Source organism: Thioalkalivibrio sp. ALMg13-2 (assembly GCF_000381185.1).
In the GTDB taxonomy this organism is placed as follows: Bacteria; Pseudomonadota; Gammaproteobacteria; order Ectothiorhodospirales; family Ectothiorhodospiraceae; genus Thioalkalivibrio; species Thioalkalivibrio versutus.
In genome coordinates, this window is sequence record NZ_KB906114.1 from 1 (window position 1) to 56,106 (window position 56,106).

Below are 56,106 nucleotides of genomic sequence, written 5' to 3' on the forward strand. Positions count from 1 at the left end.
GCGTAGCGAGTTCAGCGCCGCCCGCGAAAAGCCTCGGAGCGAGGGAAACCCCGGCCCGCGCAGCGGGCCGGGGTCGCGGCAGTCGGGCGTGTTTCTTGGGTACTTCTTTGCACGAGCAAAGAAGTACCTCGGGGCGCGCTGGCGAGTCAGCGCCTGGCAGGCGGCCGGACGAAGGCACCGTAAACACCGACGACGAACCAGGGCCAGCCACAACCAGGCAGGCGGCGGACCGAAGTCATCCTAAACACCAGTGGATGAACCAGGCCCGGCCCCAGGCGGTGAACGGCGCGCAGTAATCGCCGGGATCGCAACGCGAAAGCCGCGGGCTAGTCCAGGCGCAGGGAGTAGTCGATGGCGTGGAGGTGCTTGGTCAGCGCGCCAACCGAGATGTAGTCCACGCCGGTGGCGGCGATGGCCGCAAGGGTATCCGGTGTGACCCCGCCGGAGGCCTCGGAGATCGCGCGGCCGCGAATGCGCTGCACGGCCGTGGCCAGATCTGCCATCGACAGCTCGTCGAGCATGATCACGTCGGCCCCCGCGGCCAGGGCCTGATCGACCTCGTCGAGGTTCTCGGTCTCGACCTCTACCCAGCGCCCGGCGCCCAGGGTGCGGGCCCGTTCCACTGCGGCCGCGATGGAGCCGCAGGCGGCGATGTGGTTTTCCTTGATCAGCACGGCATCCCACAGGGCGAGGCGATGGTTGTGGCCGCCGCCGCAGCGCACGGCGTACTTCTGCCCGTGGCGCAGGCCCGGGAGGGTCTTGCGGGTATCGAGGATGCGGCTGTCGGTGCCCTCCAGGCGGGCGACCCAGCGGGCGGTCTCGGTGGCCGTTCCGGAGAGGGTCTGGAGCAGGTTGAGGGCCGCGCGTTCGGCCGCCAGAACGGCCCGTGCGGGGCCTTCCAGGGTGGCGATCACGCGCGGTTCGTCGTCCACTTCCACGTGGGTGCCTTCGGCCACCTGCCAGTCGATCCGGGTCTCCGGCGCGAGGCTGGCGAACACGCGGTCGAACCAGGGCTGGCCACAAACGATCGCGCTCTCCTTCAATAGCAGCGTGGCGCGCGCCACCCGTTCAGCCGGGACCAGGGCGGCGGTCAGGTCGCCGTCGACACCATCGGGGCCCAGGTCCTCCGCGAGGGCGCCTTCGACCTCGCGCACCAGCATGGCCGCGTCCGGACGTGCGGGGCCCTGTGCGAACGGGTCGGATGGACCACCCGCAAAGCTGTGCTCATCCCTCATGGCGATCCGGCATCGGGCGATGCGCCACGTAGTCGTCGCGCAGCTTCTTGACCAGGCCGGCCAGCAGGATCAGCGCGATCAGGTTGGGTGCGGCCATCAGGATGTTGGCGATGTCGGAGAAGTTCCAGACCACGCCCAGCGGGATGGTCGCGCCGATCACGATGAGGATGACGAACACGACGCGGTAGGGCATCACCGCGCGTTCGCCGAACAGGAAGTAGGCCGAGCGGTCGCCGTAGTAGGACCAGGCGATCATGGTGGAGAAGGCGAACAGCATCAGGCTGATGCCGACCACCATGGCGCCGAACGGGCCCAGCGTGGAGCTGAAGGCGGTGGCGGTCAGCGAGGCACCGACCACGTCGTCGGCGCGGTCGATATAAGCCCCGGTGACGACAATGGCCAGGCCGGTCAGGGTGCAGACCACGATGGTGTCGATGAACGGCTCGAGCATGGCCACCGAGCCCTCGCGCGGCGGGTCGCCGTTCTTGGCCGCGGCGTGCGCCATGGCCGAGGAGCCCAGGCCCGCCTCGTTGGAGAACATGCCGCGCGCAACGCCGTACTGGATGGCGAGGCCGATGGCACCGCCGCCGGCGGCCCAGGGGTTGAGCGCGAGATTCAGGATGGTGCCGATCGCGGCCGGGACGGCCTCGATGTTGGCGGCGATCACCACGAAGGCGCCCAGCATGTAGATCACGGCCATGAACGGGACGATGGTCGAGGCGATCATGGCGATGCGTTTCACACCGCCGATGATCACCAGCGCCACCAGCACGGCCATGGTCAGGCCGATGATCAGGGCCATCCAGCCCATGATGTCGTCGTCGGCGCGCAGATCCGGCACGATGAAGGTCAGGCCGTCGACCACCGAGTTGGCCTGCACCATGTTGCCGATGCCGAACGAGGCGATCAGGGTGAAGACGGCGAACAGAATCGCCAGCTTCTTCATCTTGAGGCCGTGGAGCAGGGTGAACATTGGCCCGCCGGCGATGCTGCCGTCCGGGGCGATCTCGCGGTAGCGAACGGCCAGGGTGGTCTCGGCGAACTTGGTGGCCATGCCGAAGAAGGCCGTCACCCACATCCAGAACAGCGCCCCGGGGCCGCCCAACGCGATGGCCGTGGCCACACCGGCGATGTTCCCGGTACCGATGGTGCCGGACAGCGCGGTCGACAGCGCCTGGAACGGCGAGATCTGCCCGGTGCCGCCGCCGCGTCCATCTGACCCGCGCAGGGCGCGCCAGCCCTCGCGGAATGCGACGACCTGGACCAGCCCCAGGCGAATGGTGAGGTAGAGCCCGGTGCCCAGCAGCAGGATCAGGGTGAGCGGGTTGCCCCAAAGCAGGCCGGCGGTGTCGCCGAGGAACTGGTCGATGGTGTCGAGCATCGGTGGGTCCTTGTGGTCCGGAGCGGCTTTGGCTGAAAACTCTACCGCGCACAACGGGTGTTGACGATAGCTTTTGTCGAACCCGGCCATTGGGCGCGTCTGTGGAACGCCGCGATGGACCCTGTTTCAATGGCGGCTTCGACTCTCAAGGACGACGCATGACCGAACCCTCTCCCGCCGTTTCCGAGCCGGATCACGGCAAACCGGTGCCCCGGATCTTCCTCGTCGGATCGCTGATCGCGCTGGCGGTCTTCATCTGGCTGGTCAGTCTGCTGTGGCCGATGCTGGAAGAACGCATTGCCGATCTGAGCACCCTGCAGATCGGCTTGCTGGCGAGTTTCGTCGCCGGTCTGATGACCGCGGTGGGGGCGATCCCGATCTTCTTCCTGCGCCGCATCAGTCAGTCGGTCGAGGACGCGATGATGGGCTTCGGCGCCGGCGTGATGCTGTCGGCCACGGCCTTCGAGCTGGTGCTCCCCTCGGTGGAGCAGGCGGAAGCGCAGTACGGTGGCGTGGGCATGGCCATCGTCGTGTTGGCGGTGGGGATCGGGCTGGGTGGCGGTGCATTGCTGGCGTTGCACAAGCTGGTGCCGCACGAGCACTTCTTCATCGGGCCGCAAAGCGGGGCCGACCCACAGAAGATCCGTCGCGTCTGGTTGTTCATCTTTGCAATCGCACTGCACAACCTGCCGGAAGGCCTGGCGGTGGGGGTCGGCTTCGGCGGCGATGACGTGAGCGACGGGATCGCGCTGGCCATCGGGATCGGGCTGCAGAATATGCCCGAGGGGCTGGTGGTCGCCATCGCCCTGCTGTCGCTGGGCTACAGCAAGTGGGCGGCATTCGGGGTGACGTTGCTGACGGGCCTGGTGCAGCCGATCGGCGGACTGATCGGGGCCGGAGCGATCACGCTGATGGAGTTCCTGCTGCCCTGGGGGCTGGCGTTCGCGGCCGGGGCGATGCTGTTCGTGATCAGTCACGAGATCATCCCCGAGTCGCACCGCAAGGGCCACGAGGCCCAGGCCACGGTCGGGGTGCTGGTTGGCTTCGTCGTCCTGCTTGCGATCGACATGGCTTTGTAGGGCGCGCGCAGAGTGTCGCCACTGGCACCGTCATTGCGAGGAGCCGAAGGCGACGAAGCACAAAAGCGCGCAGCGCGTTGAACGGCCGCAGGCCGGCCCGAAGGGCGAGCGCAGCGAGTAACCTCCGAAAGCTGGCAGAGCGTCACGATCAGCATCCGGTGGTTTCGGACGGAGGTTGCCGCGTCGCCTTCGGCTCCTCGCAATGACGGTGCTTTTTGGATGCATGCGGGGGCAGGTGACGGGGCAGGTCGGGGCGTCGGAATAGTGGCGCGGCCCGTCCGGGCTTTCGCAGCGAGGGTATTTTGGTCTACAATTACTTTCGTCTGTGGGCGCTCGACAATGCCCGCACACCGTTCTGGAAGAGATCTGCGATCGTCAGTCGATTGGCAGACGCCGAAGGCGCAACATCCGCCCGGAATCGCTCAGGCTACAGGACCGGAACGGTGCAGGAGACACACTCTGGAGAGCGGCCGGAAACGGCCCACCGAAGGGGGCGGTCACGCAGTCCGACAACGGGCTGACGCGACGCAAACTCTCAGGTTTCAGGACAGAGGGGCGGCTGGCAGATTCATTCTGCCGGCCGCCCCTTTTTTTATGCCCGGAGCGCGGCGGCCGGGCCTCGCGGTTCCACCGGCGGATGCCGGCGAGCCGACCACGACACGCAAGCAAGGCGAGAACTAGATGACGACGTTGAAGACAACTCCGCTCCATGCCGCGCATCAGCGCGCGGGGGCCAAGCTGGTCGATTTCGCCGGTTGGGAGATGCCGCTGCATTACGGCTCCCAGATGGAGGAGCACAAGCGGGTGCGCGAATCCGCCGGCATGTTTGATGTCTCGCACATGCAGGTCGTGGATATCCACGGCCCGCAGGCCCAGGCCTTACTGCGATATCTGCTGGCCAACGACGTGGCCAAGCTGAAGACCGAGGGTCGCGCGCTGTACAGCTGCATGCTGAACGAGGCCGGCGGCGTGATCGACGACCTGATCGTCTACTGGACCGGCGGCGATACCTACCGCGCGGTGGTCAATGCCGCGACGGCCGAGGGCGACATCGCTCACATGCAGGCGGTCGCGAAGGACTTCGACGTGAACGTGGAGCCGCGCCCGGAGTTCGCCCTGATTGCGATTCAGGGCCCGCAGGCGGTAGAGAAGACCCTGCCGCTGTTGCCGGCCGATTTGCGCAATGCGGGGGATCTCAAGCCGTTTTCCGCGGTCTGGAATGACAAGTGGTTTGTCGCCCGCACGGGCTACACCGGCGAAGACGGCTTCGAGGTGATGCTGCCGGCGGAGGAGGCTGACGGTCTCTGGGAACAGCTGAAGGATGCCGGCGTGCACCCCATCGGCCTCGGCGCGCGCGACACCCTGCGCCTGGAGGCTGGCATGAATCTCTACGGCACGGACATGGACGACCAGACCAATCCGCTGACCGCCAACCTGGGCTGGACCATCGCGCTGAAGGATGCCGAGCGGGACTTCATCGGCCGCGCGCCGATCGAGCAGTCGAAGGCCGAGGGCGTGAAGGAACGCATGGTGGGGCTGGTGCTGGATGGTCGCGGGGTGCTGCGTGGCGGCACCCGCATCGAAACCGAGGCCGGCGACGGCGTGGTCACCTCCGGCAGTTTCGCGCCCAGTCTGGGCGTGTCGGTCGCGTTCGCGCGTATCCCGGCCGGGGTCGAGGCCGAGCAGCTGCACGCGGACATCCGCGGCCGCAAGCTGCCGGTGCGCGTGGTCAAGCCGGTGTTCGTCCGCAACGGCGAGCCGCAGATCGATCTGCCGAAAAACTGAAGCGAGGATTGCCTCATCCCGCGTGCACCGGACTACACTGCGCAGGCGGGATCTAACAAGCAAAAGGAAGATGTCATGAGCGAAGCACCGAAGGATCTGAAGTACACCAAAAGCCACGAGTGGGTGCGCAGCGAGGCCGACGGCAGCGTGACCGTGGGTATCACCGATCACGCGCAGGAACTGCTGGGCGATCTGGTGTTTGTCGAGGCCCCGGAAGCGGGTAGCACCATCGAGGCCGGCACGGCCTGCGCCACGGTGGAGTCGGTCAAGGCCGCCTCGGATATCTATGCGCCGATCTCCGGTGAGGTGACCGCGGTCAACGAGGACCTGGCCGACAGCCCCGAGAAGGTCAACGAGTCGCCCTTCGAGGATGGCTGGCTGTTCAAGGTGGAGCCCTCCGATGCCGGCCAGCTGGATGCACTGATGGATGCGGATGCCTATGCCGCGCACGTCGAGGCGGAATCCTGAGCGTAGCCGCGTATCACCGGTCCCGGCCGCGTCCGGCCGGGACCCAACCGAACTTCGCCGCAATCGGCGAAAGCGAGACCTGACATGCCGTTTATCCCGCATACCGAAGAAGACATCCGTGCCATGCTCGACAGCATTGGCGCCGAATCCGTCGAGGATCTGTTCGACGAGATTCCCGCCGACCTGCGTGCGCCGCCACTCACGGGGATCCCCGAGGGCGAGAGCGAAATGGGCATCACCCGCCTGATGCAGGAGCGGGCTGCGAAGGACGGCATGCCATCGAATTTCATCGGGGCCGGTGCCTACGAGCACCACATCCCGGCCGCCGTGTGGCAGATCGCTACGCGCGGCGAGTTCTACAGCGCCTACACGCCGTACCAGGCGGAGGCCAGCCAGGGCACGCTGCAGCTGATCTACGAATACCAGACGATGATCAGCCGCCTGACCGGGATGGAGGTCTCCAACGCCTCCCTGTATGACGGGGCCTCCGCCCTGGCCGAGGCCGTGCTGATGGCGGTGCGCGTGAATCGCCGCTCCAAGGCCAAGCGGGTGCTGCTGCCGGGGGCGCTGCACCCGGACTATCGGAAGGTGGTGAAGACGCTGATCGGCAACCAGGGCATCGAACTGGTCGAACTGCCGTTCGACGAAACCACCGGCCAGACCCCGGTGGAGGTGCTGGCGCCGTATGCGGACGACGACGTCACCGCCATGGTGATCAGCCAGCCCAACTTCTTCGGCATCCTGGAGGACGTGGATGCCCTGACCGGGTGGGCCGAGGAACGCGGCATCCCGGTTATCGCCGTGGTGAACCCGGTCTCGCTGGCGCTGCTGAAGCCGCCGGGCGAGTGGGGCGCCAATGGCGTGGACATCGTGGTCGGCGAGGGCCAGCCGCTGGGTGCGCCGCTGTCGTCCGGCGGGCCGTACTACGGCTTCATGACCACGCTGAAAAAGCATATCCGGCAGATGCCGGGGCGCATTGTCGGCCGTGCCGAGGACGCCGACGGCAAGCCCGGTTTCGTGCTGACCCTGCAGGCGCGCGAGCAGCATATCCGCCGTTCCAAGGCGACCTCGAACATCTGCACCAACCAGGGACTGGTGGTGACGGCGTCGACGATCCATATGTCGCTGCTGGGTGACGAGGGCCTGACCCGCGTGGCCGAGGCCTGCTACGCCAACACCCATGCGCTGGTGGAAAAACTGGCCACCAAGGGCATCAAGCCGCGCTTTACCGGCGAGTACTTCCACGAAGTCGCGCTGGACTTCGGCGGCGATGCCGCGACCCGCGTGCAGACCATGGCCGATGCCGGCGTGCTGGCGGGCCTCGAGCTGAGCCGGGACTATCCGCAGCTGGATGGCTGCGTGCTCGCCTGCGCCACCGAGACCAAGACCGAATCCGACCTGGAGCAGTACGTGACCACTTGGGAGCAGGCCGCCTGAGGCGGTTATCGGCTTCCCACGGTCAACGACACCAAGCGCCATACACATCAAGCCGGGAGGCAACCATGGCCGAAATCAAGCTGCAAGGTAATCCGATCAACACCAACGGCGATCTGCCGCACGTGGGCTCGCCGGCCCCGGACTTCAAGCTGACCAACAAGGATCTGCAGGATGTCTCGCTGGCCGACTTCGGCGACAAGCGCAAGCTGATCTCCATCGTGCCCAGCCTGGATACCCCGGTCTGCGCCGACTCCACCAAGAAGTTCAACGAGATGGTCGCCAGCCGTCCGGATCTCGAGATCCTGATCGTCTCCGCCGACCTGCCGTTCGCGATGAGCCGCTTCTGCGCTGCCGAGAACCTGGAACGCGTGACCGTGCTGTCGATGATGCGTGATCGCGATTTCGCCAAGGACTACGGCGTGCTGATCCAGGACGGCCCGCTGGCCGGGATCACCGCGCGCGGTGTGGTCGTGCTGGATACCGACAACCTGGTGATGCACGCCCAGCTGGTCTCCGAGATCGGCGACGAGCCGGATTACGACGCCGCGTTCGCGGCCCTGGATGATCGGGCCAACCTGAGCCCGACCCAGTAATCGGCCGGACTCCCTCCGTGCCGCCGGTGGCCGGGCCTGTGCCCGGTCGCCGTCACCCGAATACGCAAGCGAGAAACCGCTATGAGCACCACTGAAGCCAATCTGATCTTCGAACGTTCCCGCGCCGGCCGCTCGGCCGTGGCCCAGGCGCCGCGCGACCACGCCGCGACCCGCATCCCGGCGAACCTGCAGCGCAAGTCCGCCCCGGGTCTGCCGGCGGCCTCGGAACTGGACGTGGTGCGGCACTACACGCGGTTGTCGCAGAAGAACTTCTCCATCGACACCGAGTTCTACCCACTGGGCTCGTGCACGATGAAGTACAACCCGCGCGCCTGTAACAGCCTGGCGATGCTTCCGGGGTTCCTGAACCGGCATCCGCTTGCTCCGGCCAGCCACAGCCAGGGCTTCCTGCAGACGATGTTCGAGCTGCAGGAGATGCTGAAGGAAGTGACCGGCATGAAGGCCGTGTCGCTGGCGCCGATGGCGGGTGCCCAGGGCGAGTACACCGGTGTGGCCATGATCCGCGCCTACCACGATTCCCGCGGCGATACCGAGCGCCGCGAGATCATCGTGCCGGATGCCGCCCACGGTACCAACCCGGCGACCGCGATCATGTGTGGCTACGAGGTGCGCGAGATCCCCACCGACGATACCGGTGACGTGGATATCGAGGCCCTGAAGGCCGCCGTGGGTCCGCACACCGCCGGGATCATGCTGACCAATCCGTCCACCGTGGGCGTGTTCGAACGGCGCATCAAGCAGATTGCCGGCATCGTGCACGAGGCCGGCGGCTTGCTGTACTACGACGGCGCCAACCTGAACGCGATCCTCGGCAAGGTGCGCCCGGGCGACATGGGCTTCGACGTGATCCACATGAACCTGCACAAGACCTTCTCCACGCCGCATGGTGGCGGTGGACCGGGTTCCGGTGCCGTGGGCGTGGCCGAACGGCTGCTGCCGTTCATGCCGATCCCGCACGTTGTCGAGGCGGAGCAGGGCGGCTACCGCTTTGCCGAGGAGTCCGATCGTCCGCAGAGCATCGGGCGCCTGTCCGCGTTTGCCGGGAACGCCGGTGTGCTCCTGCGGGCCTATATCTACATGCGCATGCTGGGGCGCGAGGGCATGGTGCGGGTCTCCGAATTCTCGACCCTGAATGCCAACTACCTGGCGCGCGAACTGGCCGCAGCCGGGTTCGACCTGGCCTATCCCAAGCGCCGTGCCACCCACGAGTTCATCGTGACCATGAAGAAGCAGGCCAAGGAACGTGGACTGACTGCGGGCGATGTGGCCAAGCGCCTGCTCGACCACGGCTACCATGCGCCGACCACCTACTTCCCGCTGCTGGTGCCGGAGTGCCTGCTGGTGGAGCCGACCGAGACCGAGTCGAAAGAGACCCTGGACGGCTTTGTCGAGGCGATGGCCTGCATCCTGGCCGAGTCGGAGAACGACATGGAAACGATCAAGAGCGCGCCACACACGCTACCGAACCGGCGCTTCAACGAAGTGGCCGCCGCCAAGGCGCTGGATGTCGTGTTCCAGCCCGCCGAGGACGGGGACGCCAGCGCGCCGCGCACCGGTACGCACGGCTGACGGGATTCCCGGGGCCGGCCCCGGGCTTCCTGGTTCGTTCGGAAACGCCCCCGCTTGTCGGGGGCGTTTCCGTTTTGCAGGGCAGTAAACGCCTTTTTGTGGGGTCAAGCGGAAACCAGACTCGTCATCTGGTAGTTTTCTGGATTCAGTCTATCAATCCACTGCCAGGTCCGAGGGCAGAAGACACGCCGGGCGTGTCTTTCACGAAGTCTCCGAAAAGAGAGACACAGACGGGCAAGGAACCCGATGAGCGAGATTTGTGCCATCCACGGCTATGCGGCGCTGTTCGAGCATGCGCCGGTGGGGCTGGCCGAGATGGATACCGAGGGGCGCATCCTGCGCGCCAATCCCCACCTGGGCGCCTTGCTGGCCTGCGATCCGGCGGATCTGACCGACGCGATCCTGCAAGACTACGTGTGCCCGGACGACCGCGAGCGTTGCGCGGCGCGGCGTCACGCCCTGCTGACCGGGGATTGCAGCACCAGCAGCTTCGAGGCGCGTCTGCTGGATGCCACCGGCCAGACGCGCTGGGTGGAAATGACCACGAGCCGAATCCCGGCCACCGAGGACTGTCCCGAGGCCCTGCTCGTGGCGGTCGCCGATATCGCCGTGCGCAAGGAGACGGAGCAGCGTACCGAGACCCTGCTGCGTGCCAGTCCCGCGGTGATCTACACCATGGACCCGTCGGACTTCGGCACCATGACCTGGCTCAGCCGCAACGTGCAGGCGGTCACTGGCTGGGCACCGGAACAGATCACGACCCAGCCGGACTGGCTGCGGACCCATCTGGCTCCCGAGGATTTTCGTCGCTCTGTCGACCAGGTGAAGCGCTGGCTGGCCGAGGGCGCGCGCGGATTCTGTCGTCTGAGCTATCGCCAGCGCATGCCCAGCGGGCACTGGCAATGGCTGGAGGATCAGGTTACCGCGATCCGCGACGGTCAGGGCGCGGTCGTCGAACTGGTGGGTGCCTTCCAGGACGTGGGGGCGCGGGTGGAGACCGAGCGCCATCTGGAAAAGATTGCGCACAACATGCCCGGGGTGATTTACCAGTACCGCCAGCACCCGGATGGCCGGGCGTCGTTCCCGTATGCCAGTGAGGGCATGGTCGATGTGTACGGCGTGACGCCCGAGGCCGTAATGCTCGATGCCCGCCGCGTCTTCGACGTGATCCACCCGGATGATGTTGATCGGGTCGCCGCCAGTATCGAGGCCTCCATGCGCTGCCTGGAATCGTGGCGTCAGCGCTATCGCGTGCGCCACCCCGAGCGCGGCGAGATCTGGGTGGAAGGGCACGCCAGTCCCGAGGCACTGGAGGATGGCAGTGTGCTCTGGTTCGGGGTGATCCTGGACATCACCGAACGGGTGCAGGCCGAAGAGGTCCTGCATCTGCGCGAGCGCGAGTTGGCCGAGGCCCAGCGCATCGCGCATATCGGCAACTGGGTGTCGGATTTTGTCCGCAACGAGGTTCGCTGGTCGGACGAGGTCTTCCGGATTTTCGGGATGTCCCGCGGTGAATGGGGCGGGACGCACGAGGCCTTTATGCATGCGGCGCATCCGGACGATCGCGAACGGGTCCAGGCCGAGGTGGATGCCTCGCTGGGTGGGGACGGGGCGCTTGATATCGTGCACCGGGTTCTGCGCCCGGACGGCGAAGAGCGCGTGGTGCACGAACGCGGTTATGTAGAGTTCGATGCCGACGGACGCGTCCAGCGGATGATCGGCACGGTCCAGGACATCACCGAACGCCATCATCTGGAGCAGGAGCAGCGTCTGCTGGCGGCGACCTTCGACAGCAGTCAGGCCATCTTCATCACCGATGTCGAGGGTACGATCCAGCGCGTCAATGCGGCCTTTACCGAGCTCACGGGATTCACCGAGGAAGACGCGGTGGGCCAGAATCCGCGCATCATGAATTCGGGCCGTCAGGACCGCGGCTTTTATGAGGAGATGTTCCAGTCCGTGCGTGCAAACGGCCACTGGTCCGGCGAGGTGTGGAACCGGCGCAAGGATGGCCGGATCTTTCCGCTGCACGAGATCGTGACCGCGATCCGGGATGCCAGCGGTGTGATCGAGTACTACATCGCCATGTTCCACGACATCTCGCGGCAGAAGGAGCTGGAGGCTGCGCTGGAATATCAGGCCTTCTACGACACGCTGACCGATGCCGCCAATCGGGGCCATTTCGAGGCATTGCTGGAGCAGGAGGCCCGGCGGGCGGAGCGCTATGCGGACCCCTGTTCGCTGGTGATGCTGGACCTGGACCACTTCAAGCGGATCAACGACACCCATGGCCACGACATCGGCGACGAGGTCCTGCGCCGGGTGGTGGCGACGGCCGGCGAACGCCTGCGCCAGTCCGATGTGCTGGGTCGTTGGGGCGGCGAGGAATTCATGGTCATGCTGCCCAGTACCCGGGCCGAAGATGCCTGCCGCCTGGCCGAGGATCTGCGCCGGCAGGTGGCCGCGCTGGATCTGCCCCGGGTCGGGCGGGTGACCATCAGTCTGGGGGTGGCCGAGTGTCGTCGTGGCGAGGCGATCAAGGACTGGATCAAGCGCGCGGACGATGCGATGTACCGGGCCAAGCGCTCGGGGCGCAATCGGGTCGTATGGCAGGATTGACGGCCACGGCCAACCGGCTGAGGGAGACTTGATGGATCCTGCGGAGCATGCAGGCGCGGGCTTGTTCCACCGGGCCGCCGTGGGGTTGGTGTTTCTGGAGGCCAGCGGTCGCATCCATGCGGCCAATGCGCGCCTGGCAGAATGGCTGGGCTGCGCGGCGGACGACCTCCATGGTGTGCGGCTGGCCGATTGTGTGCCGCAGGGGCAGCACAAGGCGTTGATGGACGCCCTCGCGCGCTCCGGTTCGGCCGAAGTGACTCTGGAGCTTTCATTCAGGGCGCCGCACGTGGAGGACGCGACGGCGGTTGCCTGCACGCTGGTGCTGGCGCCCGACCCGGACGGGTGGCTTGCCACCATCCAGCGCCGGGCGCCGGGCGCCGGGCGATTCGGCCGCCCAGGTCTACGAACAGACCTTTACCGCCAATGCCGCCCCGAAGCTGCTGATCAACCCGGAGGATGGCGGGATCGTCGATGTCAACCCGGCCGCGGTGGCGTTCTACGGCTATTCGGCCGAGATGCTGAAGCGCATGCACATCCACGACATCAATACCCTTTCGGCGGACGAGGTGCATGCGGAGATGGAGCGGGCGGCCCGCGAGGAACGCCGCTTCTTCCGCTTCCGCCACCGCATTTGCGGGGGCGAGATTCGTGATGTCGAGGTGTACTCCGGCCCGGTGGTGCTGGACGGGCACCGATACCTCTACTCGATCATTCACGACGTTTCGGAGACCCGGCGCTACGAACACGAGCTGGAGTTCTACGGCGTGGCCTTCGGTCGCCTCCCGGTGGGGGTCTACCGCAACACCCCGGGGCCGGAGGGCCGCTTTGTCCGTCTCAATCCGGCCATGGTGGAGCTGTTCGAGGCCGCCAACGAGATCGAACTGCGCTCGACGCCGGTCCGCGAGCTCTACCGCGATCCGCTCGAGCGCGACGCGTTCAGTCGCGATCTCGAGACCTATGGGCGGGTGATCGGTCGCGAAGTGGATCTGAGGACCCTGCGGGGACGGCCCTTCCGTGCCCGGATCACCGCCTATCGGACCGAGGATGCGGATGGCCGGTTCGTGTTCGATGGGGTGATCGAGGATGTCACCGAGCTGCGGGCGGCCGAGGCCTTCCAGACGCGTCTGCTGGGCAGCCTGGCCGAAGGGGTTTTTGGCCTGGATCGCTATGGCCGCTATACCTTCCTGAACCCGGCGGCCTGCCGCCTGCTCGGTTTCGAGAGCGAAGGCGATGCCCTCGGGCGGGACGCGCATTCGACCAACCATCACACCCTGGTGGACGGGACGCCCTATCCGCCCGAGGCCTGTCCGATCTACCGCGTCCTCGAGACCGGCAAACCGCTGGAGGCCTGGGACGATCACTTCGCGCGGGCCGACGGGACCCTGTTTCCGGTGAGCGTCTTTACCGCACCCACGTTCGACGTGTCCGGGCGGGTCGACGGCGCCGTGGTCTCGTTCCAGGACCAGACCGCCCGGCGCAAACGCGAGGCCCGACTGCTCAAGGCAACCAGCCACCTGCCCGGGGCGATCTACCAGTATCGGTTGTATCCGGACGGGCGGCATGCCTTCCCGTTCGTCAGCGAAGGCGTCCAGCGGGTGTACGGGTTGTCCCCTGACCAGATCCAGGAGGATGCCGATGCGGCCTTCGCCCGGGTGAACCCCGAGGATCTTCCGCGGATCCAGGCCAGCATCGAGGAGTCGGCGCGCACGCTGGGGCACTGGCAGGTGCGTTACCGCGTCCGTCACCCGATACGCGGGACGCTCTGGGTCGAGGGCCGTGCGACGCCGGAAGCACCGCGCCGGGACGGCAGTATGGTCTGGCACGGGGTGATGATCGACATTACCGAGCAGGTGGCGATGGAGGAGGCCCTGCGCGAGCGTGGCGAGGAACTGGCCGCGGCGCAGCGCATCGCGCACGTGGGGAGCTGGGTCTGGACGATCCAGGAGGATCGCACGCGCTGGTCGGACGAGGTCTATCGTATCTTCGGCCTGCGGCGGGAGGATCGGGAGGCGAACTACGCGGGTTTCCTGCAGGCCGTGCACCCGGACGACCGGGACCGCGTGGCCGCCGCGGTGGAATCGGCGCTGGAGACCGGGGATTTCGACATTCATTTCCTCGTCCTGCGGCCCGATGGCCGTGAGCGCGTGGTCCACACGCGCGGCGCGGTCGAGCGCGATACCGGGGGCAAGCCCCGACGCCTGATCGGGACGGTGCAGGACGTGACTGCTCGCCGCGCGCTGGAGGAAAATCTGCGCCGTCTGGTCGGGATCCTGGAGCACACCCCCGATGTGGTCGGCATGCACGGGCCGGACGGTAGCATGCTGTTCCTGAATGCGGGTGGGCGCGCATTGTTCGGGCTGCCACCGGCCTCCGGAGAGCCGTGGGACCCCGAGACCGGCTGGAACACACGGGGCCTGCCGGCCGAGGTGGGGTCCCTGGAGGGCGCGATCCGGCGGTTTCATCCGCCCTGGGCCGCGGACGAAATCCTGCAGGAGGCGGCCCCGGTGGCGGTGCGCGAGGGCATCTGGCAGGGCGAGACCGCCGTGCTGGATGGCGAAGGCCGCGAGGTGCCGGTGTCCCAGGTGATCATCGTTCGCCGTGATGATCACGGGCAGGTGCGGCAGATCTCGACCATCCTGCGCGACATCTCGCAACGCAAGGCCGCGGAGGATGCCCTGCGCGAGAGCGAGGCGCGTTTCCGGCAACTGGCCGGCTCCGTGAACGAGGTCTTCTGGCTGCAGGACGCTGAATCGATCCTCTACGTCAATCCGGCCTACGAGCGGGTCTGGGGATACAGCCGCGAGCACCTGTACCGCGACTCGGTCGCGATGCTGGAGGCCGTGCACCCGGAGGACCGCGCTCGGGTGGAGGCGGTGTTTCTCTCCGGGGCTTTCGGCGACGGAACGGCCGACGAGACCTTCCGCATACGGCGCCCGGACGGCGAGCAGCGCTGGGTTCGCGTCTGCCGCTACCCGATTGCGGACACCGAGGGTCGGGTGACCCGGGTGGCCGGGACGGCGGTCGATATCACCGAGCTGAAGGCCACGCAGCAGGAGCTGGAACGCAACCAGGCGGAACTCGAGCGTCAGGCCTTCTATGATCGCCTGACCGGGGTTGCCAACCGGCGGTATTTCGAAAGCCTGCTGGACCGCGAAGTCCGGCGTGCCGAGCGGTATGGACAGGGGTTCGCGCTGGTGATGTTCGATCTCGATCACTTCAAGAAGGTCAACGACACCTATGGCCATGCCACCGGGGATGTGGTGTTGCAGGAGGTGACCCGGGTCGCGGGCGAGCGCCTGCGCAGCGTGGATGTGCTCGGCCGCTGGGGCGGCGAGGAGTTCATGGTCCTGCTGCCGGGCGCCGCCGCGGAGGAAGGCGCCCGGGTGGCGGAGTTGGTCCGGGCGCGCGTGGCCGGGCATGCCTTTCCCCGGGCGGGCCAGGTGACCGTGAGCCTCGGCGTGGCGGCATTCCATTCCGGCGAGCCGCGCGGCGAGCTGCTGCGGCGCGTCGACGAGGCGCTCTACCGCGCCAAGCGCGAGGGCCGCAACCGGGTGGCCCTGGCGCCGCCGCCCACCGCATGAGCGGGCGCACCGAGGGGAATCCGGGTGGCGCATAGTGGCCGGCGTGGCCTGAGTCGGGTGCTGCATGCCTTCGGATATTCCTGGCGCGGGCTGCGCGAGGCGTATCAACACGAGTCGGCGTTTCGTCAGGAGCTGGCGTTGCTCGCGGTATTGCTGCCGCTGGCGATCTGGTTGGGCGAGAGCGGGGTGGAGCGGGCACTGCTGGCCGGCAGTGCCTTGTTGATCCTGGTGGTGGAACTGCTGAACTCGGCGGTGGAAGCGGCGATCGATCGGTTCGGCGACGAGCGCCATCCACTGTCGGCCCGCGCCAAGGACATGGCCTCGGCCGCGGTGCTGGTCAGCTTCCTCCTGGCGGCACTGGTGTGGGGGCTGATCCTGCTCTGACCGCGGTGGGGCATCCGGGCCTTTTCCCTTCGGTCACCCCGGCCGAAGCGAAGCGCAGAGCCGGGATATCCGGCCTTGGGGGCTGTCCCGGCGTGGGAGATCCCGGATAACCGCTACGCGGTTTCCGGGGTGACGGCACAGGAGGGTGGGGCGGCGATGCGCGGCTTCCGGAGGTGGGGCCGCGTGTCCGTCAGGAGCCGTTATGTGCCATGCAGTCGGTGAAGCCGTCCGCCATACCCTGCATCAGCAGGAACCAGGCATCGGGGCCAGGCTCCAGCTCCGCGCCGATGGGGTCGAGCATGCCGAGCCGGGTGCCGGTACCCTCGGCCACGGTTTCCGCCAGCGCTGGGCGAAACTGCGGTTCGGTGAACAGGCAGGCGACATCGCCCTGTGCCAGACGGCCGCGCAGTTCGGACAGCCGGCGGGCCCCGGGCATGCGCGAGGGATCGACGCTGATGGAGCCGGCCGCGTTCAGGCCATAGTGCTGCTCGAAGTACTGGTAGGCGTCGTGAAACACCATGAAGCGCTGGTCGCGTACCGGGGCCAGTTGCTCGGCGATCGTGGCGTCCAGCTCGTCGATGCGCTGGAGCAGGCCGTCCCGGTTGTCCCGGATCGTTGCGGCCTGTTCCGGATCGAGTTCCGCGAGGCGCTCCGCGAGTTGTTCGACGATGGCACGTGCGACGGCCGGCGACAGCCACAGGTGGCTGTCGTAATCGCCATGTGCATGCCCGTGCCCGTCGTCATGCGCGGCGTGTCCATGATCATCCGAGCCGTGAGCAGCGTGGTCGTGCGCGTCATGGTCGTGTGCGTGGTCCGCGTGTCCGTTGTGATCGTCGTGGGCATGATGGTCATGTCCGTGATCGCCGTGATCGTCATGCCCATGGCCGCCATCGTCGCCGTGGTCATGATGGCCTTCCCATACGCCCCCGGTGCGGCCCTCCAGAAGATCGAGATCGAGGTCGTGCATCAGGCTGATGACCGTCGCGCGGTCGGCGATCCCGTGCAGCGAGCGCTCCAGAAAGCCCTCGAGCTCCGGACCGACCCAGACCACCAGGTCGGCCTGCTGCAGGCGCCGTGCCTCGGAGGGACGCATGGAATAGCCGTGGGGCGAGGCGCTGGCCGGCACCAGCAGTTCCACCTCGTGGGTGTCGCCGGCCAGCGCGGCAACCAGACTGTGAATCGGTAGAATCGATGCGACGATGCGCGGGCTGTCGGCCTGCGCGGGCGTGGCCACCGTCACCAGAAACGCCAGGGCCAGGAGCAGGGCGAGGAAGGTCGGGCGGCGGGCAGCAGAGCGCATGGGCGGATTCTCCATCGGATTCAATAACGTTATAGTATACCAATATGAATCGCGAAACCCCTTCCCCGCACGCGCAACCGGCCACGGACGCCTCGCCGTTGCTGGCCGCCCGCGACGTCTCGCTGGAACGCGGCGGGCGGGTGATCCTGGATCATGTCTCGGTCCAGGTGCGCCCGGCCGAGGTGACCGTGGTGATCGGCCCCAACGGGGCGGGCAAGACCTCGCTGTTGCGAGTGCTGCTGGGACTGTGGAAGCCGGGACAGGGCCGGGTACAACGCCGGCGCGGGCTGCGCATCGGCTACATGCCCCAGCGCCTGCAGATCGAGCCGGTGCTGCCATTGTCGGTGCGGCGTTTCCTGACGCTGCGCCAGCGGGCCCCGGAGGCCGTCCTGCGCGAAGGCCTGGAGCGGGTCGGCGTGCCGCATCTGCTGCACAAGCCGGTGCAGTCGCTCTCCGGCGGCGAGATGCAGCGGGTGCTGCTGGCGCGCGCCCTGCTCAATCGCCCGAACCTGCTGGTGCTGGACGAGCCCGCCCAGGGGGTGGATATTGTCGGCCAGGGCGAGGTGTTCAAGCTGATCGATGACATCCGCCACGAGACCGGCTGCGGGGTGCTGATGGTGTCGCACGACCTGCACCTGGTGATGGCCGGGGCCGATGCGGTGATCTGCCTGAACCAGCATGTGTGCTGCACCGGCCGGCCGGAGGAGGTATCGCGGCATCCCGAGTACCAGCGCCTGTTCCCGGAGACGGACATGCAGGGGATCGGCGTCTACCGGCACGATCACGACCACGTGCACGATGTCGCCGGGGATGTACACGAACATCACGCCGGCTGCGGCCATGCCCACCGGCCCGGCCCCGGGGGCGATTCCCGATGATGGATGGCCTGCTCGACGATTTCCTGGTTCGTGCCCTGCTGGCGGGGCTGATGGTGGCCGCCGTCGCGGGTCCGCTGGGGGCTTTCGTGGTCTGGCGGCGCATGGCCTATTTCGGCGATACCGTGTCGCATTCGGCGTTGCTGGGCGTCGCGCTGGGCGTGTTGCTGGGGCTGAATCTCAACCTGATGGTCACGATCGTGTGCGTGGCCATCGCCATCCTGCTGGTATTGCTGCAGCGGCGGCAGGAACTGGCCTCGGACACCCTGCTCGGGATTCTCGCGCACAGTTCGCTGTCGCTGGGGATCGTCGCCGTTACCTTTATCGAGGGGTTGCGGGTGGATCTGATGGCCTACCTGTTCGGTGACATCCTCGCGGTGGGCACCAACGACTTGATGTCCATCGCGATCGGCGGTGGCGTGGCGTTGCTGCTGCTGATCCTGCTGTGGCGTCCGCTGCTGGCGCTGACGGTGCACGAGGAGCTCGCCCAGGTGGAGGGTGTGCCGGTGCTGCTGGTGCGGCTGGGCCTGATGCTGCTGATCGCACTGGTGATCGCGGCGGCGATGCAGGTGGTCGGCGTGCTGCTGATCACGGCGCTGATGATCATCCCGGCGGCGAGTGCCCGGCGCTTTGCGGCCACCCCCGAGCAGATGGCGATCCTCGCCGGCATCATCGGCATGCTGGCCGTGGGGGCCGGGCTGTGGGGCTCCTTCCAGTACGACACCCCGACCGGCCCGACCATCGTGGTCGCCGCGATGCTGGGCTTCATCCTGGTCCACCTGCTGCCCGGCCGCCTGATCCCCCACTTTGGCGGGCGCTGACAACACCGTTCTTCACTACGAAGCGCACGAAGGCACGAAGAACGGGCTAAGGATCCGGGCGATTGTGCACCCTAGGGGGCACAGAGAAAGATTGTTCCTGATTTGCCACGAGGGTCAGCCAGTCAGGGGGATCGTCCAGGGGCGCAAATAGCCCGCCGCAGGTCGCTTTAATCCGGGCCTTTCTGGAATGTCACCGTCCCCGGCCCTTGCCCCTGTACTGTCATCCCGGCCGCAGCGAAGCGAAGAGCCGGGATCTCCCCCGTCGGGGCAACCCCGGCCGCCGACGTCCCGGATAACCGCTACGCGGTTTCCGGGATGACGAAGCAGGAGGGGCGTGGAGCCCTGGGGCGTGTACCACTGCGTTCCAGGGCCACCTTCGGCCGCCGGGTGCTGTACACACCCGGGCCCGCACGGGGCGCCGGGTCGCGTTCAGCGGCGGCGTTCGAGGCGTTCGAAGGTGAAGGGGCAGGCGTGGCGTTCGTCGGCTTCGTGGTGCTCGGACCAGACGACGTCCCAGTCCGCAGGGTCGAGGGCGGGGAAGAAGGTGTCGCCGGCATGGCACTCGTGCACCCGGGTCAGGTGCAGCACGTCGGCGCGCGGCAGGGTCTCCTCGAACAGGCCGGCGCCGCCGATCACGAAGGCGGGGCCGGCCTCGATGGTGGCCAGCGCCGCATCCAGATCGCGATAGACCTCGACACCCTCCGCTTGCCAGTCCGCCTGGCGCGTCAGCACCAGGTTGCGGCGATTCGGCAGCGGCCGTCCGATGGATTCGAAGGTGCGCCGACCCATGATCATCGGGTGACCGGCAGTCATTCGCTTGAAGTGCTGCAGGTCCTTCGGCAGGTGCCAGGGCAGGTCGTTGTCGCGCCCGATCACGTGATCCGGATCGAGCGCGACCATCAGATGAATCTCGGGCTGGGGCATGGGGACTCCGGTAACGCTCAGATCGCGATGGGGGCCTTGATCGGGGGGTGGGACTCATAGTCTCGCACCTCGATGTCGTCGAAGGTGAAGGCGAACAGGTCGGTGACGTCCGGGTTCAGGTGCAGGGTTGGCAGCGGCAGCGGTTCGCGCCCGAGCAGTTCTTCGACCTGCTCCTGGTGGTTGCGGTAGAGGTGGGCGTCGCCGAAGGTATGGACGAACTCGCCGGGCTTCAGGCCCACCACCTGCGCGAGCATGTGGGTCAGCAGCGCGTAGCTGGCGATGTTGAACGGCACGCCTAGAAACACATCCGCGCTGCGCTGGTAGAGCTGGCAGGAGAGGCGATCGTCGGCCACGTAGAACTGGAACAGGGTGTGGCAGGGCGCCAGGGCCATGCGCCCGGCCTCCGCGTTGGCCTGTGGCGAGATGGATTCGTCCGGCAGGTCGGCCACGTTCCAGGCACTGATGATGTGGCGCCGGGAGTGGGGGCGGTTCCTCAGGTTGTCGATCAGTTCGGCAAGCTGGTCGTGGCCGGCCCAGTTGCGCCACTGCGCGCCGTAGACGGGACCCAGGTCGCCGGCCGCGGTGGCCCACTCGTCCCAGATGCGGACCTTGTGCTCGCGCAGGTAGCCGACATTGGTATCACCGGCGATGAACCACAGCAGTTCGTGGATTACCGAGCGCAGATGGGTGCGCTTGGTGGTGACCAGCGGGAAGCCGTCCGCCAGGTCGAAGCGCATCTGGTAGCCGAATACCGAGCGCGTGCCGGTACCGGTGCGGTCCGGGCGGTCCGTGCCGTGGTCGCGGATGTGCCGCACCAGGTCCAGGTATTGCTGCATCTCAGGCGGTCTCCGGGGCCGGGCGGGGTGCGGGCAGGGGGTTGCGCCGCGACCAGACGATCAGGGCAACGCCGAACAGGATCACCGGCAGGGTCAGGACCTGCCCCATGGTGAGCCAGTCGAAGGCGAGGTAGCCGAGATGGGCGTCGGGCACGCGGACGAACTCGACCGCGAAGCGGAAGCTGCCGTAAAGCGTCAGGAACAGCCCGGAGATGAGTCCGGTACGCCGCGGCTGGCGCGAGACGACCCACAAAACCACGAACAGCACGAGCCCTTCGAGAAACGCCTGGTACAGCTGAGACGGGTGACGCGGGATGTAGTCCGCGGCCGGGAAGACCATGGCCCAGGGCAGGTCGGTGGGTTTGCCCCACAGCTCGCCGTTGATCCAGTTGCCGATGCGCCCGGCGCCCAGGCCGATCGGGATCAGGGGGGCGATGAAGTCGGTCAGACGGAAGAACGGCTGGCCGATCTTGCGGGCGTATAGCCAGCAGGTGACCAGCACGCCGGCCAGCCCGCCGTGGAAGGCCATGCCGCCCTCCCAGATGCGGAACAGGCTCAGCGGGTCGGCCAGCGTCGTGTCGAGGTTGTAGAACAGTGCATAGCCGAGCCGCCCGCCGACGACGACCCCGAGTACGCCCCAGAACAGCAGGTCACCGACCTGCCAGGGGTGCAGGGGGTCCCAGCTGCGACTGCGTGTGCGCCATACGCCCAGCGCCCAGAAGGCGACAAATCCGACCAGGTATGTCAGGCCGTACCAGTACAGGGTCAGTGGGCCAATGGACAGGGCGACGGGGTCGATAAACGGGTGTGTGGGCATGGGCGCTTGCGGATGAAAAACCGGCTGCACATGCTACTCGCCCGGGCTCCGGCATGCACCTGTATGTCGCTAGCCCGATCCACCTGCAAGGAGGCCGCGCGATGAATCGACTGGCCGGGGCCAGCAGCCCGTATCTGCTGCAGCACGCCGACAATCCTGTGGACTGGTACCCCTGGGGCGAGGAGGCGCTGGAGCGCGCCCGCCGCGAGGACAAGCCGATCCTGCTCTCGATTGGCTACTCTGCCTGCCACTGGTGCCACGTGATGGCGCACGAGTCCTTCGAGCACTCGGACACCGCCGCGGTGATGAACGAACGCTTCGTCAACATCAAGGTGGACCGCGAGGAGCGCCCGGACCTCGACCGCATCTACCAGAACGCGCACATGCTGCTGTCGCAGCGCCCCGGAGGCTGGCCGCTGACCGTCTTCCTGACCCCGGACCAGGTGCCGTTTTTTGCCGGGACCTACTTCCCGAACACCCCGCGCCACGGCCTGCCATCGTTCGAGGATCTGATGACCCGGGTGTCCGATTTCCTCGCCGAGCACCCCGAGGAGATCCAGCGCCAGAATGACTCGTTGCAGCAGGCACTGGGGCGGATCTACAGCCCGGCCGGTGGCGCGATCCCGGCCCTCAGTGTCATCGACAAGGGGCGCGCCGAACTGGCGAAGACCTTCGACGAGCAGTTCGGCGGTTTCGGGGACGCCCCCAAGTTCCCGCACCCAGCCTCGCTCGAGTGGCTGGCCTGGCACTCGGCGCGCCATGGCGATGCCGAGGCGGAGCGCATGCTGGCCCGCACGCTGGGTGCGATGGCCGCCGGCGGGATCTTCGACCAGGTGGGCGGTGGCTTCTGCCGCTACTCGGTGGATGCCCGCTGGATGATCCCGCACTTCGAGAAGATGCTCTACGACAACGGGCCGTTGCTGGGGCTGTACGCCGAGCGCGCCGCCCACGGCGACGAACGCGCGCGGCGGGTGGTGGAGCCGACGGTCGCCTGGCTGGAACGCGAGATGCGGGATCCCTCCGGGGCCTTTTATTCGAGCCTGGACGCGGACTCCGAGGGCGAGGAAGGACGCTTCTATGTCTGGGACCCGGAGACGGTCCAGGCGCTCCTGACGGAGGACGAGTGGGCCGTCGCCAGCCGGGTCTGGGGACTCAACGGCCCGGCCAATTTCGAGGGGCGCTGGCATCTGCACGAGGTGGCGCCAGCGGCGACCGTCGCGGATGCGCTGGGGATCGACGAGGCGGAGGCGAACACGCGTCTGGACCGTGCCCGCGAACGCCTGCTCGCGGCACGCGGGGACCGGGTCCGACCGCATCGCGACGAGAAGATCCTGGGCGCCTGGAATGCCCTGATGATCGCGGGCCTGGCGCGTGCCGCGCGCGCCCTGGAGCGCCCGGAATGGTTGCGCCTGGCACGCGAGGCGATGACCGCCGTGCGCGAGCGTCTGTGGCGCGACGGCCGGTTGTACGCCAGCGTGCGCGAGGGGGCGACCGGCGCGATGCCGCGCGCCTACCTGGACGATCACGCCCTGTTGCTGGAGGCCACGCTGGCGCTGCTGGAGGCCGAGTGGGACAGCGACCTGCTGGCCTGGGCCACCACGCTGGCCGACACCCTGTTGGAGGAATTCGAGGACCGCGAACAGGGCGGTTTCTTCTTCACCGCCCGGGATCACGAGGCACTGATCCAGCGCCCGAAGGTCTATGCCGACGATGCCATGGCGGCCGGCAACGGGACTGCCGCTCAGGTATTGCAGAAACTCGGGTTCCTGCTGTCCGAACCCCGCTACCTGGAGGCGGCCGAGCGCACGCTGGCGAACGCCGGCCCGATGGTCGAGCAGGCGCCACTGGGCCACATGAGCCTGCTGACCGCGCTGGACATCCATTACCAGGCGCCGGCCCTGGTCGTGCTGCGGGGGCCAGCCGACGAACTTCCCGCGTGGCAGCAGCGACTGCGGGCGCAGGAGGCTCCGGTGTGGACCTTCGCGATTCCCGCGCAGGCCGGCGATCTGCCCGCCGCGCTCGCGGAGAAAGCCGCCCCGGAGACGGGCGTGCGGGCCTATGTCTGTCGCGGGTTGCAGTGCGCGGCCCCGGTGACCGATCCCGTTGCGCTGGAAGGTGCGCTCGACGAGGGTTGAATCGCCCGGACTCGCACCCACGGTAGAATGAGAGCCCGTGTGCAGGAGCCTGCAAGCAGGCTCCTGCGGGGGGTAGTCCGATTCATTGCAAAAGGGAATGTTCGAATGAGCGACAAGAAGCTGATGGATTTCGTTGCCGAGGCGCGGAAGAACGTGAAGGAGATCGCCCCGGCGGATCTTGCCGAGAAGATGGAGAACGGCGAGGACTGGCTGGTGGTGGATGTGCGCGAGCCCTACGAGTTCGAAAAGATGCACGCGCCGAACTCCATCCTCGTCCCGCGCGGCCTGCTGGAAGGTGCGGCCGATCCCAACACCCCGCACCGCATCGACGCGCTGGTGAACGCGCGCGAGAAGCCGGTGGCCGTGATGTGCGCAACCGGCGGCCGTGCCGCGATGTCCGTGCAGCGACTGCAGGACATGGGCTTTACCCACGTGGTGAACATCGCCGGCGGTATCAAGAGCTGGGAAGGCGAGGACCTGCCGGTGGAATCCGGCGCCTACACGGGCCCGCTGCCGTAGCAGGGGCTGGCGGGGCGGGGGCAGGGGCCTCCGCCCCGAACGGTGCCGTATTCGGGCACGGTTCCGGCGGCGGGTTCATCCGACCGTCATCGTTCCTACACGGGGCGGTCAACCACGCGGCGTAGTGTCCGGGACAGTTCAACCGGAGGTCGCCACCATGAGCGAACCGCAGCTGTCCCCAGCTACACCGATCGCGGCGAACGAAACCGCCTACCGCGTCCACCTCGCGTCCAGCCCGTCGGACCTCGAGGCGGCCCAGCGCCTGCGCCACGAGGTCTTCGCCGGCGAGATGGGGGCTGCGCTTCCGGATGCTGGATCCGATCTGGACCGGGATCCCCTGGACCCCTTCTGTCATCACCTGCTGGTGCGCGAACGGCGCTCCGGTACGGTGGTTGCCTGCACACGCATCCTCACCGAGGAGAGCGCCAGCACGGCCGGTGGCTTCTACTCGCTGTCCGAATTCGAACTGGGCCCGTTGATGAATCTCCCGGGGAAGACCCTGGAGATCGGCCGCACCTGCGTGCGCGCGGATCATCGTCAGGGGGCCGCGATCAACGCGCTGTGGACCGGCCTGGCGCGGTTCATGAACGCCCATCGTTACGACTACCTGATGGGCTGTGCGAGCCTGCCATTGAGCGAGCAGACGCCGGCCCAGCTGGCCTGGCTACGCCTGTTCCATCGAGCCCCGTCACGTCTGCGGGTGACGCCGCGTCGGCCGCTGCCTAATTCCCTGACCATCTGCCATGGCACACCCAGCCGTATCGGGCTGCCGCCGTTGCTGAAAGCCTACCTTCGCCTGGGTGCCCGGGTCTGCGGCGAGGCCTGTTTCGATCCCGATTTCAATGTGGCCGACGTGCTTGTCCTGCTGGATGTGCGCGCCATGCCGGACCGTTACCATCGGCACTTCATGGGCGCTATGACGCCCGCAAGCCGAGGAACGGAGCATGACCGGAACACTGCGGGCACTGGGTAGGCTGATGCGCATCGTGCTGCACATGCTGGCGGGGGTCTGGCTGACCTGGCGGATGGTCCGCCGGGGGGCCGACTTCGCGGAACGCAGCCGCATCCGCCGCGCCTGGTACGACCGCGCGCTGTGGATCGTGGGGGTGCGGCTCCGGATCCATGGCGAGGAACCCCGGCGTACATCACTGGTGGTGGCCAACCATGTCTCCTGGCTGGATATCCCGCTAATCGGCGCCGCGATGGACACCTGTTTCCTCTCCAAGGCGGAGATCGCACGTTGGCCGATCATCGGCTGGCTCGGCCGTCAGCATGACACCCGCTTCATCGAACGCGGGGCCAACCAGGCGTCGGCCCACTTCGAGGCGATGCGGGCCGGGCTCGACGAGGGCCTGCAGTTCGTGGTGTTCCCGGAAGGCACGACCAGCCGCGGCGAGTTCGTACGCCGGTTTCATCCGCGACTGTTTGCGGCCGTGGCCGGCACCCAGCATCCGGTGCAGCCGGTGGCGCTGGCCTACGAAGGCATGCCGAACGGCCCGGTGCCGGTGTCCTACGCGGAAGACGATCGCCTGATCTCGAATGTCTGGAAGCTGTTGTGTCGGCGCGAGACGCACGTGGACCTGCATCTTCTGGCCCCGCTGGAATCCGCCAACCAGGATCGGCGCAGTCTGGCCGACGGCGCCCGCAGCGCCATTGTCGATGTGCTCGGCCTGCCGGTCGATCCGCCTTCGGGGCGCGCAAGCGCCCGCGCCTCGTAGCGGCGGGCGGGGAGGGGGTTCACCATGTCGTCGCCGCTACACACGGAATCCCGCCGCCCCTCCCGCCCATGTCTGAACCTGGCCCTGGTGACCGAGACCTGGCCACCGGAGGTCAATGGTGTGGCCCATACCCTCGCGCGCCTGGTTGAGGGGATGCTCAGCCGCGGCCATCGCGTGCAGGTGCTGCGTCCGTGCCAGCCGGGCGAATCGAAGGCCGTCGTCGTGGCCCCGTTGGAGACGGATGGTTTAATGGAGGAGCGGCCACTGCCGGGGTTGCCGCTTCCGGGCTACAGCGGTTTGCGCATGGGATTGCCGGCTCGCCGGCGCTTGACGGCGCTGTGGACCGAACACCGGCCCGACGCTGTGTATGTCGCGACCGAAGGGCCGCTTGGCCACTCGGCCCTGCGCGCGGCACGGCGCCTCGGGATCCCCGTCGCATCGGGGTTTCACACCCATTTCGATGGCTATGCCCGCTACTACGGCGTGGGCTGGCTGACACCTCTGGTGCGGGCCGTCCTGCGCCGTTTCCACAATCGCTGCGACGTAACCCTGGCCCCCACGCAGGCACTGGCCACAAGCCTTGCAGGCCATGGCTTCGAGCGCGTGCGGGTGATGGCGCGCGGCGTGGATACCCGGCACTTCACGCCGGCACGGCGATCCTCGCGCTTGCGTCGGCAATGGGGGCCCGGGCCGGTGGTCCTGTACGTCGGCCGACTGGCGCCAGAGAAGAATCTGGGTCTGGTGGTGGAGGCCTTTCGTGTGTTGCAGGAGCGCGTGCCCGAGGCCCGCCTGGTACTGGTAGGCGACGGACCCTCCCGTGTCGCGCTTGAGCGGGCACACCCGGACCTGATCTTTACCGGGCAGCAGGTGGGGCAGGCCCTGGCCCAGCACTACGCCAGCGCCGACCTGTTCCTGTTCCCATCCACCTCCGAGACCTTCGGCAACGTGGTGATCGAGGCCATGGCCAGCGGGATCCCGGTGCTGGCCTTCGATACTGCGGCGGCGCATGAGCACGTGATCAGCGGCGTTAGCGGTGCCCGGGTGCGCTTTACCGGAGACGTCACCGTGGATGCGGCCGCTTTCCTCATGGTCGCTGCGGAACTCGCACAGGCCCGGGAGGGGTGGAGCGAGATGGGGCGCCACGCCCGGGCGTGCGCCCGTGGGCTTGACTGGGTCGAGGTGGTCGCCGAGTTCGAAACGGTTTGTCTGGAACTGCTAGGAGAGGCGCGCGATGCGAGTCCTGCACTGGATGGATGAGTTCGAGCTGGCGGTCTGCCAGCGGTTCAATCACTACAATCGCCGTCGCGCCGTCAGCGGGTTCTTCGGCTGGATCAGCCGCCTGGGCGATGGGGCCATCTGGTATGCGCTGATGCTTGCCCTGCCACTGATCCATGGGCCGCAGGCGGCCTGGGTCAGTCTGCAGATGGCGGTAGTGGGGCTGGCCTCGCTGCCGCTTTACAAGTGGCTGAAGCGGCGCACCAGCCGGCGTCGACCCTGCCATCGTGGTCGTCCGTTCGCGCGCACCGTGGACCCGCTGGACGAGTTCAGTTTCCCCTCCGGCCATACCATGCACGCGGTGGGGTTTGCGGTGATCCTGGTGGCCTGGTTCCCGGTGTGGGCGTGGCTGGTCGTGCCGTTCGCGGTGCTGGTGGCCGCCTCGCGGCTGGTGCTGGCCCTGCACTACCCGAGCGATGTCGCCATGGGCGCCTTGATCGGCGCAACGGTGGCTGCGACCGTTCTTGGACTGGTCAGCCTGCTCTGACAGCCGAACCTGCGTCACCCACCTTGTCATCCCGGAAACCGCGTAGCGGTTATCCGGGATCTCGTTGAACGGCCCGGGGCGTTCCCGGAGATCCCGGCTCTCCGCTTCGCTGCGGCCGGGATGACGGGGAGAGGTTTGCTCCGGCCGGGGGGCGGTGACAGCTCCGCTCCGGCCGGGATGACGAGGAGGGTTTCACTCCGGCCGGGATGGCGGGGCATTCAGGCCTTTCCGGGGTGATGGCCGACGGCATGCCCCGCCGGCTGTGTCCGGAGGCAGGGCGCGGCGTTAGCCGCGCAGGGCGAGCGCTTCCTCGTTGTAGGCGGCGTCGATGGTGACGATGGTCTTTTCCACCAGGCGGAAGCCCTCGACCGGGGCGTCGTCGCCCATGTACTTCAGGCGGGTCGGGCCGATGGACTTGACCGCCTCGGCCCGTTCCATGGTGGCGTCCGGGCTGTCGGAACCGGCGCCGTCCATCAGGGCGACCAGGACCTCGGCCGCGATGGGGTTGCGGTGGTCTCCGCTGCGCGCCTTTTCCAGTGACGCGGCGGGGTCGCCGTCCAGGAACACGCCGTCCATGTGTTCGTCCAGATACTGCAGCAGTTGACTTAGCGTCATGGTGTAGGTCTCCCGTTGGGTCTCGAAGCGCCGTCATCGCTCGCAGGCGATGACGGCGGCCGGTAATGGTTCAGCCTTGCTGCGCGTAGGTGGCGCGGGCGGCGGACAGCGCACGGCCAGGGGTGACCGCGCCCATGTCGGCCAGCACGGCCTCCAGCGCAGACAGGCACAGCAGCACGTTCTTCTCGTTGGCGCCATGGCCCATCAGGCCGATGCGCCAGACCTTGCCCGCGTACGGGCCGAGTCCCGCGCCGATCTCGAGGCCGTAGCGGTTCAGTAGTTCGCCACGTACCGCGGCCTCGTCGACGCCTTCCGGCACGTGGATGGTGTTCAGCTGCGGCAGGCGATGCTCGGCGTCCACCAGGAAGCTCAGGCCCATGGCCTCGAGCCCGGCGCGCAGGGCAGCGTGATGACGATCGTGGCGCGACCAGCTGTTTTCCAGGCCTTCCTCGGCGAGGATCACCAGCGATTCGTGCAGGGCGTACAGGGCGTTGATCGGCGCGGTGTGGTGGTAGGCACGCTTGCCGCCGCCGCCCCAGTAGCCCATGACCAGGTTGAGGTCGAGAAACCAGCTCTGCACCTTGTGGCTGCGTGCCTGGATGCGTTCCACCGCGCGTTCGCTAAAGCTGACCGGCGACAGCCCCGGGGTGCAGGACAGGCACTTCTGCGAGCCGGAGTAGATCGCGTCTACGCCCCAGTCGTCCACGTACAGCGGGCTGCCGGCGAGGCCGGTGACCGAGTCGACGATGCTCAGGCAGTCATGCTCGCGGGCCAGGCGGCACAGCGTCTCGACATCCGAGCGCGCCCCGGTCGAGGTCTCGGCGTGCACGAAGGCCAGGATCTTCGCGTCCGGATTGCCCTTCAGCGCGTCCTCGACCTTCTCGGGGGAGACCGGGGCGCCCCAGTCGTCCTCGACCAGGACGGCGGTACCGCCGCAGCGCTCGACGTTCTCCTTCATGCGGGAGCCGAACACGCCGTTGATGCAGACGATGACCTTGTCACCCGGTTCGACCAGGTTCACGAAGCAGGTCTCCATGCCGGCGGAACCGGGGGCGGAGACCGGCAGGGTCAGGGCGTTGTTGGTCTGGAAGGCGTACTGCAGCAGGCCCTTCATCTCCTCCATCATGCCGACAAACACCGGGTCCAGATGGCCGATGATCGGGCGGCTCATCGCGGCGAGCACGCGCGGATTCACGTCGGAGGGGCCGGGGCCCATCAGGGTGCGCTGCGGGGGGAGAAAGGATTTTGCCTGCATGGATGCGTCTACCGGATTGGAAAAGGGGGAATCTAGAGTGCTGTCGGGGCTTGGGCAAGCGCCCCTACGCCCCGGCGGGAGTTGCGCCGCAGTGGCGTTCGAGCAGTGTGAGCCAGTGCTCGACCGGCGTATCGGTCCCGTACTGCAGGTGCGTCTGGCAGCCGATGTTGGCGGTCACGATGCGCGCGGGGCCGCTGGCCTCGAGGTTGTCCAGCTTGCGCTGGCGCAGACGGCCCGCCATCGCCGGCTGGAGAATGGAATAGGTTCCGGCCGAGCCGCAGCACAGATGCGGCTCGGCGACCGGCACCAGGTGGAAGCCGGCGGCCTGCAGTAGCGGTTCCACGCGGCCGGCCAGGCCCTGGCCATGTTGCAGGGTGCAGGGGGCATGCCAGGCGACGGGCGGGTGATCTGCCGGCGCCTGGATGCCGAGGCTGCGGATGGTCTGGATATCGAACAGCTCGACCGGGTCGCGGACCTGCGCCGTGAAGCGGGCGGCGCGTGCGGCATACGTCGGGTCGTCGGCCAGGATGTGCGCGTAGTCGCGCAGCATCACGCCGCAGCCGCTGGCGGTGCTGACGACGGCGTCCACCCCGTTCGCAAGAATCGACTCCCAGGCGTCGAGGTTGGCCCGGACCCGCTCGCGGGTGCGCTCCGCGAACGCCAGGTGGTGTTCCACCGCGCCGCAGCAGCGGGCCTCGCCGGCCTCGACCACCTCGATGCCAAGGCGCCCGAGCAGGCCCCGGAGTGCGGCGTTGATGCGGGCGTCGATCGCATCGTGCACGCAGCCGCCGAGCAGCAGCACGCGCCCGTGGGGAAAGCCCGCCGGAGTCGCCGCGCCAATGCTGGTTGCACAGGCCCGGGCACCGTGGCGTGCGGGCACGCGGCGCTTCAGGGTGGCGGGCAGCAGTGGGCGGGCCAGGCGGCCGAGACCCAGGGCGAGACGGAACGGCCAGCGTGCCGGCAGCGCGCGGACCAGCAGGGTGCGCAGCAGCCGGTCGCGCCAGCCGCGCGGGAGGTCTTCCTCGATCACCTCCCGGCCAAAGGCGACCAGGTGGTTGTAATCGACCCCGGAGGGGCAGGTGGTCATGCAGTTGAGACAGGTCAGGCAGCGGTCCAGGTGGGTGCGGGTGGTGGTATTGGCCTCGCCGCTCTCCAGGACCTGCTTGATCTGGTAGATGCGTCCGCGCGGGCCGTCCAGCTCGTCACCCTGTTCCTGATAGGTGGGGCAAGTCGCGTTGCAGAAGCCACAGTGCACGCAGGCACGCAGGGCGTCTTCGGCGATGCGCGCCGCCGGATCATTCTCGAAGCGCGGGTGCAGGCGAGTTTCCATGGCCTCAGCTCGCGGGCACGGTGCGTGGATGAGGGGTGATCAGCGGGGCGAAGAACACGCCGTCAGGGTCCAGGGCGGCGCGGACCTCGCCCTCCAGGCGCGCATGGGCCGGTGCGCGGGGGTGCAGCCAGGCCGCCCCGGCCGGATCGCCGGACCAGAGGCGGGCGTGTCCGCCCGCTTGCTCGGTGGCAGCGCGCACTGCGTCCGGGGTGGCCGTGGAGCGCAGCCAGCGCTCGCCGCCGCCCCAGTTGAGCAGCCATTCGCCGGGCAGATCCAGCGGCGGGGTGGCGGGCGGCAGGCTCAGACGCCACAGGCGCTCGCCGCGGGCCATGGGTCGGGTGAGGAAGGGCAGGTGCCGATCGCGCAGTTGCGCCCAGAAGGCCGGGCCGTCGATATCCGGTGCCGCGCCCAGGCGCTCGGCGGCCTCCTGCACGGCCTCCTGGCCACCGCCCAGGCGGATGTGGCCGATACCGTCAGCCCAGGCCAGGCCCGAGAACGGCAGGGCGGTTCGGCCCCAGTCGCGCGCCTGCTCGATGAAGGCTGCGGCGGAGCTCTCCTGGCGCAGCCAGGCCTGGTAGGCGGGGGCGGGCAGCAGCTTGAAGCTGACCTCCAGCAGCAGGCCCAGGCTGCCGAGGCTGCCGGCCATCAGCCGCGAGACGTCGAAGCCGGCGACGTTCTTCATCACTTCGCCGCCGAAGCGCAGGATCTCGCCGCGACCGTTGACGATGCGGGTGCCAAGCACGGCGTCGCGCAGGCTGGCGGTCCAGGGGCGGCGTGCGCCGGACAGGCCCAGGGCCACCATGCCGCCCACGGTGCTGGACGGCGTGGGCATGGCCGGTTCGAAGGGCAGCATCATGTCCACCTCTTCCAGCGCGGCCTGCAGTTCCATCACCGGCGTGCCGGCGCGCACGGTCACCACCAGCTCGCTGGGTGCGAGGTTGACGATGCCGTGATGGCCGCTGGCCTCCAGTGGCTGGACATCCGGTTCGAAGCCCGTGGGGAAGGCACGCGCGCGCTGACTGCCGCCGCCGGCAATCGCCAGGCGGTGCCCGGCGGCGACGGCCGTCCGGATGCGCTCGGCCAGCCCGGCGGACTGGTCGGTTCCAGTATCCATAGGTGTGCTCGCGAAGCTGGGGGCTAGCCGGTCTCGAGGGTCAGGCGCACACGCTCCAGACGATGGCGTACCTCGCCGGCCAGGTCTTCGACACCGGGTTTGTCGACCAGCCCCATGACCGCGACCGGGTCCATGAAGCCGACCGTGCAGGTGCCGTTCTCGTTGTCCTGCACCAGCACGTTGCAGGGCAGCAGCAGGCCGATGTTGGGGTCGGCCTCGACGGCCTGGCGTGCAAGGTTCGGGTTGCAGGCGCCGAGGATGCGGTAGGGGCGATGCTCCAGATCCAGTTTCTTCTTGAAGGCCGCAGCGACGTCGATATCGCTGAGGATGCCGAAGCCCTCCTCGCCGAGGGCGGCCGTGGTCTGCGCGATCACGTCCTCGATGCCGCCCTTCACGATGACATTGAAGCCGTAGTTGGGTTGTTCCATTGCGGTGTACTCCGATTGCGGTTCGTGGTTACGCCGAAAGGGCGGGGGTGTCGGCGGAAGGGCCGCGCCCCGGCGGTTCCGCGCGTCGGCGCTGATTCCAGACTACCAGCAGTCCCAGCGCCAGGGCCGGAAGGTAGAACCAGTATGGGCTGGGGCGCTCGGTCGGCACCAGTACGCCGGTGATGGTCCAGCCACCCTCCAACCCTACTCGGCCGGCCGGGCTGCCGAAAGCGACCGTCTGGATCTGTGCCTTCTGGTCGGCGGGCCCGAAGGCCTCGAAGCGGCCGCTGCCATGATGGGCGTGGTACTGGAGATCCGACTGGGCCACGCCGAAGTCCATGTCGCCGGAACGCACCATGTTCAGGTTGAATACCGAACCGCCCGTGCTCTCCGCGGTGCAGCGCATCCCGTGGCTGTCGCGGCGGGTGTTGAACAGCCGGCACAGGTGCTGGCCGGCCGGGTAGTACACACCGGTGACGCCGCCGGTGCCGATGTTGATGAAGCGTTGTTCCGCCTGGGCCAGGGGTGCGAGCAGCAACAGGCCGAGGGCAAGCAGCCCACCGGTCAGGTGCCGGGTGCGGCGTCTCGCGGTGCGTTGGTCGGGTCGTCCTCGCATACGGGCTCCGGGGAACAGGCTATTTCGGAAGTGTAGGGAATCGCGGGCCAATGTACACGGTCGCAGCCGGCTGCCAGGGCCACCTACGTGTAGCCCCGCCGTCGGGCAGGGCGTAGTGTAGGAGGTTCACCCCAAGAGGCCCCGTTCATGTGGCTCGAGACCCGTTGTGACTTCGAGTTCGAGATCGTCGAACCCACGCCGTTTGTGCTGATGCTGCGACCGCGCAGTGGCCCGCTGCAATGGGTCGCGCGCGAGGAATATCGCCTGGTGCCGACGGCGCCGGTGTCCGAGTTCGTCGACATCTACGGCAACCTCTGCCAGCGCCTGATCGCGCCGCCAGGGACGTTCTCCATCCATACCGCGGCGGAGGTGCAGACGGCCGAGGCCCTCGACCGGGCCCCGGGCGCACCGTTTGTCGAGGTGCAGTCCCTGCCGGATGCCGTACTGAGTTATCTCCTGCCGAGCCGATTTTGCGAATCGGATCGCTTCAACCTGATGGCGACCGAAATCACTGCCGGCCAGTGGCTGGGTTACGACCAGGTGGCGGCCATCGAGCAGTGGCTGCGCGAGCGCATCGAATATCTCCCGGGGACCAGCGATATCCCGATCTCGGCCGCGGAGGTGAATCAGCGCGGGAGCGGGGTGTGTCGCGACCTGGCGCATCTCGGGATTGCACTGTGCCGCAGTCTCAGTATCCCGGCGCGCATGGTGGTCGGGTATCTGCACGGCCTGCAGCCGATGGACATGCATGCCTGGTTCGAGGCCTTCGTCGGGGGGCGCTGGTACACCTTTGATGCGACCCAGGCCGAGTTGCGGGGTGGCTACGTGGTCGTGGGCTACGGCCGTGATGCGGCCGATGTGGCGGTCTATAACCAGTTCGGCCTGCCGGTATACCCGACCCGCCACGACGTCGACGTCCGTCGAATCGAAGGGCCGAACTAAGGCGTTGGAGCAAGCGCACGCGGCCCGTTTTCCGGATGAGCGGAAGGGGTTTGTGCCTCTGGTCTTCCCGGGGTGGGGCCGGGCATCAAAGTGCCTGATCGGACTTGCGAAACACCGGTCTTGGAAGGGGGCTCGGTGGTCCGCAGCGGCCGTGTCGGGAGACGTCCGGCCTGAAAAGAAGGGCCGGATGGCGTATGATTGGCGGCCTTTTTGCGGCAGCGCCCCAAGTAGCTGGCGCGCCGAAATCCGCTGAATCCAACGCTTTGAACGGGAGACCCGAATGTTTTCGATCGACATGAGTATCCACGGCTACGACGACGACCTCTGGAATGCCATCCGCGACGAGTCGCAACGTCAGGAAGAGCACATCGAGCTGATCGCGTCGGAAAACTACACCAGCCCGCGCGTGATGGAAGCGCAGGGTTCGGTGCTGACCAACAAGTACGCCGAGGGCTACCCCGGCAAGCGCTACTATGGCGGTTGCGAGCACGTCGACGTGGTTGAGCAGCTGGCGATCGATCGCCTCAAGCAGCTCTACGGTGCCGACTACGCCAACGTGCAGCCGCATTCCGGCTCCCAGGCCAACGCCGCGGTGTACATGGCCCTGCTGCAGCCGCATGACACCGTCCTGGGCATGAGCCTGGACGCCGGCGGCCACCTGACCCACGGTGCCAAGCCGAACTTCTCCGGCAAGATCTACAACGCGGTGCAGTACGGCATCACCGACGAGGGCCTGATCGACTACGACGAGGTCCAGCGCCTGGCCACCGAGAACCAGCCGAAGATGATCGTCGCCGGCTTTTCCGCCTATTCGCGCGTGGTCGACTGGAAGCGCTTCCGCGAGATCGCGGATAGCGTCGGTGCCTACCTGATGGTCGACATGGCCCACGTCTCCGGCCTGATCGCGGCGGGCGAGTACCCCAACCCGATCGACCACGCCCATGTGGTCACCTCCACCACGCACAAGTCCCTGCGCGGACCGCGTGGCGGCTTCATCATCTCCAAGGGGCAGCCGGAACTGAACAAGAAGTTCCAGTCGCTGATCTTCCCGGGCACCCAGGGTGGTCCGCTGATGCACGTGATCGCCGGCAAGGCGGTGGCGTTCAAGGAGGCCCTGGAGCCGGAATTCAAGACCTACCAGAAGCAGGTGATCGCCAACGCCCGCGCGATGGCCGAGGTGCTGGTGGAGCGTGGCTTCGACATCGTCTCCGGCGGTACCGACAACCACCTGTTCCTGCTGAGCCTGGTCGCCAAGGGCATGACCGGCAAGGCCGCGGATGCCGCGCTGGGCCGCGCCAATATCACGGTCAACAAGAACGCCGTGCCGAACGATCCGCAGTCCCCGTTCGTGACCTCCGGCATTCGCATCGGCACCGCTGCGCTGACCACTCGCGGCTTCACCGAGTCCGAGTCCCGCGAGCTGGCCGGCTGGATCGCCGACGTGCTGGATGATCACGAGAACGAGCAGGTGATCGACGCGACCCGCGAGAAGGTCCTCGAGATCTGCCGTCGCTTCCCGGTGTACGGTCACGGCGAATAACCACCGCCAGTTGGCCGGCTGACGGGGCCCGGGATGCGCTGTCCGTCCTGTCATGATCAGGACACCCGCGTGGTCGATTCGCGGGTGGCCGGCCCGGAGCAGGAACAGATCCGGCGCCGGCGGCAGTGCCGTGCCTGTGGTGCGCGCTTTACCACCTTCGAGCGGGCGGAGTTCAGCCTGCCGCGGGTGGTCAAGCGCTCCGGTGAACGGGTCGCCTTCGACGAGGAAAAGCTGCGCAGCGGTCTGCGCCGGGCACTGCACAAGCGCCCGGTGAAGACCGATGATGTCGAGCGCGTGATCGACGACATCAAGCGCCAGCTTTCGGCCGTCACGGCCCCCGAGGTCAAGTCCGACCGCATCGGCGAAATGGTGCTGGCGGCCTTGCACGGGCTGGACCATGTGGCCTATATCCGTTTTGCCTCTATCTATCTCAGCTTCGCCAGTGTGCAGTCCTTCCGTGAGGCGATCGAACGGCTGGAGGATGACCTCAGTCCGGAGATGCGCCGTTCGCAGATGCGCCTGATCGACGAGGAGGCGACCGGAAACGCCCCGGAATCCGCGGCGGACGGGCGAGCCACCCCCGAGACGGACGGCGGCTCGCAGGAGGGGATGTAATGGAAGCGCCGACGACCGAGCAGGTCATTGCCGACCGCCGGCACATGGCGCGCGCCCTGAAACTGGCGGATTACGGCCGCTTCACCGCGGATCCGAATCCGCGGGTGGGCTGCGTTATCGTGCGCGACGGCCGGGAGGTAGGCGCGGGCCTGCACTGGAAGGCCGGCGAGGTGCATGCCGAGGTGAACGCGCTGCAAGCGGCCGGTGAGGCCGTGCAAGGCGCGACCGCCTACGTGACCCTGGAGCCCTGCAGTCATCAGGGCCGCACCCCGCCGTGTACCGATGCGCTGATCCGGGCGGGCGTCGCGCGGGTCGTGATCGCGATGCTGGATCCGAACCCACAGGTATGCGGGGGCGGGATCGATGCCTTGCAGGCGGCCGGTATCCGGGTCGACAGCGGCGTGCTGGAGGCCGAGGCACGGGCGCTGAACCCCGGCTTCGTGCAGCGCATGGAGCAGGGGCGCCCCTGGGTGCGGGTCAAGCTGGCTGCGAGCCTGGACGGGCGGACGGCCATGGCCTCCGGCGAGTCGCAGTGGATCACCGGCGAGGCGGCGCGGCGCGACGTCCAACTGTGGCGGGCGCGGGCCGGGGCGATCGTCACCGGCAGTGGCACCGTGGTCGGCGATGACCCGCGCCTGAATGTGCGCATGAAGCCGTTTGATCTGGCTGCCCACGCCGGCTTCCCGGATGACCCGCGGTATCACGATCTGCCGACCCGGCAGCCACTGCGCGTCATCCTCGATGCGCGCCTGCGCACGCCCCCGGGCTCGCAGATCCTGCGTGACGGGCCGGTCTGGATCCTCACCAGTCCCGATGTGGCGGGCTCGCCTGCGGCGGATGCCCTGCGCGGCAAGGGTGCCGAGGTGCGGGCCGTGCCGCTGGCGGAGGAATCTGCCGAGGGCGGGCTTGATCTGGGTGCGGTGCTTATGGAGCTGGGACGGGCAGAGGTCAACGAGCTCCACGTGGAATCCGGACCCGGCCTGGCCGGTGCGCTCGCCCGCGGTGGCTGGGTTGACGAGTGGCTGATCTACCAGGCGCCGTTGCTGATGGGCTCCAGCGCCCGTCCCCTGGTGGAGTGGCCACTGGCCCGCATGGCCGAACGCGCCGAACTCGAAGTCGTCGACACCCGCTGGGTCGGCGATACCCTGCGCCTGCTTGCCCGTCCGCGTTCCTAAGGGCTTGTTTGCATCACGAAGCGCACGACGACAGGAAGAGCGGGCAGGGCGAGTAGCAAGAGCGATCGACAGGAAGACGGGGAGGATGATGGAGCTCGAGGCGCTGCAATCCAACGCCTCGGCGCTGGATAAACCATAGGGCCCCCTGTTCGGCTTCGTTCCAAGGCCTTCCGATCTGTAATCGCCATTGACCTGCTTCGTGGCTTCGTGATGGCCCTTGAAGGACTTGCGAGGACCGGCGTTGCCACTATAAACGCCCGGGTCGTGGTGCGAATTCATTAGCGTTTCCCTATGATGGGGCGCCTGTGGCCCGGCATTGTGCTCCGGACCCGACCGAACGAGTGGACATCCATGTTTACCGGAATCATCGAGACCCTTGGCAGCCTGGAGCGCCTCACCCCCAGCGGGGGCGATGTGCGCTTGCACGTCAATGCGACCGGGATGGACCTGTCGGATACCCGCCTGGGGGATTCGATCGCGGCCAATGGGGTCTGCCTGACGGTGACCGATCTGCCGGGTAATGGCTTTGCCGCCGATGTCTCGCGGGAGTCGCTGGATGTCACCACGCTGGGCCATCTCGGTCCGGGGGATCGGGTGAATCTCGAACGCGCGCTGGCGCTGGGTGATCGCCTGGGCGGGCACATGGTGTCCGGGCATGTCGACGGTGTGGGCGAAGTCGTGGCGATGGAGCCGGACGCGCGCTCCACCCGCGTGCGTTTTCGCGCGCCGGCGGCGCTGGCTCGCTACATCGCGGCCAAGGGCTCGATCACCATCGACGGCACCAGCCTGACGGTGAACCGGGTGGACGGCGCCGAGTTCGAGGTCAACATCATCCCGCACACCTGGTCACTGACCCGGTTTGCCGTGTACGCAGTGGGCACGCCGGTCAACCTGGAGGTGGACCTGATCGCCCGCTATCTGGAACGCCTGATGCTGGGCGATCGAGCGGCCGAGCCGGGTACCCAGGCGGGCGATCTGTCCGAGGCCTGGCTGGCCGAGCAGGGCTTTCCCAATCACTCCGGTTCGCGCGACTAACTGCGCGGCCGAAAGCAGGAATCTATGGAATTTTCCAATACCGAAACCATCCTGGAAGAGCTTCAGGCCGGACGCATGGTGGTCATCGTCGATGACGAGGATCGCGAGAACGAAGGCGATCTGCTGATGCTCGCCTCGCACGCGCGGCCGGAGGACATCAACTTCATGGCCAAGTACGGCCGCGGGCTGATCTGCCTGACGCTGACCCGCGAGCGCTGCAAGCAGTTGGCGCTGCCGTTGATGGTGACCGACACCAACGACGTGCACGGCACCAACTTCACCCTGTCGATCGAGGCGGCCGAGGGCGTGACCACCGGCATCTCCGCCTACGATCGTGCGCACACCATCCGCACCGCCGTGGCGCCCAATGCGACGCCCGAGGACATCGTCCAGCCGGGCCACGTGTTCCCGCTGATGGCGCAGCCGGGCGGGGTGATCGTGCGGGCCGGGCATACCGAGGCCGGCTGTGATCTCGCGCGCCTGGCCGGGGCCGAGCCGGCCGCGGTGATCGTCGAGATCCTGAACGAGGACGGCAGCATGGCGCGGCGTTCGGATCTCGAACGCTTCTGCGCCGAGCATGACCTGAAGATGGGCACCATCGAGGATCTGATCCGCTACCGCATCGAGAACGAGAAGACGGTCCGGCGGGTGTCCGAGCGTCCGTTCCCGACCGAGCATGGCGAGTTTCGCCTGCTGGCGTTCGAGGACGAAGTGGACCACGAACTGCATTTTGCCCTGGTGCGTGGCGAGCCAAAGCCGGACCAGGACACCCTGGTGCGCGTGCATCTGGAGAGCACGCTGTGCGATACCCTCGGCTATGCCGGTCCGGATCGTGGCTGGCCGCTGGATGATGCCCTGCGCCGGATCGACGAGGCGGGCGCGGGCGTGGTGGTGGTGTTGCGCAAGCACGAGAGTGGCAATGCCCTGGCCCAGCGGCTGGAGAATATCGGTCAGCCCGCGCCGGAGGAACGCAGTGGGCGCGAGAACTCCGCCGAATGGCGCATGTACGGGATCGGCGCACAGATTCTCGCCGACTGCGGCGTCGGGCGCATGAAGCTGATGTCCGCGCCGAAGCGCTTCCACGGCCTCGGTGGCTTTGGCCTGGAGGTCGTGGACTACGTCCACGAGTAGCCCCGATGGCGGGAGCCGCGGTGCTACACTAGCGGCTCCCTAGCCCGATCGACTTACTGGACCGACAGGTCCGTCATCTGCCCAACCGGAAGCTCATCATGTCCGAGATCAAGACCCTGGAAGGCGTATTCACCGACGCCGCCGACCATCGCTATGGCCTGCTGCTGGCACGCTTCAACAGCCTGATCGTCGAACGCCTGTTGGAAGGGGCCGTGGATACCCTGAAGCGCCATGGGGTGCAGGAGACGAACCTGACGATCGCCCGTGTTCCGGGTGCCTATGAACTGCCACTGGCGGCGCAGGCCATGGCGCGTTCCGGGCAGTACGACGGTGTGATCGCCCTGGGCTGCGTGATCCGTGGTTCCACCCCGCATTTCGATTATGTCGCTGGTGAGGCGGCCAAGGGACTGGCCCAGGTGCAGATGGCCGAGGACCTGCCGATCAGCTTCGGCGTCCTGACCACCGACTCCATCGAGCAGGCGATCGAGCGCGCCGGCACCAAGGCCGGCAACAAGGGCGCCGATGCCGCCATGGGCGCGATCGAGATGGTCAGCCTGATGCGCCAGCTGCGCGGCTGATGCCGCAACGTTTACCCAGTGCTATCCGCTCATCCAAACAGGTCTGCCGTGACTGAACCCTCAGATCCCCGCCCCGAAGGTGGTGCCCCGCGCAAGGATGCCGATGCCGGCAAGTCCTCTCGGGCCCGGCGCCCGCGCAGCACGCCCGAGCAGCGCGCGCGGCATGCGCGTTCCTTCGCGCGCCGGCGCGCGATGCAGGCGCTTTATTCCTGGCAGCTCACGGGCGCCCACCCGAAGGATATCCTGGCCGAATTCCGTGACGACGAGGAACACGCCAAGGCGGATGCGGAGTACTTCCGCGAACTCCTGATGGGCGTGACCGGCGCCCGCGAGGCCCTGGATGCCCGCATGGAGCTCTACCTCGGCCGTCCGCTGGATCAGCTCGATCCCATTGAGCACGCCCTGCTGTGGCTGGGCCAATGGGAGTTGGCTGAACGCATGGAGGTGCCCTACCGCGTGGTGATCAACGAGGCCGTCGACCTGGCCAAGCGCTATGGCGCCGAGCAGTCGCATCGCTACATCAACGGCGTGCTGGACCGGCTCTCCGCCGACCTGCGCGGCCCCGAGCGTTCCGCCCCGCGCTGACCCCGGGCGGGTCAGCACCACGGCCATGGCCGGCCCCGATTCCGAATTCGATCTGATCCAGCGCTACTTCGGGGCTCCGGTGCGGGCCACCGGGATGGCGGAAGGCGTTCGTCTCGGCATCGGAGACGATGCCGCCCTGCTGGCCGTGCGTAGCGGCCACGAATTGGTCGTCACCGTTGATACCCTGGTCGAGGGCACCCACTTCTTTCCTGATCACCCGCCGGCAAGCGCCGGCCACAAGGCCCTGGCCTCCAATCTCAGTGACCTGGCCGCGATGGGGGCCGAGCCGTTGGGCGCGGTGCTGTCGCTGACCCTGCCGCGTGTGGATCATGACTGGCTGGCGGGCTTCAGCCACGGCTTTCTGGCGCTGGCCGAGGAGGTCGGGATCCCGCTGGTGGGCGGGGATACCAACCGGGGTCCGCTGGCGATCAGCGTGACGGTCCTGGGCGAGGTGCCCGTCGGCCACGCCCTGCGCCGCGACGGTGCCCGGCCTGGCGATCGCCTGGTGGTTTCCGGTGCGCTGGGCGGAGCGGCCTGCGGGTTGGCCCACGAGACGCAGCGGCGTGCAGAGGGGGGTCCCGTAGACGCCTCGAGCCCCGCCTGCGCCCGGCTGTTCTGGCCCGCGGCGCGTCTGAGTCTGGGCCGTGGTCTGCGCAACCGCGCACGGGCCGCCATCGATATCTCTGACGGCCTGCTGGCGGACCTGGGCCATCTGTGTGCCGCCTCGGGTTGCGGTGCGCGAATCGACTGGCCCAGCGTCCCGCGCGACCCGCTGCTGGCGGAGGTGTCCGAGCAGCAGGCTCGCTCCTGCGCACTGGGCGGTGGCGAGGACTACGAGCTGCTGTTCGCCCTCCCGCCGGGGGAGTCGCTGGACCTGCTCGCGTTCAGCGTGGGCGTCCCGCTGACCGTGATCGGTGAGTGCACCGAGGGTGCGGGTGTGGTGGTGGAGGACGCAAACGGGCAACGGTTGGACGTGGCGCGGGCGGGCCACGATCATTTCGCGAACACAGAATAAAGAATAGGGACAGGGGAGCCATGCCGGAGCAGAAGATCCGTAATCCGAAGATGCCATCGGTGAAGACCGTGTTCGGCGATCCCATTCACCTGTTGGCGTTCGGCTTCGGTAGTGGCCTGTCGCGCTGGGCACCGGGTACCACCGGCTCGCTGGGTGCACTGGTGCTGTACTTCGCGATCATGAATTTCCCGGAGTGGGCCTACCTTGCGATCACCGTGGTCGTGGTGATGGCCGGCTTCCACATCTGTGGCGAAAGTGCGCGCAAGCTGGGAGTGCACGATCATCCCGGCATCGTCTGGGACGAATGGGCCGGCATGCTCATCACGCTGGCGTTTGCCCCGGCGGGGCTGATGTGGGTGGTCGTCGGCTTCCTGCTGTTCCGGGTGTTCGACATCCTCAAGCCCTGGCCGGCGAACTACTTTGATGAAAAGTGGCACGACGGCCACGGGATCATGATGGACGACGTCGTGGCGGGCCTGTACGCCGGCTTCGCGCTGGTGATCCTGGGTGGGCTGTTCCAACAGCTGGTGGTCGAGGCTTAAGGAGCGCTGAAACGTGTTTCCCTGGACGTGATGGACTTGGCAGAGTCACATGCTGCGGGGAATCATGGGTACGCGCGGACGCCTCAGGGGCAGGCAACGACGCAAGGAGTGAGTGGCATGAAGTCCCTCTTTCGTTCCCTGACGCAGGTTGCGGTCATGGGCGCCGTGCTGGCGTTCGGTGGCGCGCAGGCTCAGCCGTCGGGCGGGCCGCCGCCCGGATCTCCGGGCGCCAGTGGCGACACGCCCGCGGCGGGCAATTGGCCGCCCGGGCATGGTGGGACCCCGCCGGGGCAGCGCCGCGGCGACTCGCGCCCCGATCAGCGCCTGGATCTCCCGCGGGCGCCCGGTTCATCCTCGGCGCCGCCTCCCGACGATCCGCCGCTGCCGGACCCGTCCGATCCTCCGAAACCACCGATGCCACCGGCACCGAACCTGCCAGGGCTTTGATCAGTCTTCAATCCGCACTTCCCTGGCGCGGGCGCCACGCGGCGGGTGAGGCGGGAGCCATCAGGACGGCATAGGCAGCCGTTGCCACGATGACGCCCAGCAGAGGAGGTACCACGGGTGCGTAGTACGCCGCGGCGGATCCCGCCGCGTACGCCAGCAGGCCGGGCCAGTGGAACCCGGGCAGGCGGGCCGAGCCCAGGCGGGGGTATTGCCCGCGATGGCGCAGCCAGAAGTCGGCGACGATTACGCCACCGAGCGGCGGGATGAAGGTCCCCAGCAGGATCAGGAACGGCACCAGATAGTCATGCATCCCGGCGACCGCGAGCGCTGTGCCGATCGCGGCCCCGAGCACGGTGACCAGCCGCCGGCGCTGGGTGCGCAGCAGATTGCAGCCGGCCACGCCGAAGTTGTAGATGGTGTTGTCCTGGGTGCTCCAGATGTTCAGCAGAAGCATCAGTACCGTGATCGTCACGAAACCCTGGGCCAGCATGACGTGGACGATGTCGGCCTCGTGGTAGATCAGGGCGCCGAGCGCGCCGGTCAGGACCATTAGTCCGTTTCCCAGCACGAAGGCCGCCAGGGTCGCGATGACCGCAATGCGCGGGGTGCGGGCGAAGCGGGTCCAGTTGGTGGCGAGGGTTGCACCGCCCACAAACGTGCCGATCACGATGGTGAGGGCGGCGTGGAAATCCATCTCCGTGCGCGGGTCCTGACCAAGCAGGCCCCCGGGGCCGCCGGCGTCGCCGATCCCGATGAATAGCGTGAACAGGATGAACAGGAGCATGACCGGTACCGCGACGCGGGAGAGCCAGTCGAGACCGCGATAGCCGATCATCGCGGTGATGCAGAAGGCGAACCCGAACAGCACCATCAGCCCGACTTCCATTGGTTCCGGCAGCGCGGTGGTCTCGACCAGGATGATCGCGACGGTGGCCGTGCCCCAGGCGTACCAGCCGATCTGGGTGAACGCGAGGATGACGTCGGAGAGCTTGCTGCCCCATTCCCCGAAGCAGAAACGCCCCATCAGGACCGTGTGCAGTCCGCTCTTGCAGCCGATGTAGGCGAGCGTGGCCGCGTAGGTCCCCAGTAGCAGGTTGCCCAGTGCGATCACCAGCATCAGCTCGCCGAAGCTGAACGCCAGGCCCAGCGACCCGCCGGCCCACAGGGTCGAGGTAAAGAAGGTGAACCCGAACAGCACCACGGCCATGGACCAGAAGCCCTTGCGGGCATGGTCCGGTACTTCGCTCAGGGGGTGGTCGTTGTGATTCACGCGCACGGCCGGTCGGAAGACCGCACGAGTGTACCGGCCACAGGGTTACCGTGCCGCGTGTCCGAGCTCGCGCATCTTCTTCAGCCAGCGTTCGCGGGCGGCGGCATCACCGCCGTTCTGCCCGATCAGGGTGTGGCGGATCGGGCCGAAGCCGCAGAAGCGGAAGATGTTGCGTTCCAGGCTCTTCAGGCTGTGGGCCCCATAGAACCAGCGGTAGGCCAGCGCCGGCATGCCCATGGTGACCACGATGCGGACCGAGCGGCCCTTGAGGCGCGTGTGGCGCAGGCGGTTCATGTCGCCATCGCCGACGAATGCCGGGCGCAGGGTCTGTTCCAGGAAGCCCTTGACCAGGGCCGGCATATCGCCCAGCCAGAGGGGATAGATCAGGACGATGTGGTGGGCGACCTCGATCAGTTCCTGCGCCTCGAGGATCGCGGGCGGAACGGTCTCGTCGACAAACTCGGCCTGGTTCTTCAGCAGTGGAAAGTCGCGGTGGGCAATCGTCAGGGTGTCCACCGCGACGCCGGCCTTCTCGGCCCCTTCGCGGTAGGCATCGGCCAGCGCGTGGTCGAGGTGGCCTTCGGCCGGGTCGGGGTGGCCCTGCAGGATAAGGATGCGCGTCATGCAGCTGTCCTCGTGCCGGGAAGACTTCTCTTCAAGCCTAGATTAGATGACGGGGCTTGTTGCCACGCAATGGTTTTCTGCCGGGCGGGTCTCGCCTACGATTAGGGTGCGAGTTGCAGCGCAATGCGGCTTCAGCACACGGAGGCGAGATGGCATTCGATCCGGTTGTACTGTTCTTCCTGCTGGGCGCCATTGCGGGCCTCGCCAAGTCGGATCTGAAGATCCCGATGGCGATCTACGAGGCGCTTTCGATCTATCTGTTGCTGGCGATTGGCCTGATGGGCGGGGTCAAGCTGGCCGAGAGCGAGCTGTTGCCCTTGCTGCTGCCGGGGTTGGCGGTGCTGGCGGTAGGTTCGTTGATCCCGCTGATCGCGTTCCCGGTTCTGCGCTGGGTGGGGCGCATGCCGCGGGCGGACTCGGCCTCGATCGCGGCGCACTATGGCTCGGTCTCGGTGGTGACCTTCTCGGTCGCCGTGGCCCTGCTGGCTTCGCGCGGGATCGATTACGAAGGTCACATGGTGGTCTTCCTGGTGCTGCTGGAGATGCCGGCCCTGATCATCGGCATCCTGCTGGCGCGCATGGGCAGCAAGGGCCCGACGCGCTGGGGCAAGACCATGCACGAAGTGTTTTTCGGCAAGAGTATCTTCCTGCTGGCCGGCGGCCTGGTGATCGGTTTCATCGCGGGTCCCGTGCACATCGAGCCGCTGGAGCCGATGTTCTTCGACCTGTTCAAGGGCGTGCTTGCGCTGTTCCTGCTGGAGATGGGGCTGGTCGCCTCCAGTCGCATCGCCGACGTGCGCCAGTACGGCTTCTTCCTGGTGACCTTCGCGATCATGATGCCGATCGTCTCGGCCGTGCTGGGTACGCTGCTGGGGTATGCGCTGGGCATGTCGATGGGCGGTACGCTGTTGCTGGCGACCCTCTATGCGAGTGCCTCCTACATCGCCGCACCGGCGGCCATGCGTATCGCGGTGCCCCAGGCCAATCCGGCGCTTTCGATTGGCGCCTCGCTTGGGGTCACGTTCCCGTTCAATATCTTCCTGGGTGTGCCGCTCTATTTCTGGATGGCCCAGACCCTTTATTCGCTGGGAGGCTAGCGCGATGGAATCCGATGACATGCATCTGCTGACGGTGGTGGCCGAGGCGATCCTGGAGGAGATGCTGATCGACGAGGTGCGCGGCATGGGTGCGGCCGGCTACACGGTGACTGACGCGCGCGGCTGGGGCCGGCATGGCAAGCGCCGGGGCAACTGGCGCCAGGGTGGCAATATCAAGGTCGAGGTGGTGGCTTCGGCCGAGTTGTGCGATCGCATCGCAGCCCGGTTCAAGGAACAGTACGAGGCGGACTATGGTTTGTTGATGTTCACCGTCCCGGTGGCGTTGAAGAATTAGGGACGCACCGGGTCCGGGGAATCGAGTTTCCATGGAGTGAAGTGTTTCGCGGAATTTCCGGGAACTCGACTGTCACCCTTGGGGCGCGCGGGGTCTGGCTGCTATCAAGGGGGCCTGAATAAACGCCGTTACAGCCCGCAGGAGGCTCCCAATGACGAGATTTCGCAGCACGGCCCTGGCCATCGCGCTAGGTTCACTGTTTGCCGCCGGTTCGGCATACGCGCAGGCCCCGCAACATGGGGACCCACAGGGCGGAATGGGCCAGGGTATGCCGCCCGCCGAACAGGGTGCCCCGCCGGCCGGTGGTCAGCAGGTCCCGGGCCAGGGCGGCATGCCGCGCGGCCAGGGTCAGGAGCGTGGGCAGGGCATGCCTCAGGGGCAGCCGCCGGAGCAGCCCGGCCAGCGCAGGCAGGGGCAACAAGCTCCCGGGCAGATGGAGCGCGGTGGCCAGCCGGCACCGGGGCAAAGCGGAGCGCCGACTCCGCCCCAGGGGCAGGGCCAGCCGCCTCGGGGACAGGGTCAACCTCAAGGGCAGGGGCAGCCCCAGGATGCGCCCCCGCTGGGACAGCAGCGCCAGCCCCGGGGCGAGGATGCACCGCCGCTGGGCGAGGGAACACCGACGCGACCGGGTACCGGAACCCAGCCAGCCGATCCGGCAGACCCCGCCCAGCCAGCCGACCCTTCGGCAACGGATAACCTTCCGCCCCTCGATTGATCCGACTCTCGCGGCCGCCACTGGCCTGCCGCGCGGGTGGGCTGGTCAGGTCCGGGCGAGGATGCGGTAGGGCCCGGGATGGCCGTCTTTTCCCGACTCGATCAGCGCAATCGTGTCCGCCTGCCAGCGCAGGGGCGGTTCGATGCGTTCGGTGTCGGGCGGCGCGGCGTGGCGTCGCAGGGACACGTGGGGTCGGAAGGGGCGCGGCGGACCGAGGTCGATACCGCAGTCGTTGCACAGGGCATGTGCCTGCTCGGCGAGGTCGGCCAGTGCGGCGGGCGGCTCGGCAGGACCGGCCCAGGTGATGCGCGGCCCGGTGAAGTGGCCCAGATGATCCAGGGTCAGGTCGATCGGCGCGCAGGCGAGTTCCGTGATGCGCCCGGCCAGACAGTCGGCCTGTCCGACCGGGATCGTTCCGGCGAAGGCCAGCGTCAGGTGCAGGTGATCGCGCGGGACCGGTCGGCCGGGGCCGTCGAGTTCCTGGCCGAGGCGGGCTAGTGTGGCGCGTGTGGGGTCGTCGGGCCACAGGGCCAGAAAGACCCGCCGGGCTGCGGGGGATGCGGCCACCGATTCAGCCGCGCGGGCGGGGGAGATTCTCACGCTGACGGCGTTCCCACAGGGTCTTGCGGCTGATGCCGAGGGCCCGGGCCAGCTCGGTCTCGGTCATGCTGCCCTGGTTTTCCTGCACGAAGTGCCGGAAATACTCGTTCAGGCTCGAGCCCTTGCCCTTGCGGGTCGGAAACGCGGGGTTGGGGATCTCGTCGTCCCGGGCCGGAGTGCCCGTCGAGAGTCCCATGTGGTCCGCTTCGATGCAGCCATCCGGGCTCAGTACCCACCCGCGTTCCAGGGCGTTCGCCAGCTCGCGCACGTTGCCGGGCCAATCTTGCGACTCCAGGGCTTGCCGTGCCGCGTGTGACAGTTGTGGCATTGGCCCCGAACCGGCCAGTGCATCGAGGAAATGCCGTGCCAGGGGGATGATGTCCTCGCGCCGTTCGCGCAGGGGCGGGATGGACAATTCCAGGACCCGCAGGCGGTAGTAGAGGTCGGCACGAAAGGCCTGTTCCGCGATCATGGCCTCGAGGTCGCGGTGGGTGGCCGCCAGCAGGCGCACATCCACCTTCAGGTTCTCGTTGGACCCGACCGGGCGGAGCTCGCCATCCTGCAGGACCCGTAGCAGGCGGGCCTGGGCCGCAGGCGCCAGTTCGCCGATCTCGTCCAGGAACAGCGTGCCGCCGTGGGCGCTCTGGATCAGGCCGGTGCGCGCCTTGACCGCACCGGTGTAGGCACCCTGGGCGTGACCGAACAGCTCGGCCTCGACCAGACCCTCGGGGATGGTGGCGCAGTTGACCGCGACGAACGGGCCGCTGGCGCGCGGGCTCAGTTCGTGCAGGGCGCGCGCGGCCAGCTCCTTGCCGGTACCGGACTCGCCGCGCAGCAATACCGTGGAGTGGGTCATGGCCACACGCCGGATCTGATCACGCAATTGCTGCATGGCCTGGCTCTCGCCGATGAGGCCCAGTCCGGGGCGCGGAGCGGAATCGGTTCCCTCGTCGTCGGGTTCGTCGGTGTTGGGGCGGTCGCGCTCGCGCAGGGCGGCGCGCAGGGTCAGCAGCAGAGCGTCGTGGTCGAAAGGCTTGGCGATGTAGTCGGCGGCGCCTTCCTTCATCGCGTTGACCGCGGAGGGCACCGACGCATAGCTGGTCATGATGACCGTGGGCGTGTGGGCGAATTCCGGCAGCAGCTCGATCCCTTCGCCATCCGGCAGGCGCAGATCCACCAGTTGCAGATCGTAGGGATCGGCGGCTGCCAGCGCCCGCGCCTCGGCCAGGTTTTCGGCCACGCCGACCTCGAAGCCGTGATGTTCCAGGAACCGCCGCACGGCGCGGCGGATCGGGGCTTCGTCGTCAACGAGCAGGATGCGGGTCATGAGTCGTCGCGTGGCAGAGTCAGCAGGAATCGAGCACCGCCCTCGGGGCGGTTGGCGGCCATCAGGGTACCACCGTGGTCGCGCACGATGCTGTAGGCCACTGGCAGCCCCAGGCCGGTGCCCTGGCCGGCCGGCTTGGTGGTGAAGAACGGCTCGAACAGCCGTTCCAGGCTGGATGCGTCGATTCCAGGGCCGGCGTCGTCGATGGTGACCTGAACATGCCGTCCGTGGAGTCGGGCCGCGATGGCGACGGTGGCGTCTTCGGGCGAGGCCTGCTCGGCGTTGGTCAGCAGGTTGATGAACACCTGCAACAGCGTGGCATGCGAGCCGCGGACGTGCAGCCCCGCGAGGCCCGAAGTCGTGAATTGCAGGTCGTTGCGCCCGGCCAGGCGCATCAGGCGGATGGCCTCGGCCACGAGCTCGTCCAGCGCGATGGTCTCGAAATGTCCGGCCGATGGGCCTTCGTCGGCGTGGGCGAAGGTGATCAGCGACTGGACGATGGCGTTGATGCGCCGTGTCTGGGCGAGGATGTCGTCGGCGATGCCGTGGATCTCCTGCGGATCGTCCTCGAGGGGCAGGGTCTGCGCCAGCGAGGCGATACCGGTCAGTGGATTGCCGATCTCGTGCGCGACCCCGGCGGCAAAGCGGCCGATGGAGGCCAGGCGATCGCCGTGGGCGATCTCGGACTCGAGCTGGGCGCGTTCGGTCACGTCCTCGATCAGGACCACGCGGCCTTCCACCTGACCCTGGGCATCCTGCAGTTCGGAGCGGTGCAGGTTCAGGCGGCGGTTGCCGTTGGGCAGATCCACGTTCAGCTTGTACCACTGGCGGTCCGGGCTCTCCAGGAAGGCGGTCAGCAGGCCGCTCCAGGGGCTGTCGAGCTGACCGATGTTCTGGCCCACGGCGTCTTCCGTGGCGACCTGCGTGAGCTGCGCCAGGGCCTGGTTCCAGCCGGTGATCTCGCCGGTATTGGTGAGGCTGGCTACCCCCAGCGGGAGCTCGTGCAGGATCTGGCGATGAAAGCGGCGCAGGGCGTCCAGCTCGGCCGCCAGGCCGGACAGCGGCAAGGGGCGGGTCTCCAGCTGTTCCTCGATCCGCCGCAGGCTTTCGCTCAGGGTGTGGCGCCCGGCGGCATCCAGGCGCAGGTGCTGGTCGACGATCATGCGCGCCAGTACCGGCCCCAGCAGGCCGGAGAGATTGCGCTCGATCCGTTCGCGGAGGTGGCGCAGATCGCCGCGTGAACGCGTATGGCGGGGCAGGCCGAGATCATCCAGGGCGCGCTGGACCTCGTGGCGCGCCGTGCCCGGGCCCAGGGTGGCCGCAAGTGCAGTCTCCATCTCGGTGACGTCGCCCGCCAGTGGCAGGCCCGCTCCGGTGGCGGTGGATTCGTTGGGGCAGCAGGCCCGGCCGGCCTCGGCCTCCTCGGGGTTCGGCCGGGTCAGCAGCGAGCCGACGACGAACAGGACCGCGTTGACGCCCAGGCTTAGCATTAGCGCGAAGGTCCACGGGTCCAGCATCTCCGCGCGCAAGAGGCGTTGTGGGTCGGGCAGGGCCGTCGCGATCCCGGCATCCGACAGCAAAGGCATGACGAGGGTGAACGCCCAGCCGGCAATCCCGGCCCCCAGGCCCAAGAGAAATCCGACCCGGGTCGCCTGTTTCCACAGCATCAGGCCGATCAGGCCCGGCAGAAGTTGCGCCACCGCGGCAAACGAGATCAGACCCAGCTGCGCGAGGCCCTCGACGACCTGCAGCAGGCCGTAGAAGGCATAGCCGAGCCCGATGATGAACACGATCCAGATGCGCCGCCCCCAAAGCAGGCGGGTGTAGAGGTTGGCGCTGCGCTCCTCTTCGTGCAGTCGGGTCAGTGGCGAGAGGTAGTTGGTGCCCATATGGGCGAGCGCCAGGGTGGTCACGATCATCATCGCACTGGCGGCGGACAACCCACCGATGAAGACCAGCAGGGCGAGGCTGGGCGACTCCAGCAGCCCGGCGATGCCGATGGCGTAATAGTTGGGCGAGATGCCCAGCCCGGCCGCCTCCCCGGCCCAGTAGAGCACCGGCATCGGCAGGTTCAGCAGCAGCAGGAATGCGGGGAACGCCCAGGCCGCGGTGTTCAGTGCCTGCGGGTTGATGTTCTCGGTGAACAGCATGTGAAACTGGCGTGGCAGCAGGAAGGCGGCCGCGAAGGCCAGGATCATCATCGCGAACCAGCCGCCCTGGCGCACCGGCTCGTACAGCGCATCGACCGCTTCGGGATGGGCGGCCAGCCAGTCGTTCAGCCCGCCGAGGCCGCCGAACACGGCGTACAGCGCCACGGCGGCAATCACGAGGATGGCGAGCAGCTTGACGATGGACTCGAAGGCGATGGCCAGCACCAGACCGGCGTGCTTTTCGCGCGGGGCGATGTGGCGGGCGCCGAACAGGATCGCGAACAGCGCGATGGTGCCGCTGAAGGTCAGGGCGAGCAGATGCGGCGGGGTCTCCGCGGTCAGCACGGCGGCGGACTCGGCCACGGCCTTGATCTGTAGCGCGATGTACGGGAGTACCCCAGCGAGCATGAACAGGGCGACCACGGGCCCGGTGAAGCGGCTGCGGTAGCGAAAGGCGAACAGGTCGGCCAGCGAGGTCAGTTGCTGTTCGCGGGTCAGGCGCAGGAGGGGACGCAGCAGCCAGGGGGTGGCGGCGAAGGCCAGGGTCACGCCGAGGTAGATGGTCAGGTACAGGTACCCCTGGTCGGCGAGGAAACCAAGGTTGCCGTAGAAGGTCCAGGACGTTGCGTACACCCCCAGCGACAGGCTGAACACCCAGCCATTGGCTGCCAGCCGGCCCACTCGTGGGACGCGGTCGGCCAGGAACGCAATGCCAAATAGCAGGGCGAGGTAGGCCACCCCGACCGCGTAGATCAGACCCAGGCTAAGGGTCACGTCGCCCGCTCCGGCTCAGTGCCGCGATGGCCACGACGAACAGCGCCCAGGCCGTGAAGGGCCACCACCAGGCAGGACTCAGGTAGGCAACCCAGAGGACCAGCGGGCTCAGAAACAGCAATGCGCCCAGCAGGGCGATCAGGATGGCGCGAGGGGCGTCCATCGTTAGCCGCTCGCAAGCACCTTGCGGTGCGCGGGCGAGCGATCCTGCGGGGCCGTCCGGGTTGGCGCGCGGGTGGAGAGCATGCGGCGAGTCTACACCGCGCGCACGGCCCCGGGCAGTGCCGCCGGCAATGGCAGGTGGTCGCCGAGGGTGTGTCCCTGCAGGCGCTCCAGGGCTTCGGCCAGCTGGGCCTCCGGTGCGTCGGGTGCCTGGGCGTCGCCCGGGGCCAGGCCGATCACCGTCAGGGTGTCGGCCAGCTGCCGCCGGGCGGTATCCGCGTGGATGCCCTCGGCTCCGGTGGCCTTGGCCAGCTTGTCGCCGCCGGGCGCGACAAGGACCGGGTGGTGGGCATAGGCCGGTGGGGTGGCGCCCAGCGCCTCGTAGAGCTGCATCTGGCGCGGGGTGGAGCCGAGCAGGTCGATCCCGCGCACCACGCGGGTTACGCCCAGGTCCAGGTCGTCCACCACGGTGGCGAGCTGGTAGGCGACGATGCCATCCGCCCGGCGGATCACGAAGTCGCTTCCGAGTGCCTCCAGATCGAAGGCGACCGTACCCAGAAAGCGATCCGCGATCGTCCAGTAGCGGGTGGTCGCCCGGGCACGCACGGCCCGGGGCTCGCGTTCGGACGGTAGGCCGTGGCGACAGGTCCCTGGATAGACCGGCCCTTCCCAGCCCGGCCGGCCGCGCGCGGCCAGGTCCTTGCGGGTACAGCCGCAGGGGAAAGCCAGGTTCGACGCCAACAGGGTGTCCACGGCGCGCTGATAGGCGGGACCGCGTTGGCTTTGCCAGGTGACGGGGCCATCCCAGACCAGGGCGAAGGCCTCGAGGGCATGGAAAATGGCATCGGCCGCCCCCGGGTGAACCCGGGGGGCGTCGATATCGTCGATTCGCAGATGCCAGCGGCCGTCGGTACTCCGGGCATCGAGCCAGGAGATGACGGCGGCCAGCAGGGAGCCCGCGTGCAGCGGGCCGGAAGGGGTAGGGGCAAACCGGCCGACATAGCGGTCGGCCCGGGTAATCCGTTCGGGCGTGACCGTCACGGCCCGGCCGGGATCAGGCGCGCTGCTTTTCCTTGATCTCGTCGAGCTGCTTGCAGTCGATGCACATGGTGGCCGTCGGGCGGGCCTCCAGGCGGCGAATGCCGATCTCCACGCCGCAGGTCTCGCAGTAGCCGTAATCGTGGGTGTCGATCTTGCGCAGCGCCTCGTTGATCTTCTTCGACAGCTTGCGTTCGCGGTCGCGGGAGCGCAGTTCCAGGCCGAACTCCTCTTCCTGGGTGGCGCGGTCGGCCGGATCGGCAAAGTTGGACGCGTCCTGGCGCATGTGCCCCACGGTGCGATCGACTTCCTCGGCCAGCTCCTGGCGCCATGCCCGCAGCAGGCTGCGGAAATGCTCGAGCTGATCCGGATTCATGTAATCTTCGTCCGGCTTCGGCTCGTAGGGCGCAATGCCCCCGGCGACCATGTGCTGGGTGGAGGGCTTGTCGGTCTTTTCGTCAGCAGCCATGCGGGCTTTCTCCGGCTGGAAAAATGAGGCGCACTTAGTACCAGAGTCGGGCGGGCCGGGCAAGTCCCGTGCCATGACTGTTGGTGCCTGGTCTCGGTCGGATGCCGGGAATGTGCGGGCTCACGGCCGGTTTTTCAGCGAGATACGGGAAAAGGCGGAAATAACGGGATGACGGAATTGCAGGCGCTGATTTTCGACGTGGACGGCACATTGGCGGACACTGAACGCGACGGTCATCGCGTCGCCTTCAACAAGGCGTTCGCGGACGCGGGCCTGGACTGGGACTGGAGCATCGCGCGCTACGGCGAGTTGCTGCGCGTGACCGGCGGCAAGGAACGCATCCGCCAGTACCTGTCCGAGGACCATCCCGCGGTCCTGAACGAGCCGGGGATCGATGCACGCATCCGCGAGCTGCATGCGGCCAAGACCCGCCACTACGTGGCCCTGCTGGAGACCGGCGCGATCCCGCTGCGGCCGGGGGTGCGGCGGCTGCTGGACGAGGCGGAGGCCGAGGGTCTGCGCCTGGCGATCGCCACGACCACCACACCCGAGAACGTCACGGCCCTGCTGGAGGCCACGCTCGGAAGCGAGGGCCCGTACCGCTTCGAGGTGATCTCCGCCGGCGACATCGTGCCGGCCAAGAAGCCGGCTCCGGATATCTTTACCCATGCACTGGAGGCGATGAACCTGCCGGCGGAGGCCTGCCTGGCCCTGGAGGACTCCGACAACGGCGTGCGTTCCGCCCGCGGGGCGGGGCTGGAGGTCGTGGTCACGACGAACGACTACACCCGCGAGCAGGCGTTTGATGGCGCCTTGGCCGTGCTGGACGGGTTCGGTGAGGCGGATCAGCCCGCGACGGTCCTGGCCGGTCCGGCACTGGAAGGCTCGGTGGTGGATATCGCGACCCTGCGCGCCTGGGTCTCCGGGGCGAAGGGATAGCCGGCGCGCCGGCTCAATCGTTTTCGCGCGGCGGCAGGCGCGGGTCCTCGATCTCGGTCCCGTCGAGCATCTGGGTATCCAGCAGGAAGCCGACGGCGGCGTCGCTGACCCCGTTGATCACGAACTGCACGGCCAGGACCGCGAGAATCAGACCGAACACCTTGGTCAGGATGTCCTTGCCGGTATCCCCGAGGAATTTCACCAGATAGCGCGAATGGACCATCGCGTAGTAGCACGCGACCATGCAGGCCAGCACCGCCAGGAACACGAGGACCAGGTGATAGATGGTGGGGGCCTCGCTGGTCAGGATCATGACCGTCGCAATCGCCCCGGGCCCGCTCATGAACGGGATGGCCAGCGGGATGACCGAGATGTCCTCGGTCACCTGCCCCTTGTCGGCCTTCACCTCCTCGGCGGTCTCGCGCTCGCTGGCCGCCTTCTGCCGGATCATGCCGATCGCGATGCCGAACAGGATGATGCCGCCGGCGATGCGGAACGCCGCCAGCGTGATCCCGAATAGCTGGAAGATCACCCCGCCCAGCAGTGCAAAGGCGAACAGCAGGGCCGTGGCGACCTTGACCGAGCGCAGGGCGGTGGAGCGGCGCTTCTCCTCGGAGGCGCGCGGCAGCATTGCGGTGAAGATGAACGCGGTCGTCAGTGGATTCACGATGACGAACACCGCGAGGAAAGTGACGATCAGGTATTCGAGCAATACGAGCATGGCTCTAGCTTAGGCAGAATGGGGTGTCGTTGCGAGGGCCTCCGTGGGGGTGCCACCGAGATCGTTCCGCACACCATCATTGCCAGGGCCCGTGGCGATCGTTCGCCAAGTCCCCGAGTCCCATGGGTCTTCCGGACGGATGGCCGCGTCGGTGCGCTCCTCGCAATGACCCATACGACTACCCGTCATTGCGAGGCCCCGGAGGGGCCGTGGCAATCTCTGGAATGCCGCACGCCGTCGGAATCCGGTGGTTTCAGAGGGGGACCGCCACGTCGCTTCGTTCCTCGCGATGACGGTGCACTGAAAAACACTGGTCCCTGCGGGGGCTCGCGATGACGGGGCGAGCGTGCATGGGCATGGATCGGGTCCGATCGTTATACTCTGCGCGCATGAAGAAACGCCTGCATCCGGAATCCTTCCGGACCCTCGAGCACTTTGTCGGCAATACGCCGCTGGTGCGCCTGCAGCGCATGGCGGCAGACCTGCCGTCCACCGTGCTGGTGAAGCTCGAGGGCAACAACCCCGCCGGTTCGGTCAAGGACCGGCCCGCGCTGAACATGATCCAGGCGGCCGAGCGCCGCGGCGACATCCAGCCCGGCGACACCCTGATCGAGGCGACCAGCGGCAACACCGGCATCGCGCTGGCGATGGTCGCGGCGATGAAGGGCTATCGCATGATCCTGGTGATGCCGGACAACATGTCCGCCGAGCGCCGCGCCTCGATGAAGGCCTTCGGCGCCGAGCTGGTGCTGGTCTCGCGCGAGGAGAGCATGGAGGGCGCGCGTGACCTGGCGGACCGCATGGAGGCCGAGGGCAAGGGCCGGGTGCTGAATCAGTTCGGCAACCCCGACAACCCGGATGCGCATTACATCGGCACCGGGCCGGAGATCTGGCGCGACACCGAGGGCACGGTGACCCACTTCGTCTCCGCGATGGGGACTACCGGCACCATCATGGGCGTGTCGCGCTATCTCAAGGAGCGCGATCCGGAGGTGCAGATCGTCGGCGTGCAGCCGGCCGAGGGGGCATCCATCCCCGGCATTCGGCGCTGGCCGGAGGCCTATCTGCCGACCATCTTCGAGGCCTCGCGGGTGGATCAGACC

General features: G+C 67.7%; 52 protein-coding genes, 1 pseudogene and 2 riboswitches (1 of these 55 only partly in view). Of the genes and pseudogenes, 31 read left to right on the forward strand and 22 right to left on the reverse strand.

The window, feature by feature from the left end; all coding sequences use genetic code 11:
• Positions 1–326: 326 nt before the first annotated feature.
• Positions 327–1,160, reverse strand: a complete 834-nt coding sequence (gene nadC / locus F618_RS0110140) for a carboxylating nicotinate-nucleotide diphosphorylase (RefSeq protein WP_018176406.1) — start codon at positions 1,158–1,160, stop codon at positions 327–329.
• Positions 1,161–1,224: 64 nt separating this feature from the next.
• Positions 1,225–2,616 carry a sodium:alanine symporter family protein gene (locus F618_RS0110145; RefSeq protein ID WP_018169370.1) on the reverse strand — a complete coding sequence of 464 codons (1,392 nt, stop codon included), beginning with the start codon at positions 2,614–2,616 and terminating at the stop codon, positions 1,225–1,227.
• A 158-nt stretch (positions 2,617–2,774) separates the two neighbouring features.
• Here F618_RS0110145 and F618_RS0110150 point away from each other — a divergent pair, with 158 nt between their 5' ends.
• The 9 genes and pseudogenes from F618_RS0110150 to F618_RS0110190 all read left to right on the forward strand — a co-directional run bounded on the left by F618_RS0110150 (position 2,775) and on the right by F618_RS0110190 (position 16,152).
• Positions 2,775–3,695: a ZIP family metal transporter gene (locus F618_RS0110150; protein ID WP_018951160.1), complete on the forward strand. Its 921-nt coding sequence runs from the start codon at positions 2,775–2,777 to the stop codon at positions 3,693–3,695.
• A gap of 346 nt (positions 3,696–4,041) precedes the next feature.
• Positions 4,042–4,143: riboswitch (glycine riboswitch) on the forward strand.
• A 1-nt stretch (position 4,144) separates the two neighbouring features.
• Positions 4,145–4,256: riboswitch (glycine riboswitch) on the forward strand.
• Positions 4,257–4,376: 120 nt separating this feature from the next.
• Positions 4,377–5,480 carry a glycine cleavage system aminomethyltransferase GcvT gene (gene gcvT / locus F618_RS0110155; protein WP_018951161.1) on the forward strand — a complete coding sequence of 368 codons (1,104 nt, stop codon included), beginning with the start codon at positions 4,377–4,379 and terminating at the stop codon, positions 5,478–5,480.
• Positions 5,481–5,555: 75 nt separating this feature from the next.
• Positions 5,556–5,948 (forward strand): glycine cleavage system protein GcvH, encoded by a 393-nt coding sequence (gene gcvH / locus F618_RS0110160; RefSeq protein WP_018176402.1) that lies wholly within the window; start codon positions 5,556–5,558, stop codon positions 5,946–5,948.
• A gap of 84 nt (positions 5,949–6,032) precedes the next feature.
• The gene (gene gcvPA / locus F618_RS0110165; protein ID WP_019568490.1) at positions 6,033–7,385 is read left to right on the forward strand and encodes an aminomethyl-transferring glycine dehydrogenase subunit GcvPA; all 1,353 of its coding nucleotides are present in this window, start codon (positions 6,033–6,035) and stop codon (positions 7,383–7,385) included.
• Between the two features lie 65 nt (positions 7,386–7,450).
• Positions 7,451–7,978 carry a thiol peroxidase gene (gene tpx, locus F618_RS0110170; protein ID WP_018951163.1) on the forward strand — a complete coding sequence of 176 codons (528 nt, stop codon included), beginning with the start codon at positions 7,451–7,453 and terminating at the stop codon, positions 7,976–7,978.
• 81 nt (positions 7,979–8,059) lie between these two features.
• Positions 8,060–9,568 (forward strand): aminomethyl-transferring glycine dehydrogenase subunit GcvPB, encoded by a 1,509-nt coding sequence (gcvPB, locus tag F618_RS0110175; RefSeq protein WP_018951164.1) that lies wholly within the window; start codon positions 8,060–8,062, stop codon positions 9,566–9,568.
• A 246-nt stretch (positions 9,569–9,814) separates the two neighbouring features.
• Positions 9,815–12,187: a PAS domain S-box protein gene (locus F618_RS0110180; RefSeq protein ID WP_019568491.1), complete on the forward strand. Its 2,373-nt coding sequence runs from the start codon at positions 9,815–9,817 to the stop codon at positions 12,185–12,187.
• 31 nt (positions 12,188–12,218) lie between these two features.
• Positions 12,219–15,768, forward strand: a pseudogene (locus F618_RS14835) (PAS domain S-box protein).
• A gap of 24 nt (positions 15,769–15,792) precedes the next feature.
• Positions 15,793–16,152, forward strand: a complete 360-nt coding sequence (locus tag F618_RS0110190) for a diacylglycerol kinase (RefSeq protein ID WP_026182146.1) — start codon at positions 15,793–15,795, stop codon at positions 16,150–16,152.
• 190 nt (positions 16,153–16,342) lie between these two features.
• On the opposite strand, the gene F618_RS0110195 is transcribed toward F618_RS0110190, so the two are convergent.
• Complete coding sequence (locus tag F618_RS0110195; RefSeq protein ID WP_019568493.1) at positions 16,343–17,452, reverse strand: zinc ABC transporter substrate-binding protein ZnuA; 1,110 nt, start codon at positions 17,450–17,452, stop codon at positions 16,343–16,345.
• A 44-nt stretch (positions 17,453–17,496) separates the two neighbouring features.
• Between F618_RS0110195 and znuC the strand changes: the two genes are divergently transcribed.
• Together znuC and znuB are read left to right on the forward strand one after the other, a co-directional pair.
• A complete protein-coding gene (znuC, locus tag F618_RS0110200) occupies positions 17,497–18,330 on the forward strand; it encodes a zinc ABC transporter ATP-binding protein ZnuC (protein ID WP_018146126.1) in 834 nt (277 codons plus the stop codon).
• Positions 18,327–19,148, forward strand: a complete 822-nt coding sequence (znuB, locus tag F618_RS0110205; protein ID WP_026330447.1) for a zinc ABC transporter permease subunit ZnuB — start codon at positions 18,327–18,329, stop codon at positions 19,146–19,148. The genes znuC and znuB overlap by 4 nt, the downstream gene beginning before the upstream one ends.
• A gap of 429 nt (positions 19,149–19,577) precedes the next feature.
• On the opposite strand, the gene F618_RS0110210 is transcribed toward znuB, so the two are convergent.
• Genes F618_RS0110210 through lgt form a run of 3 tightly spaced genes read right to left on the reverse strand, consistent with a single transcriptional unit; the run spans position 19,578 to position 21,725 of the window.
• Positions 19,578–20,072, reverse strand: a complete 495-nt coding sequence (locus F618_RS0110210; RefSeq protein WP_018169382.1) for a dihydrofolate reductase — start codon at positions 20,070–20,072, stop codon at positions 19,578–19,580.
• 17 nt (positions 20,073–20,089) lie between these two features.
• Positions 20,090–20,908, reverse strand: coding sequence for a thymidylate synthase (locus tag F618_RS0110215; protein ID WP_019568494.1), 819 nt, complete (start codon positions 20,906–20,908; stop codon positions 20,090–20,092).
• Between the two features lies 1 nt (position 20,909).
• Positions 20,910–21,725 (reverse strand): prolipoprotein diacylglyceryl transferase, encoded by an 816-nt coding sequence (gene lgt, locus F618_RS0110220; RefSeq protein ID WP_018951170.1) that lies wholly within the window; start codon positions 21,723–21,725, stop codon positions 20,910–20,912.
• Between the two features lie 101 nt (positions 21,726–21,826).
• Here lgt and F618_RS0110225 point away from each other — a divergent pair, with 101 nt between their 5' ends.
• The 6 genes from F618_RS0110225 to F618_RS0110250 all read left to right on the forward strand — a co-directional run bounded on the left by F618_RS0110225 (position 21,827) and on the right by F618_RS0110250 (position 27,859).
• Positions 21,827–23,860 (forward strand): thioredoxin domain-containing protein, encoded by a 2,034-nt coding sequence (locus F618_RS0110225; RefSeq protein ID WP_019568495.1) that lies wholly within the window; start codon positions 21,827–21,829, stop codon positions 23,858–23,860.
• A 105-nt stretch (positions 23,861–23,965) separates the two neighbouring features.
• On the forward strand, positions 23,966–24,379 hold the full coding sequence (locus F618_RS0110230; protein ID WP_019568496.1) for a rhodanese-like domain-containing protein: 414 nt from the start codon (positions 23,966–23,968) through the stop codon (positions 24,377–24,379).
• Positions 24,380–24,536: 157 nt separating this feature from the next.
• Positions 24,537–25,352: a GNAT family N-acetyltransferase gene (locus F618_RS0110235; protein WP_019568497.1), complete on the forward strand. Its 816-nt coding sequence runs from the start codon at positions 24,537–24,539 to the stop codon at positions 25,350–25,352.
• A 4-nt stretch (positions 25,353–25,356) separates the two neighbouring features.
• Entirely contained in the window at positions 25,357–26,097 is a 741-nt protein-coding gene (locus F618_RS0110240; RefSeq protein ID WP_018951173.1) for a 1-acyl-sn-glycerol-3-phosphate acyltransferase, read from the forward strand.
• Positions 26,098–26,121: 24 nt separating this feature from the next.
• Positions 26,122–27,354 carry a glycosyltransferase family 1 protein gene (locus F618_RS0110245; RefSeq protein ID WP_019568498.1) on the forward strand — a complete coding sequence of 411 codons (1,233 nt, stop codon included), beginning with the start codon at positions 26,122–26,124 and terminating at the stop codon, positions 27,352–27,354.
• Positions 27,329–27,859, forward strand: coding sequence for a phosphatase PAP2 family protein (locus tag F618_RS0110250; protein ID WP_026182144.1), 531 nt, complete (start codon positions 27,329–27,331; stop codon positions 27,857–27,859). The genes F618_RS0110245 and F618_RS0110250 overlap by 26 nt, the downstream gene beginning before the upstream one ends.
• A 285-nt stretch (positions 27,860–28,144) precedes the next feature.
• On the opposite strand, the gene F618_RS0110255 is transcribed toward F618_RS0110250, so the two are convergent.
• The 6 genes from F618_RS0110255 to F618_RS16600 all read right to left on the reverse strand — a co-directional run bounded on the left by F618_RS0110255 (position 28,145) and on the right by F618_RS16600 (position 33,217).
• On the reverse strand, positions 28,145–28,474 hold the full coding sequence (locus F618_RS0110255) for a hypothetical protein (protein WP_018169389.1): 330 nt from the start codon (positions 28,472–28,474) through the stop codon (positions 28,145–28,147).
• 70 nt (positions 28,475–28,544) lie between these two features.
• On the reverse strand, positions 28,545–29,729 hold the full coding sequence (locus F618_RS0110260) for an alanine--glyoxylate aminotransferase family protein (protein ID WP_038071530.1): 1,185 nt from the start codon (positions 29,727–29,729) through the stop codon (positions 28,545–28,547).
• A gap of 64 nt (positions 29,730–29,793) precedes the next feature.
• Positions 29,794–31,059 (reverse strand): glycolate oxidase subunit GlcF, encoded by a 1,266-nt coding sequence (glcF, locus tag F618_RS0110265; protein ID WP_019568500.1) that lies wholly within the window; start codon positions 31,057–31,059, stop codon positions 29,794–29,796.
• A 4-nt stretch (positions 31,060–31,063) separates the two neighbouring features.
• The gene (gene glcE / locus F618_RS0110270) at positions 31,064–32,173 is read right to left on the reverse strand and encodes a glycolate oxidase subunit GlcE (RefSeq protein ID WP_018951178.1); all 1,110 of its coding nucleotides are present in this window, start codon (positions 32,171–32,173) and stop codon (positions 31,064–31,066) included.
• 23 nt (positions 32,174–32,196) lie between these two features.
• Positions 32,197–32,601 carry a DUF302 domain-containing protein gene (locus tag F618_RS0110275; protein ID WP_018146111.1) on the reverse strand — a complete coding sequence of 135 codons (405 nt, stop codon included), beginning with the start codon at positions 32,599–32,601 and terminating at the stop codon, positions 32,197–32,199.
• 28 nt (positions 32,602–32,629) lie between these two features.
• On the reverse strand, positions 32,630–33,217 hold the full coding sequence (locus F618_RS16600) for a DUF3394 domain-containing protein (RefSeq protein ID WP_019568501.1): 588 nt from the start codon (positions 33,215–33,217) through the stop codon (positions 32,630–32,632).
• A 147-nt stretch (positions 33,218–33,364) separates the two neighbouring features.
• Between F618_RS16600 and F618_RS0110285 the strand changes: the two genes are divergently transcribed.
• From F618_RS0110285 to F618_RS0110335, 10 genes are all read left to right on the forward strand, one after another.
• The gene (locus tag F618_RS0110285) at positions 33,365–34,159 is read left to right on the forward strand and encodes a transglutaminase family protein (RefSeq protein ID WP_018146108.1); all 795 of its coding nucleotides are present in this window, start codon (positions 33,365–33,367) and stop codon (positions 34,157–34,159) included.
• A gap of 280 nt (positions 34,160–34,439) precedes the next feature.
• Positions 34,440–35,699: a serine hydroxymethyltransferase gene (gene glyA, locus F618_RS0110290; RefSeq protein WP_018146107.1), complete on the forward strand. Its 1,260-nt coding sequence runs from the start codon at positions 34,440–34,442 to the stop codon at positions 35,697–35,699.
• A 33-nt stretch (positions 35,700–35,732) separates the two neighbouring features.
• A complete protein-coding gene (gene nrdR, locus F618_RS0110295) occupies positions 35,733–36,314 on the forward strand; it encodes a transcriptional regulator NrdR (RefSeq protein ID WP_018176383.1) in 582 nt (193 codons plus the stop codon).
• A complete protein-coding gene (gene ribD / locus F618_RS0110300) occupies positions 36,314–37,489 on the forward strand; it encodes a bifunctional diaminohydroxyphosphoribosylaminopyrimidine deaminase/5-amino-6-(5-phosphoribosylamino)uracil reductase RibD (protein ID WP_019568502.1) in 1,176 nt (391 codons plus the stop codon). Before nrdR ends, ribD begins: the two co-directional genes overlap by 1 nt.
• 351 nt (positions 37,490–37,840) lie before the next feature.
• On the forward strand, positions 37,841–38,524 hold the full coding sequence (locus tag F618_RS0110305; RefSeq protein WP_019568503.1) for a riboflavin synthase: 684 nt from the start codon (positions 37,841–37,843) through the stop codon (positions 38,522–38,524).
• Positions 38,525–38,548: 24 nt separating this feature from the next.
• On the forward strand, positions 38,549–39,655 hold the full coding sequence (gene ribBA, locus F618_RS0110310; RefSeq protein ID WP_018169399.1) for a bifunctional 3,4-dihydroxy-2-butanone-4-phosphate synthase/GTP cyclohydrolase II: 1,107 nt from the start codon (positions 38,549–38,551) through the stop codon (positions 39,653–39,655).
• 98 nt (positions 39,656–39,753) lie between these two features.
• Positions 39,754–40,233 (forward strand): 6,7-dimethyl-8-ribityllumazine synthase, encoded by a 480-nt coding sequence (gene ribE / locus F618_RS0110315; protein WP_018169400.1) that lies wholly within the window; start codon positions 39,754–39,756, stop codon positions 40,231–40,233.
• Between the two features lie 48 nt (positions 40,234–40,281).
• Positions 40,282–40,818 (forward strand): transcription antitermination factor NusB, encoded by a 537-nt coding sequence (gene nusB, locus F618_RS0110325; protein WP_081620882.1) that lies wholly within the window; start codon positions 40,282–40,284, stop codon positions 40,816–40,818.
• Between the two features lie 25 nt (positions 40,819–40,843).
• Entirely contained in the window at positions 40,844–41,833 is a 990-nt protein-coding gene (gene thiL, locus F618_RS0110330; RefSeq protein WP_019568504.1) for a thiamine-phosphate kinase, read from the forward strand.
• Positions 41,834–41,853: 20 nt separating this feature from the next.
• Positions 41,854–42,375, forward strand: a complete 522-nt coding sequence (locus F618_RS0110335) for a phosphatidylglycerophosphatase A (RefSeq protein WP_018938466.1) — start codon at positions 41,854–41,856, stop codon at positions 42,373–42,375.
• 454 nt (positions 42,376–42,829) lie between these two features.
• Here F618_RS0110335 and codB read toward each other — a convergent pair whose 3' ends face one another.
• Both codB and F618_RS0110345 read right to left on the reverse strand, forming a co-directional pair.
• A complete protein-coding gene (gene codB / locus F618_RS0110340) occupies positions 42,830–44,092 on the reverse strand; it encodes a cytosine permease (RefSeq protein WP_019568505.1) in 1,263 nt (420 codons plus the stop codon).
• Positions 44,093–44,137: 45 nt separating this feature from the next.
• Entirely contained in the window at positions 44,138–44,716 is a 579-nt protein-coding gene (locus F618_RS0110345) for an NAD(P)H-dependent oxidoreductase (protein ID WP_018146097.1), read from the reverse strand.
• A gap of 149 nt (positions 44,717–44,865) precedes the next feature.
• Here F618_RS0110345 and F618_RS0110350 point away from each other — a divergent pair, with 149 nt between their 5' ends.
• Together F618_RS0110350 and F618_RS0110355 are read left to right on the forward strand one after the other, a co-directional pair.
• Complete coding sequence (locus tag F618_RS0110350; protein WP_018176376.1) at positions 44,866–45,813, forward strand: sodium-dependent bicarbonate transport family permease; 948 nt, start codon at positions 44,866–44,868, stop codon at positions 45,811–45,813.
• A 4-nt stretch (positions 45,814–45,817) separates the two neighbouring features.
• Positions 45,818–46,108 (forward strand): hypothetical protein, encoded by a 291-nt coding sequence (locus F618_RS0110355; RefSeq protein WP_018169410.1) that lies wholly within the window; start codon positions 45,818–45,820, stop codon positions 46,106–46,108.
• Positions 46,109–46,301: 193 nt separating this feature from the next.
• Here F618_RS0110355 and F618_RS0110360 read toward each other — a convergent pair whose 3' ends face one another.
• The 7 genes from F618_RS0110360 to dksA all read right to left on the reverse strand — a co-directional run bounded on the left by F618_RS0110360 (position 46,302) and on the right by dksA (position 53,343).
• The gene (locus tag F618_RS0110360; protein ID WP_018146094.1) at positions 46,302–46,526 is read right to left on the reverse strand and encodes a hypothetical protein; all 225 of its coding nucleotides are present in this window, start codon (positions 46,524–46,526) and stop codon (positions 46,302–46,304) included.
• A 342-nt stretch (positions 46,527–46,868) separates the two neighbouring features.
• The gene (gene thpR / locus F618_RS0110365; RefSeq protein ID WP_019568506.1) at positions 46,869–47,390 is read right to left on the reverse strand and encodes an RNA 2',3'-cyclic phosphodiesterase; all 522 of its coding nucleotides are present in this window, start codon (positions 47,388–47,390) and stop codon (positions 46,869–46,871) included.
• Positions 47,391–47,394: 4 nt separating this feature from the next.
• Positions 47,395–48,750, reverse strand: coding sequence for a sigma-54 dependent transcriptional regulator (locus F618_RS0110370; protein ID WP_019568507.1), 1,356 nt, complete (start codon positions 48,748–48,750; stop codon positions 47,395–47,397).
• Positions 48,747–51,674 (reverse strand): ATP-binding protein, encoded by a 2,928-nt coding sequence (locus F618_RS0110375; RefSeq protein ID WP_019568508.1) that lies wholly within the window; start codon positions 51,672–51,674, stop codon positions 48,747–48,749. Before F618_RS0110375 ends, F618_RS0110370 begins: the two co-directional genes overlap by 4 nt.
• Positions 51,664–51,837 carry a hypothetical protein gene (locus F618_RS16185; RefSeq protein ID WP_018146090.1) on the reverse strand — a complete coding sequence of 58 codons (174 nt, stop codon included), beginning with the start codon at positions 51,835–51,837 and terminating at the stop codon, positions 51,664–51,666. Before F618_RS16185 ends, F618_RS0110375 begins: the two co-directional genes overlap by 11 nt.
• A gap of 92 nt (positions 51,838–51,929) precedes the next feature.
• Positions 51,930–52,877: a tRNA glutamyl-Q(34) synthetase GluQRS gene (gene gluQRS / locus F618_RS0110385; protein WP_019568509.1), complete on the reverse strand. Its 948-nt coding sequence runs from the start codon at positions 52,875–52,877 to the stop codon at positions 51,930–51,932.
• 13 nt (positions 52,878–52,890) lie between these two features.
• Positions 52,891–53,343 (reverse strand): RNA polymerase-binding protein DksA, encoded by a 453-nt coding sequence (gene dksA, locus F618_RS0110390; protein WP_018146088.1) that lies wholly within the window; start codon positions 53,341–53,343, stop codon positions 52,891–52,893.
• A gap of 168 nt (positions 53,344–53,511) precedes the next feature.
• On the opposite strand from dksA, the gene F618_RS0110395 reads away from it, so the two are divergent.
• Positions 53,512–54,282: an HAD family hydrolase gene (locus tag F618_RS0110395; RefSeq protein WP_018650359.1), complete on the forward strand. Its 771-nt coding sequence runs from the start codon at positions 53,512–53,514 to the stop codon at positions 54,280–54,282.
• Between the two features lie 13 nt (positions 54,283–54,295).
• Here the strand turns inward: F618_RS0110395 and F618_RS0110400 are convergent, their stop codons facing one another.
• On the reverse strand, positions 54,296–55,003 hold the full coding sequence (locus F618_RS0110400) for a MarC family protein (RefSeq protein ID WP_018169417.1): 708 nt from the start codon (positions 55,001–55,003) through the stop codon (positions 54,296–54,298).
• 389 nt (positions 55,004–55,392) lie between these two features.
• Between F618_RS0110400 and cysM the strand changes: the two genes are divergently transcribed.
• On the forward strand, positions 55,393–56,106 hold the 5' portion of the coding sequence (gene cysM, locus F618_RS0110405; protein WP_019568510.1) for a cysteine synthase CysM. The gene runs 198 nt beyond the window's last position; only the first 714 of its 912 coding nucleotides appear in the window; the start codon lies at positions 55,393–55,395; the stop codon falls past the right edge of the window.

Coding starts and splice junctions, on each gene's coding strand:
- nadC (WP_018176406.1), bottom strand. CDS start 1,160: ATGCTGGTGCGCGAGGTCGAAGGCGCCCTCGCGGAGGACCTGGGCCCC.
- F618_RS0110145 (WP_018169370.1), bottom strand. CDS start 2,616: ATGCTCGACACCATCGACCAGTTCCTCGGCGACACCGCCGGCCTGCTT.
- F618_RS0110150 (WP_018951160.1), top strand. CDS start 2,775: ATGACCGAACCCTCTCCCGCCGTTTCCGAGCCGGATCACGGCAAACCG.
- gcvT (WP_018951161.1), top strand. CDS start 4,377: ATGACGACGTTGAAGACAACTCCGCTCCATGCCGCGCATCAGCGCGCG.
- gcvH (WP_018176402.1), top strand. CDS start 5,556: ATGAGCGAAGCACCGAAGGATCTGAAGTACACCAAAAGCCACGAGTGG.
- gcvPA (WP_019568490.1), top strand. CDS start 6,033: ATGCCGTTTATCCCGCATACCGAAGAAGACATCCGTGCCATGCTCGAC.
- tpx (WP_018951163.1), top strand. CDS start 7,451: ATGGCCGAAATCAAGCTGCAAGGTAATCCGATCAACACCAACGGCGAT.
- gcvPB (WP_018951164.1), top strand. CDS start 8,060: ATGAGCACCACTGAAGCCAATCTGATCTTCGAACGTTCCCGCGCCGGC.
- F618_RS0110180 (WP_019568491.1), top strand. CDS start 9,815: ATGAGCGAGATTTGTGCCATCCACGGCTATGCGGCGCTGTTCGAGCAT.
- F618_RS0110195 (WP_019568493.1), bottom strand. CDS start 17,452: ATGCGCTCTGCTGCCCGCCGCCCGACCTTCCTCGCCCTGCTCCTGGCC.
- znuC (WP_018146126.1), top strand. CDS start 17,497: ATGAATCGCGAAACCCCTTCCCCGCACGCGCAACCGGCCACGGACGCC.
- znuB (WP_026330447.1), top strand. CDS start 18,327: ATGATGGATGGCCTGCTCGACGATTTCCTGGTTCGTGCCCTGCTGGCG.
- F618_RS0110210 (WP_018169382.1), bottom strand. CDS start 20,072: ATGCCCCAGCCCGAGATTCATCTGATGGTCGCGCTCGATCCGGATCAC.
- F618_RS0110215 (WP_019568494.1), bottom strand. CDS start 20,908: ATGCAGCAATACCTGGACCTGGTGCGGCACATCCGCGACCACGGCACG.
- lgt (WP_018951170.1), bottom strand. CDS start 21,725: ATGCCCACACACCCGTTTATCGACCCCGTCGCCCTGTCCATTGGCCCA.
- F618_RS0110225 (WP_019568495.1), top strand. CDS start 21,827: ATGAATCGACTGGCCGGGGCCAGCAGCCCGTATCTGCTGCAGCACGCC.
- F618_RS0110230 (WP_019568496.1), top strand. CDS start 23,966: ATGAGCGACAAGAAGCTGATGGATTTCGTTGCCGAGGCGCGGAAGAAC.
- F618_RS0110235 (WP_019568497.1), top strand. CDS start 24,537: ATGAGCGAACCGCAGCTGTCCCCAGCTACACCGATCGCGGCGAACGAA.
- F618_RS0110240 (WP_018951173.1), top strand. CDS start 25,357: ATGCGCATCGTGCTGCACATGCTGGCGGGGGTCTGGCTGACCTGGCGG.
- F618_RS0110245 (WP_019568498.1), top strand. CDS start 26,122: ATGTCGTCGCCGCTACACACGGAATCCCGCCGCCCCTCCCGCCCATGT.
- F618_RS0110250 (WP_026182144.1), top strand. CDS start 27,329: ATGCGAGTCCTGCACTGGATGGATGAGTTCGAGCTGGCGGTCTGCCAG.
- F618_RS0110255 (WP_018169389.1), bottom strand. CDS start 28,474: ATGACGCTAAGTCAACTGCTGCAGTATCTGGACGAACACATGGACGGC.
- F618_RS0110260 (WP_038071530.1), bottom strand. CDS start 29,729: ATGCAGGCAAAATCCTTTCTCCCCCCGCAGCGCACCCTGATGGGCCCC.
- glcF (WP_019568500.1), bottom strand. CDS start 31,059: ATGGAAACTCGCCTGCACCCGCGCTTCGAGAATGATCCGGCGGCGCGC.
- glcE (WP_018951178.1), bottom strand. CDS start 32,173: ATGGATACTGGAACCGACCAGTCCGCCGGGCTGGCCGAGCGCATCCGG.
- F618_RS0110275 (WP_018146111.1), bottom strand. CDS start 32,601: ATGGAACAACCCAACTACGGCTTCAATGTCATCGTGAAGGGCGGCATC.
- F618_RS16600 (WP_019568501.1), bottom strand. CDS start 33,217: ATGCGAGGACGACCCGACCAACGCACCGCGAGACGCCGCACCCGGCAC.
- F618_RS0110285 (WP_018146108.1), top strand. CDS start 33,365: ATGTGGCTCGAGACCCGTTGTGACTTCGAGTTCGAGATCGTCGAACCC.
- glyA (WP_018146107.1), top strand. CDS start 34,440: ATGTTTTCGATCGACATGAGTATCCACGGCTACGACGACGACCTCTGG.
- nrdR (WP_018176383.1), top strand. CDS start 35,733: ATGCGCTGTCCGTCCTGTCATGATCAGGACACCCGCGTGGTCGATTCG.
- ribD (WP_019568502.1), top strand. CDS start 36,314: ATGGAAGCGCCGACGACCGAGCAGGTCATTGCCGACCGCCGGCACATG.
- F618_RS0110305 (WP_019568503.1), top strand. CDS start 37,841: ATGTTTACCGGAATCATCGAGACCCTTGGCAGCCTGGAGCGCCTCACC.
- ribBA (WP_018169399.1), top strand. CDS start 38,549: ATGGAATTTTCCAATACCGAAACCATCCTGGAAGAGCTTCAGGCCGGA.
- ribE (WP_018169400.1), top strand. CDS start 39,754: ATGTCCGAGATCAAGACCCTGGAAGGCGTATTCACCGACGCCGCCGAC.
- thiL (WP_019568504.1), top strand. CDS start 40,844: ATGGCCGGCCCCGATTCCGAATTCGATCTGATCCAGCGCTACTTCGGG.
- F618_RS0110335 (WP_018938466.1), top strand. CDS start 41,854: ATGCCGGAGCAGAAGATCCGTAATCCGAAGATGCCATCGGTGAAGACC.
- F618_RS0110345 (WP_018146097.1), bottom strand. CDS start 44,716: ATGACGCGCATCCTTATCCTGCAGGGCCACCCCGACCCGGCCGAAGGC.
- F618_RS0110350 (WP_018176376.1), top strand. CDS start 44,866: ATGGCATTCGATCCGGTTGTACTGTTCTTCCTGCTGGGCGCCATTGCG.
- F618_RS0110355 (WP_018169410.1), top strand. CDS start 45,818: ATGGAATCCGATGACATGCATCTGCTGACGGTGGTGGCCGAGGCGATC.
- F618_RS0110370 (WP_019568507.1), bottom strand. CDS start 48,750: ATGACCCGCATCCTGCTCGTTGACGACGAAGCCCCGATCCGCCGCGCC.
- F618_RS16185 (WP_018146090.1), bottom strand. CDS start 51,837: ATGGACGCCCCTCGCGCCATCCTGATCGCCCTGCTGGGCGCATTGCTG.
- dksA (WP_018146088.1), bottom strand. CDS start 53,343: ATGGCTGCTGACGAAAAGACCGACAAGCCCTCCACCCAGCACATGGTC.
- F618_RS0110395 (WP_018650359.1), top strand. CDS start 53,512: ATGACGGAATTGCAGGCGCTGATTTTCGACGTGGACGGCACATTGGCG.
- F618_RS0110400 (WP_018169417.1), bottom strand. CDS start 55,003: ATGCTCGTATTGCTCGAATACCTGATCGTCACTTTCCTCGCGGTGTTC.